Source organism: Streptomyces sp. EDA2-14, from assembly GCF_054963755.1.
The window spans coordinates 57,672-115,342 of record NZ_JBUEGE010000024.1; the positions used below are offsets into that span (position 1 = coordinate 57,672).

Consider the following 57,671-nt stretch of genomic DNA (forward strand, 5'->3'; position numbering starts at 1 on the left):
CGAACCTGCGAGGCGACCGCGGCGAGTTCTTCACTCCACGTAATGCGTGCCGCATGGCTGTCACAATGCTTAACCCGCAGCCGGGGCAGAGGCTAATCGATCCTTCCTGTGGAACGGGCGGATTCCTTATCACGGCGATGAATCATGCTCTAGAGCACATCGAGCAGGAGGAGCGCGCCAACTGGATCGATCCAAGTCGAGGTACTGAAGAGGAACGCCAAGAACTCTATCGGGCGCGAAACGAGTACCTGTCACAATGTGTATATGGACTTGACCTAAACCCCGGACTTGTTCGTGCCGCCAAGATGAACATGGTCATGAACAACGACGGATCTGGTGGCCTTTGGCAAGCCAACAGTTTGGCGAATCCGCGCACGTGGGGTGCGGATGCAACTGGAAAGGTTAAGCTGGGTTCGTTCGACGTAATAGTCGCCAATCCGCCATTTGGGGCAAACATCCTCATCGATGATGAGGGAATTCTTGAGCAATACGAACTCGCCTCCATGTGGGATAAGCAGGAAGGCGGAACATGGGTTCGTCGGGCAGATCAGAATGGCCGGCCTGTACTGCAGAAGAATCAGCCTCCCGAGATTCTATTTATCGAGCGTTGCGTACAGCTGCTTAAGCCCGGAACTGGCCGATTTGCCATGGTTATTCCGAACGGGATTCTCAACAACCCGGCTCTAGGGTACGTTCGCACATGGCTTCTTCAGAATACTCAAATTCTTGCGGTTGTTGACATGGCTCGTGAGCTGTTCCAGCCAAAGAACGATACGCAAACCTCCATGGTTTTGGCACGCCGTCTGAGTACTGAAGAGCGTGAGCAGGCGCTGGAGGCTGAGCTGGAGTACCCCATTTTCATGGCGACCACTAGTCGTATCGGTCACGATAAGCGGGGAAACACGATTTTCCGGAGAACTGACTCTGGAGACGATGTCCTCGTTGCGCGGCAGGAAACAGTTCCGGAGATTGACCAGGTGACGGGGCTTGAAGTGCTTCGCACAGTGGAAGTCGAGGAGCGATTGGTGGATGACGATCTTCCTGACGTCGCTCGTGCGTACCTCGCTTGGTTGAGTGAGCAGCGATGAAGATCACGAACGTTCGGTCTCGATCGGCCCTTTCTCATGACCGGTTGGACGCCCACTTCTTCACCTCGCCGGGGGTTGCTGCTGGAGAGAAAGTAGCCTTGCTTGAAGCGAGTGGGATGCAAGTGGTTCCGCTCGGGGAGCTTGCTTCGGTGTGGGACCCGTCGCGCTTTGCTCGTAACTATGCTGCGCCGGCAGAGGATGGTGTCCCATACCTCAGGCCCTACGATGCCTTCGACTTTATCCCCGTTCCGAAAGATCGACTTTCGCGTGAGCGGAACAGTGATGTGGCACGACTGATTCCGCCAGAAGGCACAATTCTTCAGACATGCTCTGGTCGAAATCTTGGCCCTGTCGCATATGCTGACAGCTGCATCGCAGGGTTTGCTCTCAGTCACGACATGATTCGCATCAATGTCGAAGATGTTCGGACGCGATTCTATGTACTGGCGTATTTGAAGACTCCGACGGGGCAGGCGCTAATTCGTCGAGGGAAGAGCGGATCGGTCATTGATCACATCACTACGGGAGATGTATCAGATGTGCCGATTGCTCTGATTAGCGATCGTTGGCGTAAGAAGGCTAGTGATCTAGCTGAAGCGAGCGTTAATGCGGCCAACGATGCGCGGCGCAGTATGATCGCGTTGTATGCGGAGATCGACGCTCGATTCCCTGTTGAAGAACCAGAGGGAAAAAGTTTTATTTGTTGGTCGCGTGATTCGCAAAAGCTCGGCGGTCGCTTGGATTCTGCTTTCCACCATCCTGTAGTCGAGAGTGCTAGGAATGCTGCCGATGCAGGAGAATCGGTGCTTCTCGGTGATATTGCCGAGGCGATTCTTCCGGTGAGGTATAAGCGTTACTACGTAGATGGGGATAATGGCAGGCCGATCCTTTCGGGGCGTCAACTGCTGCAGCAGGATCCGGTAAACCTGAGGCGGGTAGCAGATAGGTCTTTCAAGGAAGCTTCTGAGTATGAGCTTCGCCAAGGCATGACCATCTTTGGTGCAGTTGGGCGATCGGAAGGACGGCAAGGTTCCGCAGCGCTTGTAACCCGTGATCGAAGCGGTTGGCTTGCTAGCAACGATGTAATGAGGCTTGTCCCGCGCGAGGGAATTTCACCGGGTGCTGTGTGGCTGGCGATTGCGGCACGACAAACCAGGGTGCAAATCAATGCGCTGTCCTTTGGGTCGGTAATCGACCATCTCAATCCGTGGGATGTTGAGAGTATTAGGGTTCCCGTCGTGCCCAGTGATCTCGCGGCGCGTGCGGAGCATGCCTGGGATCTATTTTCGCGATCCAGTGAACTCATGAATGAGGCCGTAACAATGGTTGAATCTCACCTTCGTGAAGAGATTCACGAGCAAGAGATTCCAGGGCAGAGAGAAGTCGAGGTCTGGGGACTGCAAGAGGGGCAGTAGGCGGCCTCGTGCTGGGGAGCTCTCTCTAGGTACGGTCAAGTCGTGTCCGGCGGCGTCGGGTTGGTCACCCGCAGACGTGCGCCGGTTGATCGCGCGCGACTAGGGGAGCTGGTTCGGGCATGGCGGTTGACGCTGCTCGGGGTTCGGAAGCGGGGTTCACGTCGGCTGGGGCGATGCGGGTGATGGTTGCCGCGTGCCGGGCTGCGGGGCTCGATGACAGAGGCGCGGAGCTGATCCGGTTCGGGGAGAATGCGCTGTTCCGACTGGCGTCCGCACCGGTGATTGTGCGGGTGGCCCGCGGTGAGGAGTGGCTGCCTCGGGCGCAGGTGGAAGTGGGCGTCTCGCGGTGGCTGGCCGGTGAGGGCTTCCCGGCTGCGCGGCTTGTTGACGGGCTGGAGCAGCCGCTCCTCGTCGACGGTCACCCGGTGACCTTCTGGCGTTTGATCGTGGAAGGAGACCGCAAGGCAACGTACGGGGAGTTGGGTGGCGTACTGCGTGACCTGCATGCCCTGACCGTGCCGAAGGGGCTTGAGCTGCCGTCGTTCAATCCCTTCGACAAGCAGGAGCTGAGGCTGAACCGTGCCGTGGTGTCGGAAGACGACAAGGCGTTCTTGCGTAAGCGCTGGCACGAACTCAAGGATCAGTACGCGGAGTTGAAGTTCGGGACTGCCAAGGGGCCGGTCCACGGTGATGCTCACGTGCAGAACCTCATGGTGGACGACCAGGGGCAAGTCATCCTGATCGACTTCGAAGCTTTCTGCTTCGATCACCCCGAGTGGGACTTGATGGTGACCGCTACGGAGCACCACAGCCTTGGGTGGCAGACCGATGAGCAGTACGCCGACTTCGTCGCCGCGTACGGGCGGGACCTGTACGACTGGGGCGGGTACGACATCCTGCGCCGGCTCCAAGAGTTCGGCATGACGACGTGGCTCATGCAGAACGTGCAGGAGGACGAGAAGACTGCGGCCGAGTACCGGCGACGCATTGCCGGGCTGCGAAACGACGTGGGCCGCGGGACTGGCGTCCATGGTGAGGGGCTAATCGTCCTCCTCCAGTCGTGCCATGGCCTCCCGTACTCGATCGTTGAAGGCGGTCACGGTTGGGTTCCCGGCGTGTAGGGCGGTGACCTCCGTCTGGAAGTCGGTCACATAGCGCTGGAAACGGGATGACTGGAGCGTGTCGCCGCCGTCCACGGCCAAGCTGGCGGTCGTGACGGCAGCCTCCAACTCGGCGTTCAAGAGGTGGCTTTGAGCGAGCACCATGCGACAGAAGCCGAGGGTGCGGGCGTACCTGGGGTCGGTACCGTCGACCGCCTTCTGTGCGGCCTCGACCGACTCGCGCCGCATCCTCAGATCGCGGAAGCAGTGACACAGCTCGCCCATGAGTTCTGCTGAGTCGAAGTAGCTCAGCCATGCCGGGTCCTCGCCGGTGTCGGCGCGTTCGAAGTGGCGTTCTGCCTCGTTCATGGCTCGGCCGGCGCCGATGGGGTCACCCGCGTTGGCGAGTGCGCGGGCCTCCATTGCGGAGTTCAGGGCCATGGCGCGTGGCGTTGCCCGGCCCTTCGCGCCCTCGACGGCGGCACGGGAGAGCTGGATCGCCTGCGCATGATTGCCGAGGTAGTTCGCCTGGTGGCTGAGGTTGCCGAGGATGCGGGCGCCGAACATGCGGTCGTTGATGACCTGCGACAGGCGCAGCGTCGATGTCAGGTACTTGTGGGCGAGACGGTGGTTTCCCGAGTCGTACGCGGTCCACGCGAGGAGCTGGGAGACCTCCGATGCGGCGCTGAAGAGCTCGTTGCCGACGCGCTCGCTGTAGCTGGCGTCCAGGAGTGGCAGGACCCGTCGTGCGCCTCGACGGCCCGGCGGGACCGGAGGACGCGCCCCCGTCCTGGAGCACAGCGGCCCTGCTCGCTGATGCCGTCCGAACCTCTGCTGAACGCGTCGCGGTCTACGTTCCGTACTCCAGCGCTGTCGGTGAACTGACTCTCCGCTGGGGCGTCCAACTCGACGTCCGGACCCTGACAGCGCGCGCCGACGGTGACGCCCTTGACGACGACGCTGTTGCCGCCTACGTCGCGAAGTACGTGACGAAGGGAGCCAGCGAGACAGGCGCCGGCGCGGACCACAGGTTCACCGCTTGCGAAGAGATCGACACGGCGCGAGTCTCTGCGCACGTCCACACGCTCATGCACACCTGCTGGCGCCTGGGCGGCCTGCCTGAGTACGAACCGCTCCACCTGCGGGCCTGGGCCCATACCCTCGGCTACCGCGGCCACATCCTCACCAAGTCCCGCGCCTACTCGACCACTTACGCCGCACTCCGCGCGGACCGCGCCAAGCACGTCGGCATCGACCACGACGACGTACCCGACACGATCACTGAGTCGAACTGGCGCTACATCGGCTCTGGGCACACTCCGGGCGCTGCACTCATTGCCGCTGGTGTCGCAGACGACTTGGCCCACAGCCGCGCTCTCGCCCGCGAAGCGCTCCGCGACTCAGGCGGTGGTGCCGACTGAACGCACCTGGCAGAGAGACCACTCAAGCAGCACGCGAAGAGGCTGCCGTTCGTGCTTGGATCGACCGCCACATACGAGAATCTCCCCCGCTCTCCGACGATCAACTTCGGAGCCTGGGGGAGATCCTCGGACTTCAACTCACTCGGAGGTCCGCCACACAGGCTTGAGCAGATCGGGGTCGAACGCCCTGTTGCCCTTGCCGCCGGGCACAGCGACGACCGCGCTCAGAACCTTCTGGATCGCCTCGCGCTTCTGCGTGAGAGTCTTCGAGTCCCACGTCCTCGCGATGTCCTCCTGAGCCGATTCCGCCTCGGCCTTCAGCGCCTCGTGCTTGGCCTGGTCCGTGCGGAGATCCTTGATCCGTCGCTCCAGCACGGGGAGATTGCGGAAAAACGTCTCGTCGTCGATGTCGGTGTCCGCGTCGTCGTGCCAACGACGCTCCAGCTCGTTGCGGCTTTTGACGGCGCGTTCCAGGGCATCGGCTTTGTCCCAGTCGGGTACGTCCTGAGCCTTGCTGGCGGCCTGCTGCTCCAGCTTGGCAATGACCAGTTGCTCGATGAGAGCGTCCGTCTTGTCGCCACGCTTGTAGGTCTTGTTGCACCCGCCGTCGACGGTCTTCTTGCACAGATAGCCGTGCTTGTACGTCAGCCAGTCGTTCGCCTTGACCCCGGTCATCTTGGTGTTGCAGACCGTGCCGTTCTCCAGCACGTTGCCGCACCGCAGAACGCCGGTCAGCAGGTACTTGTGGACCATCCCGCCGCGCGGTGTGCCGGTACCGCGACCGCGCTCCCTGATCTTGGCTGTGACGGCGTACCACTGCTTGGGCGTGACGATCGAATCCCACTCGCCCACGATCGGCTGGTCGTCGCCGTCCCGTACAAGCTCGCCCTTGATCTCGCGGTAGCCGCACAGCCGCGCGTTCATCAGGACCTGCTTGACCGTCATGTACTGGAAGGGATTGCCGCGACTCGTGATGAAGCCGGCTTCCTTCCACCGACGTGTGATCTCAGCGATCGACGCACCCGCGATCACGTCTTCCACAGCCTTGCGGATCGCGTCGGCCTCTGTGGTGCGCAGCGTGGTCTTGTCGTCCTCCCAGCCGAACGGGCGCCACGCGGCCACTGCTTGCCCACGAACGGCCCGGCTGCGGTGGCTGTTCCGGCTGCGTCGCTGCTTCTTCCTCGTCTCGCTCAGCGACATGGCCACGCCCACCAATCCCTTGATCTCGAATCCTTCGGCGTACAGATCCTGCACGCCGTTCGAGTCGTGGTACACGCGGTCTTCGTGCGACGTGAATGCCTTGAGGTAGCGCTCCCAGTCGCTAGGCCGTCGGTACAGGCGGTCATCGTTGATCGCCATGACGCCGTGGATCGGGTAGCCCTCGGGTGTAGTCCCGACCGCCAGATCGTTGAGTAACTGCTCGAAGTCGTCGCGTACGACGGTCTCCTTGCTCGCACTCTTGTCGTTGTCGGTGTACCGGTAGATGACCAGCCACCCGAGCTTCTCCGCGTCGTTGGTCATGTCGCGGTGCTGGTCCTCGATGCCGTGGGCGTCCTTCACCCGGCCGTCGAACGAGATCCGCGCGTAGCAGACGACGCACTTCATATTGGGGTTGGCGGCCACCATGGCGCGGATTTCCTCGACGGACGGTAGTCCCTCGGGTACGCCTCGCAGCTTGCTGATGACCTCTTCGCGCTTGCCCACGGGGTCCCCCTCGGTCCGTCGGACGGGCTGCTGGGACGACCGTAGCGCATGTGTGGGGTCTAATAATGCTCAGTTCGATGAAGATCTCGCAGGACATCCGGCGCGAACACGGCACCACCTCCTCGGAGATCGAGGCGGGCATGGAGGAGAAGTCGAAGGAGTTCGCGCGGGCGGGCAACCGCGTGTATCTGCCGATCGCCGACTGACGGCACGCCAGCGGGGCCCCTCGCGTGTGCGAGGGGCCCCGCCGGTCACCTGGCCGGTGGCCACCGGAGGGTCAGTCCGGCTGATGCTCCGGGCCGCCGAAGTCCGGGCTGGAGAAGTCCGGGCTCGAATAGCCGGCGCGCTGGCCCGTGGCCGTGCCACCGCCGTCGGGGCTGCTGAAACCCGGCCTGTTGTAGCCGAGATGGGGCATGCGCCCGGCGGAGCCGCCGCGCCCCCCGAGGGGCGAGCCGCCGCCCGCCGAGGGATCCGCCAGGGCGTCCCGCAGGAACGGCAGGATGCCCCGGTCCAGGAGCGCGGCGTGCCAGGCTTCCCTGGCCTGCTTCACATCCTCATTTGCCTCGCCGTGTGCGCTCGCCTGGAGCGACGTCGACCCGTTGCGCAATGCGGCGAGCAGCAGGCAGATGGCCGCGACGAGCATGCTCGCCGCGGTGATCGCGCCGAAGACCCAGCCGAAGGTGAGCAGGGTTCCGGCGAAGCCGGGTACGGGGTTGAGCATGCGCAGGACGTAGCCGACGATCAGGAAGATCGCGGCGGCGGTCCCGGCGAGAACCGGAGCGAGCACCACGGCGACCGCGGCGACACCCGGCCCCGTGCTCTCTCCGCTGCTGGAGTTGCCTCCTTCGCGTAGTGGACGCAGGAGCCGCGGCGTGGAGCGCAGTTCCTCGCGGACCTTGACGTAGCGCTGGTATTCCTCGCCGGCCGCGGTGTTGATCAGAGCGGCGGCGCCCAGCGCCATCGTGCGCAGTTGTTCGGGGTTGAGCCGCTGGCCCACTGCGGCGAGTTCAGGACGATTATGGGCGGTACGCAGCGCCTCATCGAGGAGCCGCTCGAACTCGGGGCGGTCCTCGTTCAGCAGATGCGGAGCGCTGTTCATGTGCATCCCCCGATGCTCCGTAGGGCTTGGTGGCCCGCATGGGTACGGGCCGTCGGGCAGAAACGGAGGGGAGCCTGCTACGGATAAGCCGATGGTAGAGCTGTCACGGCACGCCGTGACAGGGGGTTTCCGGAAATTGGCCCGGCGGCCAGTCGGTTCCTCCGGTTTTGCGGCAGACCGGCGAACGATCAGGCGCCGATGGGCAGTTGCTGGACGAGTAGCTTTCCAGCCATCGTCACGCCGCCGTCCATGGCGATCGCCAGCCCGTTGGCGTATACATGCGGGCCCTCGACGGGGGGCCTGCTGTCCTCGCTGTCCCCGTCCTCGCCACCGACCTCGCCGAGCAGATACGGGATCGGGCTGTGGCCGTGCACGATGCGCGAACCGCCGTAGGTGTCGAGGAGCTGTCGTACCGCGTCGGGCCCGGACTCCTCGTCCTTGAACGCGAACCGCTTGGTGAACTTGCGGAACAGGTCCCAGCACTCGTCCGCGTCATTGCGCGTGAGCGTCTCGCGCACCGTGTCGTTGACGGCCTCGATGGAGTCGCCGTAGTCGAGGTACGACGTGGTGTCCGAGTGCGTGAGCAGGTGGTCGTCCTCGATCTCGATCGCGTCGAGCCGGGACATCCACTGCAGATGCACGTCCTGGAGGCGGTCCATGTCGGCCTTCTGCCCGCCGTTGAGCAGCCAGGCCGCCTGGAAGGTGGCGGTGCCGGCGCCGGAGTTGACGGGCGTGTCGCCGAACCGCTTCGCGCCGAGCAGCAGCAGCTCGTGGTTGCCCATGAGCGCCTTGCAGTAGCCGCCCGCGGCCGCCGCCTCGGCGGACAGCCGCATCACGAGGTCGATGACGCCGATCCCGTCGGGCCCGCGGTCGGTGAAGTCGCCGAGGAACCACAGGCGCGCGGTGCCCGCCGCCCAGTTCCCCTCGGCGTCGATCAGGCCCTTCTCGCGGAGCGCGGCGAGCAGCTCGTCGAGGTAGCCGTGCACGTCGCCGACGACGAACAGCGGGCCGGGGCCCTCGTCCCCCGCGGGCGCGGGCTGCGGCGTCTCGAGCTGGACGGTGTCGCCCCGGGCGATGACGGGCAGATCGCGCTCGGTGGGCGTGTACCCGTCGGGATACGCCTCGGGACTCTCGGCGCCGGGGGCGGGGTTGTCCGGGTCCGTCGGCTGTACGTTCGCCGGTACGTCATGGACGTACGCGGGAACACGGAAGTCGCGCAGCGTCTCCGTGCGCGCTGCGGGTCCCAGACCGGCCCCCTGAGTCATCGACCCCTCCACCACCATTGCGCCGCTTGTGCACCGTATCGGACTGCCTGGTCGCAGCGGCCCGCGGTGTCGTGCGCCCATCATAGGAATGCGGCTCGCGCTGTGTGATGCACCAGGGGTGGTGAATCGGTGACGGGCGGCTGATCGCCGTGCATTTCTCCCGAATTGGTGTGGACTTTTCTCTGGGGTGGAGTCGCCGAAAGGTGGGCGGGGGGCGGTCAGCCCTGCCCCGAGGAACGGGGCGGGCTGACCGTGGTGCGGTGCGGACGCCGCTGGGACGAGGTCCGCACGATGAGCTCGGTCGGCATCACCTGCTCGACCGGTTGGTCGGAATCGACCCCTTCGATGGCGTCGATGAGGAGCTGCACGACGGACGTCCCGATCCGCCGCGGTTTGAGCGAGAGGGTCGTGATGGGCGGTTCCGTGTTCGCGTAGACACTCGACTCGCTGCAGCACACCAGCAGCAGGTCTTCCGGGACGCGCAGCCCGTAGCGGCGGGCCGCGGCGAGCAGATCGGTGCCGTTGGGATCGAAGAGGCCGTAGACCGCGTCGGGGCGGTCGGGCCGGGCGAGCAGCCGGTCGGCGGCGACGGCCCCCGCGCAGGGATCGTGCGCGGGGTACGACTCGTAGACCGGTTCCTGCCCGATCCGCTTGCACCAGCGCAGATACGCGGAGGTGGAGAGGTGGGTGTACGTGTCGGTGGTGGTGCCGGTGAGCAGTCCGATGCGGCGGGCGCCGGACTCGGCGAGGTGGTCGAGGATGCCGAGCACGGCGGCCTCGTGGTCGTTGTCGACCCAGGCGGTCACGGGCAGGGTGCCCGCGGGACGTCCGTCCGAGACGACGGGCAGGCCCTGGCGGACCAGCTCGGTGACGACCGGATCATGGTCGGAGGGGTCGATCACGACGGTGCCGTCGAGCGCGACGTTCGACCACACGTCGTGGCGTGAGGTGGCGGGCAGGATGACGAGTGCGTACCCGCGGGCGAGCGCGGCGGAGGTGGCGGCTCGGGCCATCTCGGCGAAGTACGCGAATTCTGTGAAGGTGAAAGGTTCATCCCCGTACGTCGTCACGGTCAGGCCGATGAGGCCCGATTTCCCGGTACGGAGCGTGCGAGCGGCCGCGGAGGGGCGATAGCCCAACCGGTCGGCGACCTCGCGGACGTGGCGTCGGGTGGCGTCCGGGAGCCGGCCCTTACCGTTGAGCGCATCGGACACAGTCGTGATCGAGACCCCGGCGGCTGCGGCAACGTCTCTGATGCCTGCCCGGCCCGGCCGGGTGCCCCTGCGGGTCGTCTCTGCCCGGCTCACCTGGTGCTTCCCTGCTGCTGTCATGGCGAGCCGATAGTAGGGCTCATTCGGCTGCATGGTGGGGGCGCATATGCAGGCGTTGACAGGCACGTTTCTGCAAGGTGATGACCCATCACCAACCTTAAAACACATGGTAGTTGCCGGTTTTGACTATGGCACATCCCTTGTTGCCACGCATGGGCCTGCCACCTCGGCGATGTATCGAGTAGGTCTCAACTCACCTTCACGGGTGATGCGCGCCACGGCGCGAGCCACCGGCGCGCGCCAGGGTCGGGGGCGCTCCCCCCTCTCCGTACGCCTTGGGGAGGGTCCGGATACCCGGGCCATTGGGGAGCGCGACGAATCCTCTTAAGGTGAGCAGTATTGGAACGGCCCACAAGGAGGACTGCGGTGAGCGAGATCAACCCGAAGCTGCGTGCGGAGCTGGCGGGGATCCCTGCCTACAAGCCCGGCAAGCCGGCCGCCGCCGGGGGGCCGGTGGCGTACAAGCTGTCCTCCAACGAGAACCCGTATCCCCCGCTGCCCGGAGTGATGGAGCAGGCGATCGCGGCCGCCGGGTCCTTCAACCGCTACCCGGACATGGCCTGCACCGGCCTGATGAACGAGCTGTCCGAGCGCTTCGGCGTGTCGGTGAGCCACCTGGCCACCGGGACCGGCTCGGTCGGCGTCGCGCAGCAGCTGCTCCAGGCGACCTCGGGGCCGGGCGACGAGGTCATCTACGCGTGGCGGTCCTTCGAGGCGTACCCGATCATCACGCAGATCAGCGGCGCGAAGTCGGTGCAGGTGCCGCTCACGCCGGGCGAGGACCACGACCTCGACGCCATGATCGACGCGATCACCGACCGCACGCGCCTGATCTTCGTCTGCAACCCCAACAACCCCACGGGCAACGCCATCCGCCGGGCCGAGCTGGAACGGTTCCTCGACCGGGTGCCCTCCGACGTCCTGGTGGTCCTCGACGAGGCGTACCGCGAGTTCATCCGGGACACCGAGGTGCCGGACGGCGTCGAGATCTACCGGGACCGGCCGAACGTGGCGGTGCTGCGGACCTTCTCCAAGGCGTACGGGCTCGCGGGGCTCCGCGTGGGCTTCGCCATCGCGCACGAGCCGGTCGCCGCGGCGCTGCGCAAGACGGCGGTCCCCTTCGGCGTGAGCCAGCTCGCGCAGGACGCGGCGGTCGCCTCGCTGCGTGCGGAGGACGAGCTGCTCGGCCGGGTCGGCTCGCTGGTGGCCGAGCGCACGCGGGTCGTCGAGGGGCTGCGGGCGCAGGGCTGGACGGTGCCCGAGACGCAGGCCAACTTCGTGTGGCTGCGCCTGGGGGAGAAGACGACGGAGTTCGCGGCGGCCTGTGAGCGGGCCGGCGTGGTCGTACGGCCGTTCGCGGGCGAGGGTGTGCGCACCACGATCGCGGAGACCGAGGCCAATGACATCTTCCTGCAGACGGCCGCGGAGTTCCGCAAGGAGCTGTAGCCCGCCCGGCGCGGGCCGCGCACCGTAGCCACAGGGGGGTCTCCCAAAGTTAGGGGGACCCCCCTCTCGTATGCCGACAACCAGTACGACATAATGCTTGTGAATGTGAACGCGTTCACAAGCGTGTCCTGGTTCCTCCCAGGATTTGTGGGATTAAAGGGGCAAACTGCCGCTGTGACCACGGCGAAGTAAGGAGAAGACGCAGTGGACCCGACAACGGTCGCCCTCGCGCCGGAGACCCTGGCGCGATGGCAGTTCGGCATCACCACCGTCTACCACTTCCTGTTCGTCCCGCTGACGATCAGCCTCGCCGCGCTCACGGCGGGACTGGAGACGGCATGGGTACGCACGGGCAAGGAGAAGTACTTCCACGCCACGAAGTTCTGGGGAAAGCTCTTCCTGATCAACATCGCGATCGGTGTGGCGACCGGTCTCGTGCAGGAGTTCCAGTTCGGCATGAACTGGTCCGACTACTCGAAGTTCGTCGGTGACGTCTTCGGTGCCCCGCTCGCGATGGAGGCGCTGATCGCCTTCTTCTTCGAGTCCACCTTCATCGGGCTGTGGATCTTCGGCTGGGACAAGCTGCCGAAGAAGATCCACTGCGCCTGTATGTGGATGGTGTCCATCGGCACGCTGGCCTCGGCCTACTTCATCCTGGCGGCCAACTCCTGGATGCAGCACCCGGTCGGCTACGAGATGGACAAGAAGACCGGGGTGGCCCGCCTCAACGACATCGGGCACGTCCTCTTCCAGAACACCGCGGTCGTCCAGTTCGCGCACACCGTCTCCTCCGCCTTCCTGACCGGCGGAGCCTTCATGATCGGCATCGCCAGCTTCCTGCTCTGGAAGATCAAGAAGCAGAAGGACGCCGGCGAGCAGGTCGACCGCAAGCGGACCATCACGCTGCGCAGCTCGCTCCGGATCGGCCTGGTCACCACGATGATCGCGGGCGTCCTGGTCGCCCTCTCCGGTGACCAGCTGGCCAAGGTGATGTTCAAGCAGCAGCCGATGAAGATGGCGGCGGCCGAGGCCCTGTGGAGCACCGAATGCCCCGCGCCGTTCTCGATCTTCGCGGTCGGTGACGTGACCAAGGGCCACAACTCCGTCGAGATCGAGCTTCCGGGCCTGCTGTCCTTCCTGGCCGACAGCAACTTCCACAGCTGCGTGCCGGGCATCGAGGAGACCGCCAAGGCCGAGGCCGAGAAGTACGGCGGCCAGCCCGACGAGTACGTGCCCAACATCTTCGTCACCTTCTGGGGCTTCCGCCTGATGATCGGCATCGGGCTCACCGCGGCCGTGGCCGCGGGTGCCGGGTTCTGGCTGACGCGCAAGAAGCGATGGCTGTTGCCCGAGCACCGACGGGGTGAGGACGAGATCCCCAAGCTGATGCTCACCAACAAGAAGGAGCTCGGCCCGACCGTCACGAAGTGGGGCTGGCGGGTCGGCATGGCCTCGCTGATCTTCCCCTTCATCGCCAACTCCATCGGCTGGATCTTCACCGAGATGGGCCGTCAGCCCTGGGTCGTCTTCGGACTGTTCAAGACCAAGGACGCGGTCTCCCCCGGCGTCAGCCAGACCGAGATGGCGATCTCGCTGACCGCGCTGACCCTGCTGTACGCGGTGCTGTTCTGGATCAACGTCCGGCTGATGAAGAAGTACGCCGTCAAGGGTCCCGACACGGACGAGGAGCCGCCGACCAAGGATCCGAAGCTGCGTGGTCCGTCGGGGGACGACTCCGACGACAACGACGACGCCGACAAGCCAATGACCTTCGCGTACTGAGAGGAGAAGCGCCATGGGTCTCAACGAATTCTGGTTCCTTCTGATCGCCGTTCTGTGGACCGGCTACTTCTTCCTCGAAGGCTTCGACTTCGGGGTGGGCATCCTGACGCGGCTGCTCGCGCGCGACCGGACCGAGCGCCGCGTGCTGATCAACATCATCGGGCCGGTCTGGGACGGCAACGAGGTCTGGCTGCTCACCGCGGCCGGAGCGATGTTCGCCGCGTTCCCCGTCTGGTACGCGACGTTCTTCAGCGCCTTCTACCTGCTGCTCGTGCTCGCGCTGCTGCTGTTGATCGTGCGCGTGCTGTCCTTCGAGTACCGGCACAAGCGGCCGGAGGAGAGCTGGCAGCGCAACTGGGAGCTGGTGCTCTTCGTCAGCTCGCTGCTGCTGCCGTTCCTGTGGGGCGTGATGTTCGCCGACATGGTGCACGGTGTGCCGATCAACTCCCAGCAGGACTTCGCCGGCTCGTTCGGCGACCTGCTGACCTGGTGGGGTCTGCTCGGCGGGCTTGCCTTCACCGCCGTCTGCACGCTGCACGGTGCGGTGTTCACCGCGCTGAAGACGGAGGGCGACATCCGGGTGCGGGCGCGTGCGCTCGCGACGAAGGCGGGCGTGGCCACCGTGCTCCTGGGCGGCGGCTTCCTCGCCTGGATCCAGGCCGAGCGCGGCACGACGTGGACCGCGGTGGCGTTCGCCGTGGCGGTCGTCGGGCTGCTCGGTACGCTCGCGATGAACGCCAAGGGCCGCGAGGGCTGGGCGTTCGCCTTCAACGGGGTCGCGATCGCGGCCGTCGTGGCGGCGATCTTCCTCTCCCTGGCGCCGAACGTCATGCCGTCCTCGCTCAACGAGGCGTGGAACCTGACGATCGACAACACGGCCTCGGGTCCGTACACGCTGAAGGTGATGACCTGGGTCGCGGGCATCATGACGCCGCTGGTCCTGCTCTACCAGGGCTGGACCTACTGGGTGTTCCGCAAGCGGCTCGGCACGAACCACATTCCCGCCGAGGCGCACTGAGCGCCCTCGACCCGCCTGCGTTCTTCTACGTGAGGGTGTGTTTCACGTGAAACCGATCGACCAGCGCCTGTTCCGGTACGGCCGGGCCTCCCGCTCCTTCCTCATCGCGGTGGTGGCCCTGGGCGCCGTCGGGGCGGGCCTGGTCATCGCGCAGGCGATGCTGATCGCCGAGATCGTGGTGGGCGCGTTCCAGCACGGTCTCGGCGTGACCGAACTGCGCACACCGCTGCTGCTGTTGCTGGCGGTGGCAGCCGGACGCGGGCTCGTGTCCTGGCTGACCGAGCTGGCCGCGCACCGGGCGAGCGCGGCGGTCAAGTCGGAGCTGCGCACCCGCTTGCTGGAGCGGGCCTCGCGGCTCGGGCCCGGCTGGTTGAGCGGGCAGCGCACCGGGTCCCTTGTGGCGCTGGCGACGCGCGGTGTGGACGCCCTCGACGACTACTTCTCCCGCTACCTGCCGCAGTTGGGGCTCGCGGTGGTGGTCCCGGTGGCGGTGCTCGCCCGCGTCGTCACCGAGGACTGGGTGTCGGCGGCGATCATCGTCGGCACACTGCCCCTCATCCCGGTCTTCATGATGCTGATCGGCTGGGCGACCCAGTCCCGGATGGACCGCCAGTGGCGGCTGCTCTCCCGGCTGTCCGGCCACTTCCTGGACGTCGTCGCGGGCCTGCCCACCCTGAAGGTGTTCGGCCGCGCCAAGGCGCAGGCCGAGTCCATCCGAAAGATCACCGGCGAGTACCGCAGGGCGACGATGCGCACCCTGCGGATCGCCTTCCTCTCGTCGTTCGCGCTGGAGTTGCTGGCCACGCTGTCGGTCGCGCTCGTCGCCGTGACCATCGGCATGCGGCTCGTGCACGGCGAGATGGACCTGTACATCGGGCTCGTGATCCTGGTGCTCGCGCCCGAGGCGTATCTGCCGCTGCGGCAGGTGGGCGCCCAGTACCACGCGGCGGCCGAGGGGCTCGCCGCGGCCGAGGAGATCTTCGCGGTCCTGGAGACGCCGCTGCCGGAGTCCGGTGAGCAGGGCGTTCCGGAGGCCGGCGGCATCGGGTTCGAAGGTGTTTCCGTCCGCTACGAAGGGCGGCCGTCTGAGGCTGTCTCCCACGTCTCGTTCGAGGTCGCCGAGGGCGAGACCGTGGCCCTCGTGGGACCGAGCGGTGCGGGCAAGTCGACGCTGATCAGCGCCCTGTTGGGGTTCGTACGCCCCAGTGCCGGTCGGGTGTCCGTCGGCGGCACCGATCTGGCCGAGGTGTCGCGCGACGCGTGGCACGCGCGCGTGGCGTGGGTTCCGCAGCGGCCGCAGCTCTACGCCGGGTCGATCGCCGACAACGTACGGCTCGCGCGGCCGGACGCGGACGATGCCGCGGTGCTCGCCGCGCTGCGGGAGGCCGGGGCCCTGGAGTTCGTCGAGGCGCTGCCCGAGGGCACGGCGACCGTGCTCGGGGAGGACGGCGCCGGGCTCTCCGCAGGACAGCGCCAGCGGCTCGCGCTCGCGCGGGCGTTCCTCGCGGACCGGCCCGTCGTCCTGCTCGACGAGCCCACGGCCGCGCTCGACGGCGAGACCGAGGCGGGCATCGTCGACGCGGTGCGCAGGCTCGCCGTGGGGCGGACCGTGCTCCTCGTCGTGCACCGGCCCGCGCTCCTGGCCGTCGCGGACCGGGTCGTCCGGATCGAGGCGCCCGGCGCGGTGCCGGCGCAGGCGCGGGGCGCCGTCCAGGGGAGCCCGTCCGGGCAGGCCCTCGCCGATGCCGTCGGAGCCGCTTCCGCAGAGGGGCGGGACGACGCGCCGGTGGCCCGGCGCCATGTGCTGACACGGCTGCGGGCCGCCGCCAGGCCGCGCCGCTCGCGGCTCGCGCTCGCCCTGCTGCTCGGTGCGCTCGCGCTCGGCAGCGCGGTCGGCCTGATGGCGACGTCCGGGTGGCTGATCTCGCGGGCCTCTCAGATGCCGCCGGTGCTCTACCTGATGGTCGCGGTGACGGCCACGCGCGCATTCGGCATCGGGCGAGCCGTCTTCCGGTACATGGAGCGGCTCGTGTCGCACGACGCCGTGCTGCGGATGCTGGCCGACACCAGGGTCGCCGTGTACCGGCGCCTGGAGCGGCTCGCCCCCACGGGGCTGCGCACGACACGGCGCGGCGACCTGCTCTCCCGGCTCGTCGCCGATGTGGACGCGCTGCAGGACTACTGGCTGCGCTGGCTGCTGCCCGCGTCGGTCGCCGCGCTCGTGGGCGTGGGTTCCGTGGCGTTCACGGCGTGGCTGCTGCCCGCCGCGGGCGCCGTGCTCGCCATGGGGCTGCTGCTCGCCGGGGTCGGGGTGCCGCTGCTGTCCGGCGCTGTGTCCCGGCGCGCCGAGCGCAGGCTGGCCCCCGCGCGCGGGGTGCTCGCCACGAAGGCCGCCGAACTGCTCACCGGCACCGCGGAACTGACGGTCGCGGGCGCGCTGCCGCGCCGTACGAAGGAGGCGTCGGAGGCCGACTCCGTGCTGACGCGGATCGCCTCGCGCGCCGCCAGTGCGACCGCGCTCGGCGACGGGCTCACCGCACTGATCACCGGCCTCACCGTGGCGGCCGCCGCGCTCGTCGGCATCCAGGGCGTGCGCACGGGGCAGCTCCACGGGGTGTCGCTCGCGGTCGTCGTCCTGACGCCGCTCGCCGCGTTCGAGGCGGTGCTCGGCCTGCCGCTCGCCGTGCAGCACCGCCAGCGCGTCCACAAGAGCGCCGAGCGGGTCTACGAGGTCCTGGACGCGCCGGAACCCGTACGGGAGCCCGAGCGGCCCGCACAGGCGCCGCAGGACCCCTTCCCGCTCGTCGTACGCGGCCTCACCGCCCGCCACGAGGGCCAGGAGCGGGACGCGCTCTCGGGCGTCGACCTGACGCTGGAGCGCGGCCGCCGCGTCGCCGTCGTCGGCCCTTCGGGATCCGGCAAGACGACCCTCGCCCAGGTGCTGCTGCGCTTCCTCGACGCGGACGCCGGGACGTACACCCTCGGCGGTGTCGACGCGGCGGCCCTCGACGGCGACGCGGTCCGGCGGATGGTCGGGCTGTGCGCCCAGGACGCGCACCTCTTCGACAGCAGCCTCCGCGAGAACCTGCTGCTCGCCAAGAAGGACGCCACCGAGGACGAACTGTGGGCGGTGCTCGGCCGCGTACGTCTTCGGGAGTGGGCGCAGGCGCTGCCGGACGGGCTCGACACTCTGGTGGGCGAGCACGCCGCGCGGCTGTCGGGCGGCCAGCGGCAGCGGCTCGCGCTCGCCCGCGCGCTCCTCGCCGACTTCCCCGTCCTCGTCCTCGACGAGCCCGCCGAACACCTCGACCTGGAGACGGCGGACGCGCTCACCGCGGACCTGCTGGACGCCACGCGGGGGCGGACGACGGTGCTGATCACGCACCGGCTCGCCGGTCTCGAGGCCGTGGACGAGGTGCTCGTGCTCGACGGCGGCCGGATCGCCCAGCACGGCCCGTACGCCGAGCTGGCGGCCGTCGACGGGCCGCTGCGGGAGCTGCGGCGACGGGAAGGCGCGGCGGAGGCACTGGCCGGCTCGGAGAGCTGAAGGACCGGCGTGGCGGGGCGAGGCGCCGGGCCCGGCCTCCCTCGTCGGCCCGGATCCCGACTTTCGTCCCTAATTAGTACTAATTAGGCTCGACGCATGGCAGCACCCACGGACCCCGGCGCCCGTCCCCCCGCCGAGCCCGCCACGGCTTCCCTGGAGGCGGCGACCGAGGCGACCCGGAGCCTGCACGGCCTGTCGGCGGAACTGACCGCGCGGCTGCCGCAGCTCCTGGAAGCGATGCGCTCCGTGGGCACCGGCCTCGAACTGCACTCCACGCTGGACCGGATCTGCGAGACGGCAGCCGAGCTGACCGACGCCACGTACGCCGCGATCGGTGTCGTCGCCGAGGACGGCGACGGCCTCTCCGACTTCGTCTACTACGGGGTCGACGAGGACACCGCGCGGCTCATCGGCCGACTGCCCGACGGGCACAAGGGACTGCTCGGCGCGCTCATCCACGACCCCGACACGGTGCGCCTCGCGAACCTCGCGGACGACCCGCGCTCGTGCGGCTTTCCCGCGAACCATCCGCCGATGCACACGTTCCTCGGCCTCCCCATCCGCGTACAGGGCGAGATCTTCGGAAACCTCTATCTCACGGAGAAGCACGGCGGCGGCGAGTTCAACGACGACGACATGAACATGGTCCGGGTGCTGGCCACGGAGGCGGGCATCGCCATCGGCAACGCGCGCCTCTACGAAGCGGCCAAGCAGCGCGAGCGGTGGATCGACGGGTCGGTGGCGGTGACCACCGCGCTCCTGTCGGGCGGGGACGCCGACGACGCGCTCCAGGTGGTCGCCGAGCAGTCCCGGCACCTCTCGGACTCGGCGGCCGGCATCGTGATGCTGCCCGCGAAGGAGGGCGGCATGGAGATCGTCGCCGTCGACTCGGACGAGCCCTCCGCCGCGCTCGGCGTGATCGTGCCGCCGGAGAGCGAGGTCATCTCCGAACTGCTCGACGGGCACGCCGTGTTCATCGACGACGCGGCCACCGACCCGCGCATGCTGACCGGCCTCGCCCGCGACTACGGGCCGTCCATGATGCTGCCCCTCCAGAGCGGTGGGCAGGTCCTGGGGACGCTGGTGATGACCCGCGCGCGTGAGGCGCGACCCTTCACCGAGGTGGAGCGCACCCTGGCCACCCAGTTCGCGTCCCAGGCCGCGCTCGCCCTGGTGACGGCCGAGGCGCAGCGCGACCGGGAGCGCCTCGCCGTCCTGGAGGACCGCGACCGGATCGCGCGCGATCTGCACGACCTCGTCATCCAGCGGCTCTTCGCCACCGGGATGATGCTGGAGACCGCCCAGCGCCGCTCCGTGGTGCCCGAGGTGCAGACCGGGGTCGGCAAGGCGGTCGACGAGCTCGACACCACGATCCAGGAGATCCGCACCGCGATCTTCGCGCTCCAACAGGAGCCCACCGAGGCGCCGTCGGGGCTGCGCACCAAGGTGCTCCGCGAGATCAACATGGCCGCCGTGCCGCTCGGCTTCCGGCCCTCGTACCGCTTCCTCGGGCCCGTCGACACGGTCGTCGGCGAGCTGACCGGCAAGAACCTCATCGCGGCCCTGCGCGAGGCCCTCTCGAACGCGTTCCGGCACGCGGAGGCCGCCCGTATCGACGTGGTCGTGGACGCCACCGTGATCCTCCCGGACGGGCAGCAGGGCGTCCGCCTGACGGTCGCGGACGACGGCGTGGGCATCAAGGAGGGCGGGCGGCGCAGCGGCCTGAAGAACCTCCAGCGGCGGGCCGAGTCGCTCGGCGGCGCCAGTTGGCACGGGGCGGGGATCGACGGGGCCGGTACGACGGTGGTGTGGCAGGCGCCCTACTGAGGACCGCCGGCCGGCACGGCCACCCGTCGACCGCCCCGGTTTGGCGGTACGTCCCTGCGCCGTACGGGGCATCCGTTCCCTCGGCCGTACCAGCTCCGCAGGAAGCCCGGGGCGCAGCGGTCAACGATCCGATGCATGCGTCATGGACCCCGCCGCACCGGCACGTCGCTCGTCCTACCGGCGCTGCTGTGCGCCCTCATCGCCCTCGGCGGCCCGCCCACGGTCTCGCAGGGCGCGGAGGGCCCCGAGGCGAGCGCGGACGTCGCGCGCCTCTTCGAGGAGGCGTCCACGGCGACGCAGCGCTACGAAGCGGGCCGTAGGGCCGCCTCCGTGCAGCAGGCGAAGGCGGAGAAGACGGAACGGCTGCTCGTGCGGGAGCGGCGGCAGATCTCGGTGCTGCACGACGATCTCGGCCGGATCGCCCGCGCCCAGTACCGCAGCGGTGGCGACGTCCCCATCACGGCGCAGATGCTGCTCGCGGGGGACCCCGACGAGTTGATGCGCGGTCAACGGGCGGTCTGGCAGGCGGACCTGGCCCTCAACAACGCCGTGGACAAGAGCAGGCGTGCCGAGCGCAGGCTCGCGGACGGACAGCGCAGGGCGGCGGACGAGTGGCGCTCCCTGAAGGAGCGCAACGCGCGGCTCGTCAGCCTGAAGAAGGGCATCGAGACGAAGCTCGAAGCGGCGCGGTGGAAGCTCCAGGGGCAGGCGGACCAGTCGGTCACCGCGGGCAAGTGCCGGGGCGCGGTCCGCCTCAAGGAGCCGAAAAACTCAACCACGCGCGCGTGGGTGCCCCCTGTGGAGAAGTACGAGCTGTCCGCGGGCTTCGACAGTGCGGGCGAGCGCTGGTCGCACCGGCACACCGGGCAGGACTTCGCGGTCGACATCGGCACGCCGGTGCGGTCGGCGGGCGCGGGCCGTGTGGTGAGCGTGTCCTGCGGCGGCGCCTTCGGCATCGAGGTCGTCGTCCGGCACCCCGGCGGCTACTGCACGCAGTACGCGCACCTCGCCGCGGTCACCGTCGACCAGGGGCAGAAACTCCGCGCGGGCCAGTGGCTGGGACAGTCGGGCACCACCGGCAACTCGACGGGGCCGCACCTGCACTTCGAGGTGCGGCTCACGCCGTATCTGGGCTCCGGGGTGGATCCGATGAAGTGGTTCGCGGACCGCCACGTGAAGCTGTAGCCGCCCGTGGACGGGGTGGAGCTACCGGACGGGGGCGTGCGTGGCGAGGATGTCCTCGATGACGCGGGCCACGCCGTCCTCGTTGTTGGTCGCCGTGCGGCCGGTCGCCGCGGCCAGCACCTCGGGGTGCGCGTTGCCCATCGCGTAGGACGTGCCCGCCCAGGCGAGCATCTCCATGTCGTTGGGCATGTCCCCGAGGGCGACCACCTCGGTGGGCGCGATGCCGCGCTCCGCGCAGCACATGGCGAGCGTGCTCGCCTTGGAGACCTCGGGACCGCTGACCTCCAGGAGCGCGCTCGGGCTCGACCGCGTGATGGCCGCCCGGTCGCCCACCCCCGCGCGGGCCAGCGTCAGGAACTCGTCGGGGCCGAGCTCCGGGTGGTACGCGAGGAGCTTGAGCACCGGCTGGTCCGCGACGGACGCGCCCTCGAAGTCCGCGGCCAGCAGCTTCTCCGCGGCGGCGACGGTCTCGCCCGGATCCATGTGCAGCGGCGGGTACGCCGGCTCGTGGTGCAGGCCGCCGGTGCGCTCGACGGCGAACGTGGTGCCGGGCGCGGTGTCGCGCAGAATGCGGACGACGTCCAGCGCGCTCGGGACCGTCAGCTCGCGGATCTTGACGAAGCGGTGGTGGCCCGTGCCGCCGTGCAGATCCACGACGGCTGCGCCGTTTCCGCAGATCGCCAGGCCGTGACCGTGCACATGGTCGCTGACCACGTCCATCCAGCGGGCCGGACGACCCGTCACGAAGAAGACCTCGATTCCGGCCTCCTCGGCGGCGGCGAGCGCGGCGACCGTACGCGGTGAAACGGTCTTGTCGTCGTGCAGCAACGTTCCGTCGAGATCGGTGGCGATCAGCCGGGGCTTGAGGGCGGAGGGGGCCGGAGTCCGGGGCCCGGGAGTCGGTGAGGTCACCGACCCATGGTCGCGCATATGCGTGCACGGGCGTGCTGCGGGGCGCACATATGAGTGCGCACCCGGCTCATGTGCCCCACCCGGTTCCCGGCGTGACGGTGTCCGATTCAGTCGAGTTGGCCCAGGGCTTCCGTGGCGATCGCCTCGAAGGTCTTCTGGTCGGCCTCGAAGGCGGTGTCCGGGATCGGCCAGTGCACGACCAGCTCGGTGAACCCCAGCTCGCGGTGGGTGCCGGCGAAGTCCACGAAGGCGTCGACGGACGTGAGGGGGTGGGTGCGGTCCGGGGTGAACCCGGTCAGCAGGATCTTGTCCAGTTCGCCCGCGTCCCGGCCGATGGCCTCACAGGCGGCGGTCAGCTTCGCGACCTGTCCGCGAATGGCTTGAACCGACTCCTCCGGGGTGCCCGACTCGTACAGCTTCGGGTCGCCGGTGGTCACCCACGCCTGGCCGTGCCGCGCGGCGAGCTTCAGTCCGCGCGGGCCCGTAGCGGCCACCGCGAACGGCAGGCGGGGGCGCTGCACACAGCCCGGAATGTTCTGGGCGCCGACGTCGCCGCCCGCCGAGTAGAAGGTCCCGTCGTACGAGACCGTGTCCTCGGTGAGCAGCCGGTCGAGCAGCGGGACGAACTCCGCGAAACGGTCGGCCCGCTCGCGCGGCGTCCACGGCTCCTGCCCGCTGTGCGCGAGGGCGCTCGCGTCGAAGCCGGTGCCGCCCGCGCCGATGCCGAGCGTGATCCGGCCACCGGAGATGTCGTCGAGCGTGAGCAGTTCCTTGGCGAGGGTGACGGGGTGCCGGAAGTTCGGCGAGGTCACGAGGGTGCCCAGGCGGATCCGCTCGGTGGCGGTGGCCGCGGCCGTCAGCGTCGGCACCGCCCCGAACCACGGCCCGTCCCGGAACGGCACGCGCCAGGACAGGTGGTCGTAGGTGTACGCGGTGTGGAAACCCAGCTCCTCCGCGCGCAGCCATGTCTCGCGCGCACCCTCGTGCCAGCGGCGGTGGGGCAGGATCACGGTGCTCAGGCGCAGCGGGCGCGTGGGTGTGGCGGGAGCGTTCTCGTTCATACCAGTGAGCGTATGCGGGGCAGCCGCGCAGGTCCTTCCGCAACGCCTCCTGAGACCCCTCGTGGTTCGGCTCGGTTCCTGCTCGGCTCACTCAGATTTTTCGTAGATATTTCTGTCCGGATGTTTGATCCACAGCCAAGTCCAGTTATCCACAGGCTAGTTGGCGATTCTGTGGACAACTCTCAGGCTGGGGAGTCCTTTTGGGTAACTAGTTCCGTATTGCTGGTATTTGAGGTCAATGCATCCAATGTCCGTGTCTGTACCTCCCGTTCGGCCGCCGCAGCGATGAACGTGGAGACGTGCTCTGAACCAACCAACCTGCACACAGCCCGAATTGTCTCCGGCGGTATGGCGACGGAAAGCGGCTCATTCGCCACCTCGGCCTGCGGTCCTTCGGAGAGGTGGCGGTGGAGGTGACGGGTGGCGAACAGGCGCATGGCACGCGCCAGTTCGGCATCCACCGATTGCTGGGCGAGCGGCCTGAGGCGCCGCACGAGCGAGGCCGCTTCGGTCGCTTCCGCGTCCGTCGGCGGCTGCGGACCGAGATAACGCGCGAACACATGCTCGGTAGTGAACTCAAGGAAACGCGCCGCAATATGCTCGACCTGCCCCCTCAACTCCCGGAGATGACAGGAGATTGCGGAGAGCGGAACGCCGGCGGCGTGCAACTCGGCCGCGACAGCCAGCTCTTGGGGGCTGGGGACGAGGAACTCCTCGTCGTTCCCCGGTACGGACTCAAGAATGCCGAGCTCCAGCGCATCCCGTACGGCTGCCTCGTCGGGCTCCCCGCCGAACCGTTCGTCCAACTCCGCGCGCGTGATGCGCCCCGCCCGCTCGTCCGTCCACGGACCGTCCACCTCCGCGACCAGACCGAGCACGCCGCCCAGGCCCCGCCCCGCGTCCCAGGCCTCCAGCAACTCCTTGATGGACGCCAGGGTGTAGCCGCGGTCCAGCAGATCGGCGATCTGGCGCAGCCTGGACAGATGCGTGTCCGTGTACACATTGGCCCGCCCACGGCGCTCGGGCCGCGGCAGCAGCCCACGGTCCTGGTAGGCGCGGATCGTACGGACCGTGGCCCCGCTGTGGTGGGCCAGGTCCTCGATCCGGTACTCGGCGGTCGGCTCCGCCCTCTCCCGCGGTCCCGGGGCATCGGTGCTCACAGCGGCGGCTCCAGCCGTGCGATCGCGCGCAGGGCCTTGGGCGTGAAGCGGGACATGAGGTGCGCGCCGCGGGCCTCCGGGGTGACCGGGACGACCGCCTTGTTGTGCACGACGGCGCCCAGGATCGCCTCGGCGACCTTCTCCGGCGGATAGTTCCGCAGGCCGTACAGGCGCGAGGACTTCTTCTGGCGGCGCTTCTCCTCCTCGGCGTCGACCCCGGCGAAGCGGGCCGTCGCCGTGATGTTCGTGTTCACCAGGCCGGGACAGATCGCGGAGACCCCGATGCCCTGGTCGGACAGCTCGGCGCGCAGGCACTCGCTGAGCATGAGGACCGCGGCCTTGGATGTCGAGTACGCGGGGAGCGCCTTCGAGGGCTGGTACGCCGCGGCGGACGCGGTGTTCACGATGTGGCCGCCCTGACCGCGCTCGGCCATCTGCTTTCCGAACAGCCGGCAGCCGTGGATGACGCCCCACAGATTGACGTCGAGGACCTTCTTCCAGTCCTCGGGCGTGGTGTCGAAGAACGAGCCGGACAGGCCGATCCCCGCGTTGTTCACCAGGACGTCGACCACGCCGTACTCGGCCGCGACCTTCTCGGCGAGCTTCTCCATGGCCTGCTCGTCGGTGACGTCCACGGTCTCGCCCCACGCCTCGGGGGCGCCTATGAGCTGGGCCAGCTCGGCGGTCCGCGCGGCGCTCTCGGCGTCCCGGTCGACGGCGACCACGCGCGCGCCGGCCTCCGCGAAGACGAACGCGGTGGCCCGGCCGATGCCGCTGCCCGCCCCGGTCACGAGGACCAGCTGGCCGGCGAACCGGTCCGCGTACTTGCCGCCGGCCGCCGGGCGCTGCGCAGGCACCCCGGTCTCCTGCCCTTCGTTCGCGGTGACGAAGTCGGTGATCCAGGCGGCGAGCTGGTCGGGCCGGGTGCGCGGTACCCAGTGCTTGGCGGGCAGCGTGCGCCGGGTCAACTGGGGCGCCCACAGCTCCAGCTGGTCGTACAGCTTGGGCGACAGGAAGATGTCGCCGAGCGGCGTGATGAGCTGCACGGGCGCGTGCGCGTACGCGTCCTCGCGCGGGTGGCGCAGCCGCGCCCTGACGTTGTCCCGGTACAGCCAGGCGCCGTGCGCGGCGTCCGAGGGCAGGGAGGACGTCGGGTAGTCGCCCGCCGGGACCCGCTCGACGCGCTCCAGGATCTTCGGCCAGCGCTTGCCGAGCGGACCGCGCCAGGCGAGCTCGGGGAGCACGGGCGTGTGCAGCATGTACACGTACCAGGACTTGGCGCCCTGCCCGAGCAGCTGGCCCACCTTGGCGGGCGTGGGCCGCTTCATGCGCTGCTTGATCCAGTGCCCGAAGTGGTCGAGGGACGGGCCCGACATCGACGTGAAGGACGCGATGCGGCCCTGCGTGCGCTTGACGGTGGCGAACTCCCACGACTGCACCGAACCCCAGTCGTGCCCCACCAGGTGCACGGGCCGGTCCGGGCTCACCGCGTCGGCGACCGCCAGGAAGTCGTCGGTCAGCTTCTCCAGGGTGAAGCCGCCGCGCAGCGGCTTCGGCGCGGTCGACCGGCCGTGTCCGCGCACGTCGTAGAGCACCACATGGAAGCGGTCCGCGAGGCGCTCGGCGACCTCCGACCACACCTCCTTGGAGTCCGGGTAGCCGTGCACGAGCAGCACCGTCGGCCGCTCGGCCCCGCCCGGTTCGCCCAGCTCGACGACGCACAGCTCGATTCCGCCGGTGCGCACCCAGCGCTCGCGCGCGCCATGGATCTTCATCAGGTCCGACATCAGATGCCCTCCGCCCAGCGCCGCACGTGCGGCAGATCGTCGTCCAGCCAAAAGGCGCTCTCCTGCGGGTCCTTGGAGTCGGTGACCACGAGGATCTCCTCGAACTTGGCGCCCGTGCCCCGGAATCCGAGGTGGGGTTCGACCGCCCACAGCCCCGGCCGCGGTGGGTGGTCGGAGAACTTGTACGGCGACCACAGCGGCGACCAGCCGTCCCGGTGCCCGTGCAGCGCGTCGCTCGCCAGGCCCTTCAGGGACTGGGTGCCGAAGCCGAACAGCGTGGGATTGACCCGCCGCTCCTTGACCCGGTCGACCTTGTGCGCGATGACGCCGAAGGGGTACGCCCGGTGCCGGTTCGCATAGCCCTGGCGGACCATCAGGCGCTCCACGTCCTCGTAGATCTCCCGCAGGGAGCGCCGCTCGCGCACCTCGCGCAGGATCAGCTCGCGGTGCGCCTCCAGGTCCGAAAGCAGCTTGTCGTGCACGGGGTTGAGACCGAGGCAGCCCGAGTAGCCGATGTCCGCGGTGAAGCCCTGGTGGACCGGCGCCATGTCGAGGATGAAGGGCATCCCCGCCTCCAGCTTCCGGTTCGTCGGGAAAAACTGCAGCGGTACGCGGAAGTTCGCGAACGCCGTGCGGTCCCCGAACCAGGCGAAGGGCAGGTGGAACCAGTCCCGCACCCCGCGCTCGCGCAGCCACTCCCGCTGCATCCGCGCCGCCTCGCGCTCGGTCACACCGGGCTTGAGCTGCGCCGCCACCGCCTCCGCGCAGGCGTACGCGAGCCTCTGTACTTCTCTGAACCCCCGCAGCTCCGCCGAGAGTTCACGCACCACTGCTGCGGTCATGCCACCGTCCGTCCCGGTCGCGGCTGCCCGGACCCCGTGACCGGGCCGTCGCCGTACGCGTTCGTAACTTGACACTGATGAATGTGACAATGCTTGACGGCGACGTCAAGAGGCCTGCACGGGGTACTCGGGGTGGACCCCTAGGGACCCGTAATACTCAGGTCTTACGCAAGGTCGACCCCACGGTCTGACGAATTGGTGTGGCCTGCGCCACTACGGTCGAACCGTGACTGTGATCGCGACCGAAAGCCTGAGCAAGCGGTTCCCCAAAGTGACCGCGCTTGACCGGCTGACCATGGACATCGGGCCCGGTGTGACCGGACTCGTCGGAGCCAATGGAGCCGGCAAGTCCACCATGATCAAGATTCTGCTTGGTCTGTCCCCCGCGACGGAGGGCCGCGCCGAAGTGCTCGGACTCGACGTCGCGGACCCGGCGTCCGGCCCCAGGATCCGTGAGCGCGTCGGCTACATGCCGGAGCACGACTGTCTCCCGCCGGACGTCTCGGCGACCGAGTTCGTCGTCCACATGGCGCGCATGTCGGGCCTGCCGCCCACGGCAGCCCGCGAGCGCACCGCCGACACCCTGCGCCACGTCGGCCTGTACGAGGAGCGCTACCGCCCCATCGGCGGCTACTCGACGGGTATGAAGCAGCGCGTGAAGCTGGCCCAGGCGCTGGTCCACGACCCGCAGCTGGTCTTCCTGGACGAGCCGACGAACGGCCTGGACCCGGTCGGCCGTGACGACATGCTCGGCCTCATCAAGCGCGTGCACACGGACTTCGGCATCTCGGTCCTCGTCACCTCGCACCTGCTCGGCGAGCTGGAGCGCACCTGCGACCACGTCGTCGTCATCGACGGCGGCAAACTGCTGCGCTCCAGCTCCACCACGGACTTCACGCAGGCCACGGCGACACTCGCGATCGAGGTCACCGACAGCGACGAACACCCGGACGGGACGAAGGCCCTGCGCAGGGCGTTCGCCGAGCGCGGCATCGACACCAGCACCGGCGGCGAACTGCCCGGCGCCGGTCACACCGTCCTCATCACGGCACAGGGCGAGGAGACGTACGACCTCGTGCGCGACGTCGTCGCGGACCTCGGCCTCGGTCTGGTCCGCATGGAGCAGCGCAGGCACCAGATCGCGGAGGTCTTCCGCCCCGAGGCCGAGCAGCAGCCGGAGCAGGACTCCGAGCGCGCCGCCGCCTGGGCGGCCACCGCCGCATCGCAGCAGCAGACGGGAGGCGCGGCGCGATGACCACCGAGCCCAGCCCCGTGGACCGCGCGTCCACCCAGATCCACAACATCGGCTACCGCCACTACGACGGACCGCGCCTCGGCCGCGCGTACGCCCGCCGCTCGCTCTTCTCGCAGAGCCTGCGCGGTGCCTACGGACTGGGCCGCTCGGCCAAGTCCAAGGTGCTGCCGATGCTGCTCTTCATCGTGATGTGCGTCCCGGCGCTGATCATGGTCGCGGTGGCCGTCGCCACGAAGGCCAACGACCTGCCGGTCGCCTACACCCGGTACGCGGTCATCCTCCAGGCGGTGATCGGCCTCTACGTGGCATCCGCCGCGCCGAACGCGGTCTCCCTCGACCTGCGCTTCAAGTCGATCCCGCTCTACTTCTCCCGCCCCATCGAGCGGGTCGACTACGTGGTCGCGAAGTTCGCCGCCATGACATCGGCCCTGTTCGTCCTCACGGCGGCGCCGCTGATCGTGCTCTACGTCGGCTCGCTGCTCGCCAAGCTGGACTTCGGCGAGCAGACCAAGGGATTCGCCCAAGGACTGGTATCCGTGGCGCTGCTGTCGCTGCTCTTCGCCGGAATCGGCCTCGTCGTCTCCGCCGTCACCCCGCGCCGCGGCTTCGGCATCGCCGCCGTCATCGCCGTCCTGACCATCTCCTACGGCGCCGTGTCCACGGTCCAGGCGATCGCCGACGCGCAGGACAACGGCGGGGCGGTGACCTGGCTCGGCCTCTTCTCACCGATCACGCTCATCGACGGAGTGCAGACCGCCTTCCTCGGGGCGAGCTCGTCCTTCCCCGGGCTCCACGGCCCCTCGGCCGGTCAGGGAGTCGTCTATCTGCTCGTCGTCCTCGGGCTCATCGCCGGCTCCTACGGGCTGCTGATGCGCCGCTACCGGAAGGTCGGACTGTGACCACGATCAACATCGACCACGTCTCACGCTGGTTCGGCAACGTGGTCGCCGTCAACGACGTCACCATGAACATCGGCCCCGGCGTCACCGGCCTGCTCGGACCGAACGGCGCGGGGAAGTCCACGCTCCTCAACATGATGGGCGGCTTCCTCGCCTCCTCGAACGGCTCGGTGACCCTCGACGGCCAGCCGATCTGGCGCAACGAACAGATCTACCGGCACATCGGCATCGTCCCCGAGCGCGAGGCGATGTACGACTTCCTCACGGGACGCGAATTCGTCGTCGCCAACGCGGAGTTGCACGGTCTCGGCAAGAAGGCGGCCCAGGCGGCGCTCGCCACCGTCGAGATGGAGTACGCGCAGGACCGCAAGATCTCGACGTACTCCAAGGGCATGCGGCAGCGCGTGAAGATGGCCTCCGCGCTCGTGCACGACCCTTCGGTACTGCTCCTGGACGAGCCGTTCAACGGCATGGACCCGCGCCAGCGCATGCAGCTCATGGATCTGCTGCGGCGCATGGGGGACGAGGGCCGCACGGTCCTGTTCTCCTCGCACATCCTCGAAGAGGTCGAGCAGCTCGCCTCCCACATCGAGGTGATCGTCGCGGGCCGGCACGCCGCGAGCGGCGACTTCCGCAAGATCCGCCGTCTGATGACCGACCGCCCGCACCGCTATCTGATCCGCTCCAGCGACGACCGGGCGCTGGCCGCCGTGCTGATCGCGGACCCGTCGACGGCGGGCATCGAGGTCGACCTGAAGGAGGGCGCCCTGCACGTCCAGGCCATCGACTTCGGCCGGTTCACGACGCAGCTCCCGCAGGTCGCGCGGGCGCACGGCATCCGGCTGCTCACGGTCTCGCCGTCCGACGAGTCCCTCGAGTCCGTCTTCTCGTATCTGGTCGCGGCGTAGGAGGCCCTGATGTACGACCCCACTGTCGCCCGACTCACCTACCGGGCCCTGCTCGGCAGGCGCCGGGCCCTCATCCTCTTCGCGCTGCCCGTACTGCTGATCGTGATCTCCGCCCTCGTGCGCGGGCTCACGGGGGCCGACGACCAGACCGCGTCCGACCTGCTCGGCGGATTCGCGCTCGCCACGATGGTGCCGCTGATCGGTGTCATCGCGGGGACCGGCGCGATCGGCCCGGAGATCGACGACGGGTCCGTCGTCTACCTGCTGTCGAAGCCGCTCAAGCGGCCCACGATCATCGTCACCAAGCTCATCGTGGCGATCGGCGTGACCATGGTGTTCTCCGCCGTCCCGACGCTCATCGCGGGCTTCATCCTGAACGGCAACGGACAGCAGATCGCCGTCGCCTACACGATCGCCGCCCTGGTGGCCTCGATCGCCTACGCGGCGATCTTCCTGCTGCTCGGCACGGTCACGCGGCACGCGGTCGTCTTCGGCCTCGTCTACGCCCTTGTGTGGGAGGCCCTCTTCGGGACCCTGGTCTCCGGGGCGCGCACGCTCAGCGTGCAGCAGTGGTCGCTGGCGGTCGCGCAGAAGGTGGCCGGCGGCGAGCTCGTCACCTCGGATGTGGGGCTGCCGCTCGCGACGGTGCTCCTGGTGGTGGTGACGGTCCTGGCTACCTGGTACGCCGGGCAGAAGCTGCGGACCTTGAAGCTGGCCGGGGAGGAGTAGGAACCGGCCCCGCGCGGGGACCGGTCCGCTTACTGACGCCGATTTCACCCTCCCATCCGGACACTGGTGGGAGGGTGCGCCCGTTCGATTGGCCACCCGAGAAAGACCCGGAGCACCCGGAGGACCCGCGATGGCAGACGAACCGATCCGCGAGGGGGACCGGCCCGGTCAGGGCGACGACACCTGGGACGACGTGGTCCTGGACACCGACTTCATACGTGCCGCCGAGACGACCGAACCGTCCGCGCGGGCGCGCATGCTCGCCGAGCGGTGGCGGAAGGGCGGGCCCGAGCCGCAGCCGTGGCGTTCGGACGAGCCGCCCGCGGGGTGGTTCTTCAGCAAGGTGCGGCGGTGCAGGTGGCGCCGCCGGTGATTAATTCGGTGGCGGCGAACTTCGGGGCGCGGCACAGTAGTTGTGTCAGTACGCCGACTGTGGCGTCCCAGGACCGGGAGAGGAGCGCGGCGATGTCCTTCAGTGATCCGTCGAGCTCCCGGCAGGGCGGCCCGAGGCAGGCTCCGGAGTAGTCACTGCACTCCGTCGAGCCCCGCCCGGGTGCTGCCCGGGGCGGCCGCTTCGAGCGCGTGTCCTTCTTCCGTGACACGCGGGCCGCCCACCCACTTCATCGGGGCCGCCCCCTCTTCACCGGGGCCGGCCCCGATGCCGTGTTGCGCGGCGGTCGGCCGTCGCCGGCCGGTCAGCCGAGCAGGCGCTCCAGGATCACCGCGATCCCGTCGTCCTCGTTCGACGAGGTCACCTCACTGGCCACCGTCTTGAGCTCGTCGTGCGCATTCGCCATGGCCACACCGTGGGACGCCCACCCGAACATCGGAATGTCGTTGGGCATGTCGCCGAAGGCGATCGTGTCGGCGGCCTTCGCCCCCAGGCGACGGGCCGCAAGGGACAGCCCCGTGGCCTTGGAGAGGCCGAGCGGAAGCAGCTCCACGATGCCCTCGCCCGCCATCGTGACGCCGACCAGCCCGCCCGCGGCCGTGCGCGCGACCTCCGCCAGCTCGTCGTCGGTCAGCCCCGGATGCTGCACGTACACCTTGTTGAGCGGCTCCGCCCACAGCTCGGCGAGCTCCGTGAACGGGACGACCGGGAGCGGGCCGTCCTGCACCTGGTAGCCGGGGCCGACGATGACCTCGCCCTCGATGCCGTCACGGCTCGCGGCGAGCGCCAGCGGTCCGATCTCGGCCTCGATCTTGGCGAGCGCGATCCCCGCCAGCTGCCGGTCGAGCGTCACCGAGGTGAGCAGCCGGTGCTCCCCCGCGTGGTAGACCTGCGCGCCCTGGCCGCACACCGCGAGCCCCTCGTAGCCGAGGTCGTCGAGGATGTGCCGGGTCCAGGGCACGGCCCTGCCGGTCACGATGATGTGCGCGGCGCCCGCCGCGGTGGCCGCGGTGAGCGCCTCACGCGTGCGCGCGGAGACCGAGTCGTCGGAACGGAGCAACGTTCCGTCGAGGTCGGTCGCCACGAGCTTGTACGGAAAGGCAGGGGCGAGGGGAGCGGGGTGGCTCACTTGGCGTTCGGCTCCAGGCTGTTCAGGCCGGGCGGCCCGGCGGGCCGTTCAGGCTGCGATTACTTGGGGTCCAGGGTGGTGCGTCCCCCAAGGTACGGCCGCAGCATCTCCGGGACGCGCACCGAGCCGTCGGCCTGCTGGTGATTCTCCAGGATCGCGACGATCGTGCGCGGCACGGCGCACAGCGTGCCGTTCAGCGTCGCGAGGGGCTGGAGCACCTTCTTGCCGTCGCGGTTGTCGCGCATCCGGACGGACAGGCGGCGCGCCTGGAAGCTGTCGCAGTTCGAGGCCGAGGTCAGCTCGCGGTACTTGCCCTGGGTCGGGATCCACGCCTCGCAGTCGAACTTGCGCGAGGCCGAGGAGCCCAGGTCACCGGTGGCGACGTCGATCACCTGGAAGGGCAGCTCGAGGCCGGTCAGCCACTGCTTCTCCCACTCCAGGAGCCGCTGGTGCTCGTTCTGCGCGTCCGCCGGGTCGACGTACGAGAACATCTCGACCTTGTCGAACTGGTGCACGCGGAAGATGCCGCGGGTGTCCTTGCCGTACGTGCCCGCCTCGCGGCGGAAGCACGGCGAGAAGCCGGCGTAGCGCAGCGGCAGCTGGTCCGCCTCGACGATCTCGTCCATGTGGTACGCGGCGAGCGGTACCTCGGAGGTGCCGACCAAGTAGTAGTCGTCCTTCTCCAGGTGGTACACGTTCTCGGCGGCCTGGCCGAGGAAGCCGGTGCCCTCCATGGCGCGCGGGCGCACCAGGGCCGGGGTCAGCATCGGAGTGAAGCCGGCCTCGGTGGCCTGCGCGATCGCCGCGTTGACGAGCGCGAGCTCCAGGAGCGCGCCGACCCCCGTCAGGTAGTAGAAGCGCGAGCCGGAGACCTTCGCACCGCGCTCGACGTCGATGGCGCCGAGCGCCTCGCCGAGCTCCAGGTGGTCCTTGGGCTCGAAGCCCTCGGCACCGAAGTCGCGGATCGTGCCGTGCGTCTCCAGGACGACGAAGTCCTCCTCGCCGCCGCGCGGGACGTCGGGGTGCACGATGTTGCCGAGCTGGAGGGCCAGGCGCTGCGTCTCTTCCTCGGCCTCGCGCTGGTCGGCCTCGGCGGCCTTCACGGCGGCGGAGAGCTCGCCCGCCTTCTTGAGAAGCTCCTGCTTCTCCTCGGGCGAGGCCTTGGGGATCAGCTTGCCGAGCGACTTCTGCTCGGAGCGGAGTTCGTCGAAGCGGAGCCCGGACGACCTGCGCCGCTCATCGGCGGACAGGACGGAGTCGACGAGCGCGACGTCCTCTCCACGGGCGCGCTGGGAGGCGCGAACACGGTCGGGGTCCTCACGGAGCAGGCGAAGGTCAATCACCCCTCAAGGCTACCGTTGCCCGCTTCCGGCCCACGACCCGATATCCGTTGCACTCACTTATGCCCTATTTGCCGGAATGTGAATTTAGGGTGGAGCGAGGCCGGAAAAGATCCACACGGGCTCGTCGGCGGGTGTCAAGGAAAGCCTGCCACTTTCCCTTGAAAGGGGCAGATGGGGCACCTCGCCTTGACCCGATCCCCTTGCCGTGGGCGGGACTTGGGGACTCGCTGTCCACAGAGATGCACAGGCCCGGAAAGTTATCCACAGGCTGTGAGAATGATCTGTGGATGCCGGAGTGGATCATTCCGAATGCCACATCCGTAGCGAACAATTCCCTTCTCAAACCGCTCGCAAGCTCACTTTCGGGTGGAAATGCTTCACTCCAAAGAGTTGATCAAGAGAAATGCCTGGACGAAGGGTGACCTGACGGGCTGTGGACACATCTGGGGCCTGTGGGCCGATTTGTCGACCAACCGGCACCTTCCTGTCGACTTGTCCCCAGGTCGAGAAGGCGCCCTGTGGATAACTTCTGTGGATGAAGAAAATCCGCTGGTAGGACCGGCTGTACAGACAAGAAGAAGCCGGATCCGGCGGTGGATAACTCGGATCCGGCAGGACGGCAGGGGCCCTGGAGCAGGGGGGCCTAGAACCGCCCGTCCTGGCAGCGCGCCAGCCAGTCCGACGCCGCCGCGAACTCGCCGTCCGAGGTTCCCGGGCGCGGCGGCCGCACCTCCTCGACGGCGACCCCGGCCCGCGGGTACGAGCCGAGGAAGCGCACCTGCGGGCACGCCCGCCTCAGCCCCATCAGCGCCTCCGCCACCCGGCGGTCCGCGATGTGCCCCTCCGCGTCGATCGCGAAGCAGTAGTCGCCGATGCCCGTGCCGGTGGGCCGGGACTGCAGCAGCACCAGGTTGACCCCGCGGATGGCGAACTCCTGGAGCAGCTCCATCAGCCCACCGGGGTGGTCCTCGCGCTGCCAGATGACGACCGAGGTCTTGTCCGCGCCGGTGGGCGCCGCGGGCCGGGCCGGCTTGCCGACCAGGACGAAGCGGGTCTGCGCGTTCTCCGCGTCGTGGATCTCGGTGACCAGCGGCACGAGCCCGTACTTCTCGGCGGCGAACTCGCCGGCGAACGCGGCGTCGTAGCGGCCCTCCTGCACGAGGCGCGCTCCGTCGGCGTTGGACGCCGCGGACTCCCAGGTCACGTCGTCGGCCAGGTGGGCCTTCATCCAGTTGCGGACCTGCGGCTGGGCGGCCGGGTGCGCGGTGACCGTCTTGATGTCGGCGATCTCGGTGCCGGGTCGCACCAGCAGGGCGAAGGTGATGTCGAGCAGCACCTCGCGGTAGATCATCAGCGGCTCGCCCGCCACCAGCTCGTCGAGGGTCGTGGTGATGCCGCCCTCGACGGAGTTCTCGATCGGTACGAACGCGGCCTCGGCCTCGCCGCCACGGACGGCGTCGAGCGCCGCGGGCACGGACACCACGGGGACGAGTTCCCGGGTGGCCGTCTCCGGGAGCGTGCGCAGGGCGACTTCGGTGAAGGTGCCCTCGGGGCCGAGATACGCGTAGCTGGCTGGCATGGGCTCACCCTAATGCGCCGTACGGAGCGGGGCTCACGGATGCCTCGGGAGCCATCCCGGCCCCGGCGACGGCCCCCGGGCCCGAGGACTCCGGCGAGCCCGCCTACCCCTCCAGCAGGGCCTGCCCCACGTACCCGCCCTTGTCCGCGCCGCCCGGCACCGCGAAGAGGCCGCTCGCCTCGTGCCGGATGAACTTCGACAGGGCGTCGCCCCGGTCGAGCTTGCGCTGTACCGGCACGAAGCCGCGCAGCGGGTCCGCCTGCCAGCAGATGAAGAGCAGCCCGGCGTCCGGTGCACCGTCCTCGTCGTACCCGTCGTGGTACGAGAAGGGGCGGCGCAGCAGCGCGGATCCGCCGTTCTGGTCGGGCCGGGTGATGCGGGCGTGCGCGTTGAGCGGGATGACCAGGTCCCCGGTCGCGTCCGTCTTCTCCAGGTCCGGTTCGGTGGTCTCCTTGCCGCCGGTCAGCGGGGCGCCGCTCGACTTCTTGCGCCCGATGACGTGCTCCTGCGCCGCCGTCGACAGCTTCTCCCAGTCGTCGAGGAGCATCCGGATCCTGCGTACGACGACGTACGAGCCGCCCCCCATCCACGCGGGGGACTGCGGGGAGCCCGAATCCGGCACGAAGATCCGCTTGTTGAAGTCGGCGTCGGCCGGCTTCGGGTTGTTCGTGCCGTCGACCTGGCCCATCAGATTGCGGACCGTCATCGGGTGGGCGGTGGCGCCGGGCGAGCGGTTGAAGCCGTTCATCTGCCAGCGCAGCTTGGCCGCGCCGCCCGCGTCCTTCTGGATCGCGCGCAGCGCGTGGAAGGCGACGAGCGGGTCGTTGGCGCCGATCTGCACCCACAGATCGCCGTTGCTGCGCGCCTTGTCGAGGTGGTCGGAGTAGAAGTCCGGCAGCGGGTCGAGGGCGGCGGGGCGCTGCTTCTCAAGTCCCGTACGGGAGAAGAAGCTGTGGCCGAAGCCGAAGGTGACGGTCAGCGACGAGGGGCCGGCGTCGCGGGCCACATCGGTGTCGTCCGAGGCCGACGGCTCGCCCGCCATCAGCCGCTCGGCCGTCGCCGACCAGCGGCGCAGCAGGGCCGCGGCCTCCTTGCGCCCCGCCCCTGCCGCCAGGTCGAACGCGACGAGATGGCCGCGGGACTGCATCGCGGTGGTGATGCCGGGCTGATGTTTCCCGTGAAACATCACCTGCTCCGCCCCGAGCGAGGTCAACGCGGCCTGCTCCTCCGGGGAGTTCGCGGAGGCCACGGCGTACCCCGCGCCCGCACCGACCGCGCCGAGGGCGACGCCGGTGGCACCCGCCGTCCCGATCAGACGGCGCCGGGAGATGCCCGCGGACTGCGTGGAGCTGTCCGAACGGCTCTGAGTGTCAGCCATGGTGGTTCAGCCGATCTTCGCGTTCTTGTTGATGGTGATCTGGTCGATGTCCGACGTACGCACGGTCAGCGCGACCTTCCAGTCGCCCGCCACGGGGATCTGCACGCCGCTCGCCGTCCAGTGTCCCGTGGCGATGTGATCGGGAACGACGGGCAGCGGACCGATCTTCTTCGCCTCCTGGGTGAGGGCGATCTTCACCTCGGGGACGTCGAAGGCCTTTCCGTTCGGCCGCTCCACGTAGAGGTGCATTTCGTTGTTGCCGGTGCGACCGGGGTCCATCTCCAGGAGGGCGGTTCCCTTGCCGTCCGCGCCGCCGGTGTCGAACGGGATCTTCAGTGAGACCGGGCCGGTCTGCGCCTGCGCGGCCGAGGTGGCGGACTTGGCCTCCTCCTCCGTGCGGCCCGGCTCGGTGGACGTCAGCACGGTGGTGACGGCGAGCAGGACGACCGCGATGCCCGCCTCGGCGAGCACCGAGCGGCGCAGCCCGAAGCGGTGCGGATCGGCGTCGCGGACCCGCTTCTCGCGGGCGCTCGCCATCGCGGCCTGCTGCCGGGCGAGTTGGGCGGCGCGCTCGGGGTCCGCGTTCTTCGCCCCGGCGGCGACGGCGACCGGCTCCTTCTCCTCGGAGACCTCGGGCGTGTGCTCCTGCGTCTGCGACGTGGCGGCCGCGGTCTCGGTGAGCCGCGCCGTCCACTTCCGGGAGATCCAGGCGACGCCGACGAGGACGACGACGAGCCCGACCTTCACCATCAGCAGCTGCCCGTACGCCGTCCCGGTCAGCGCCGACCAGGAGCCGACCTGCCGCCACGACTGGTAGAGCCCGGTCGCGACGAGGACGAGGACGCTGCCGAAGGCCACGCGCGAGAAGCGGCGCACGGCCGAGCCCTCGATCGTCGGCACCCGGTACAGGGCGACGAGCAGCGTGGCGAGACCGCCGAGCCAGGCGGCCACGGCCAGCAGGTGCAGTACGTCGACGGGCATCGCGAGGCCCGCCTGGATACCGGTCGAGGCGTGCTCGGCCATGGCCCAGGTGGCGGCGAGTCCGGCCGCGACGACGGCGCCGCCGACGGAGAGCCCGAAGGTGAGGTCGCTGCGGTCCTTGGCCTCCTCGCCCGAGCCCTCGTCGTCCCCGCTCTCGCCCTCCTCGCTCTCGCCGTCGTTCTTCTTCGCGTAGGCGCCGAAGAGCACGGCCACGAAGAGGGCCGCCGCCGCGAGCAGCAGCAGCCGGGACGTGAGCGCGGCGCCCGTCTTCGTCTGCAGGACCTGGCCGAGCAGCGACATGTCGAAGACGTCGCCGACCTTCCCCGAGCCGGTGTACGAGCCGCGCATCAGCAGCATCGCCAGGGTCGCGGCGGTGAGCGCGGTCCAGGCGCCGACCACGAGCCGCTGCACCGGCTTGCTGCCCGCGCCGCGCCGCCAGCACCCGAGCACGAACGCGGCGCCGCCCACGAGCAGCGCGAAGCCCGCGTACGAGACGTAGCGCGCGACGTCGTAGATCCCGCCGACGACGCCCCCGCCCGCGTTCTGGTCGGCCACCACCGCGGTCGTCTTGGAGGGCGCGCCGATGGAGAAGGTGTAGGCGCCTGCGACGGGGTGGCTGTCGGCGGAGACGACCTGGTAGGCGACGGTGAACGTGCCGTCGGGCAGGCCGGAGTGCAGGCCCACCGCGTAGGTCGTGCCGCCGGGGTGGGTGATCTTTCCGTCGTCGACGCGCTTTCCCGCGGGGTCGAGGACGCGGACCGCGCCGTCGGAGATCGCGACGCTCTCCGAGAAGGTGAGCGAGACCTTCTTCGGCGCGGCGGCGACCACCGCTCCCTGCTTGGGATCGCTCCCGGTGAGCGCGGCGTGCGCGGACGCGGGGGCGGCGCCGGCCAGGAGCGCGCCGGTGACGGCGAGGAAGAGCAGCACCAGCTGCCAGGTGCGGGGAGCGATGGTCTTCACGTACAAGTCAGCCCCTTCAGTGCGAAGCGTGCGACGGGTTGTAGGTGGCGACCTTCACCGGGAAGGAGACCGTGATGGTCCCGGACGTGGCGAAGTGCAGCTTCACCGACACTTTGTCGCCCTCCGCGGGCTTGCGCTTCAGGTTCTCGAACATGAGGTGGTTGCCGCCGCGTTCGAAGTCGAGCTCACCGTTCGCGGGCACGGCGAAGGACTTCTGCTCCTTCATCACGCCGCCCTTGGTGGTGTGCAGGGTGACCTTCTTGGAGATACCGCTGCTCACGGACGTGAGGGTGTCGGCGGCGCCCTTGTTGCGCACGGTGAAGAACCCGGCCGCCATGTCGCCGGACGCGGGCGCGGGGATGAACGCGCCCTCGACCTTCACGTCGGGCTTGTCGGCGGAGTCCGCGGAGCCGGAACCGGAGCCGCAGGCGGTCAGGGCGAGCCCCGCCGCGAGCGTGCAGGCACCGAGGACCAGGGGCGTGCGCCTCACGGCTTCTCCCCCTTGATGATCTTGGGAAGGTCCTTGGTGTAGTCGTCGACGGTGGCGTCCTCGCCGTAGAGCACGTAGCCGTCGTTCGTCTTCGGCGAGAAGGCGATGACCTGCGTGCCGTGCATCGACACGAGCTTGCCCTTCTTGTCCTTCTGCGTCGGCTCGATGGAGATGCCGAGGGTGCGGGCGCTGCCCTGGATGGTGGCGAAGTCGCCGGTCAGGCCGGTGAAGTCGGGGTCCTGCGCCTTGAGCCACTTGCCGAGCACGGACGGGGTGTCGCGGTCCGGGTCGGTGGTGACGAAGACGACCTGGAGCTTGTCCTGCTCGGACTTGGGCAGGGCCTTCTTGGCGACGGCGATGTTGCTCATCGTCAGCGGGCAGACGTCCGGGCAGTGCGTGTAGCCGAAGTAGATCAGCGTCGGCTTGTTCTTGGTCTGCTCGCGCAGGTCGAACTTCTTGCCGTGGGTGTCCTTGAGGACCAGGTCCGGCTTCTTGAACGGCTTGTCGAGGACCGTCGCGGCCTTCTTCGTGGCGCCGGAGTCGGAGGAGACCTCGGCGACGGGCTTGCCGCCGTCGTCGCCGCTGCCGCACGCGGACAGGGCGAAGGTCGCCACGGTGACGAGTCCGACCGCGGCCAGCAGGCTCTTCCTGTTGAACGTCGTGTTCTTGCGGGGGTTGCGCATAGAAAAATGTCCCAGATGTGAGGTGACCGGCGGGCGCCGGGGCCGTCGGGGTCGCCCACCGCGACCCCGACGCCCGCCGAGGGTGGCTCAGCTGTTGGTACGCCGACGGCCGGCCATGACACCGAACGCCACACCGGCGGCCCCGACGACGATGCCGACGATGCCGAGGGTGCGGGCGGTGGTGTCGCTGTCGGACCCGCCGGAATCCGTGGTCGCGGCGGCGGCTTCCTTCTTGGTGCCGTCGTCGGAGGCGCCCGAGGCACCGTGCTCGTCGTCCGCGGCGGCGGAGAGCTCAAGGGTGGGCGCCGGGTTCTCCGGCTCCTCCTGGCCCTTCTGCTGCGGCTCGATCCAGCGCACGACCTCCTTGTTGTCGTAACTCTGGATCGCCTTGAAGACGAGCTGGTCGGTGTCGGTCGGCAGCTGGCCGATGGACACCGGGAACTTCTGGAAGTAGCCGGGCTGCACGCCCTTGTCCTTGCCGGAGCCGGTCGCGGTCCAGGTGACCTTGGTGACGGCCTCGGTGATCTTCTCGCCGTGCATCTCCATCGGCTTGTCGAGCTTCGACTTGGTGACGTCGGCCTTCCAGCCCGGCACCGGCTGGGGCATCACCGAGGCGAGCGGGTGCTCGGCCGGGAAGTTGACCTCGAGCTTGGTGGTCGCGGCGTCGTCGCGCTCGTTGGGCACCTTGAAGTCGACGACGGCGTAGTCGCCCTTGGCGGCCTCGCCCTCCGGCTGCACACTCACGTGCGCGAAGGCGGGGGCGGACACGAGGACGACGGAGGAGACGGCGGCGGCACCGACGAGAGCGGCGCGGGACATCTTCTTCATGACAGAGAGAACTCCACGTTCAGCGGATTCAACGAAGGGTGAAGGGGCGCGACCGCGAAACACCGCACTACGTAGGCGGTGAAAAGCGAGTACGCGCGCGTGCCCACGGCACGCCTCACCCCCCGCAGTACGCGGTGGAGCACGCGTGCCGTTCAGGCAGCGAGAAGGAACGTGTCGGCCGCGGGCGGACCGCGCCGTCGCACGGAGTGCTGAAGTGCCGCCGCGCACAGGGCCGGTGGTTCGGCGAACCCGGCACGAGCGGCGAGCGGCAGGACGGGCGCACCCCAGAGCCCGGCCCGCAGGGCGCGTACGAGCCCGAGCGCGGCCCGCAGCGAACGGATGGGCGCGACACCCTGCGCGGACATCCGCGAGAGCCGCACGAGGCGGCCCAGGGCGAGGTCGCCGTGGCGCAGCAGCCAGCCGGCGCCGGCCGCGGCGAGCAGGTGCCCGAGCAGCATCGGCAGGGACGGCAGCATCGGCATCGTGGAGCCGGCCGCGTCCACCATGTGGTGCGCGTCGCCTGACGGCATGCGCGCGTTGTCGAGGATGCGCTGGGCCTGCGCCGGGCTCAGCGTCGAGGCGCCCGCCCCGCACATGAGCCGCGCGGCCCGCTCGACCGCCGAGGGCCGGCCCGACGCGACGGCCGTGTTCATGGCGTGCTGCTGGCCGAGGCCGAAGAGGCTGTGCAGCGCGATCTGCCCGGCCCCCAGCGTGACGGCGATGCCCGGCAGCGACCGCTCGCGCCCCGCCAGCGGCAGGGCCACACAGAGGACGGCGAGGAAGCCGAGCGACATCGTCCACAGCGGGACGGTGGCCGTAGAACCGAGAACGTGCCCCGCCGCGGACAGCACGACGCAGACCGCGGCGAACACCGCGGCCCTGAGCAGCCGGAGATCGGCCGCGCTGTGCGCCTGGCGCTGGTGGGGGGCAGACATGGCGGCCTCATCATCGCACTGGCTTCACACGCTCCATACGGCAGGTCCGCAAGGTCCCAAATCTCCCGTACACCGCCGACTCCCGTACGCGCATCGGCCGTATGGGCGTCATCACGTCAACCGCGAGATTGCGCCGGGCCGGTGGTGGCAATACGTATCGGTATGTCGAGTCGCGGCCGGGAGGCGGGAGCATGAGCATCTGGTGGTCCCTCCAACTGCGGCGCGACGCCGCGAGCGTGCCGCTCGCCCGACGCCTGCTCATGGGCACCATGGAGACCGCGGGCGTCGACCCCGAGGTCTCCTACGACCTGTCGGTCGCGCTCAGCGAGGCGTGTGCGAACGCCGTGGAGCACGGCGGGACGGCGACGAGCGAGACCCCGGACGCGTTCCGGGTCACCGCCTATCTGGACGGCGAGAAGTGCCGTATCGAGGTGGCCGACGCCGGCCCGGGCTTCACCGCGACGAGTGGACGTGCGGCGGTCTCCGTGCGCCCGGCGCCCGACTACGCGGAGCACGGCCGCGGACTGTGTCTCATTCAGGAGCTGGCCGACCACGTCGACTTCGTGAACAGACCCGGCAAGGGCGGCGCCGTGGTCAGCTTCGACAAGATCCTCAAGTGGCGGAAGGACGCGCCACTGATGGCGGTGTGAACCGCTTCTGCTCGACAAGAAGGGCCGCACCGAACGGTGCGGCCCTTCTTGTCGAGTTTTTTCGTGCTCAGCCCTTCAGGCGGGCCATCCACGCCTCGACCTCGTCGGCCTTGCGGGGCAGCCCGGACGACAGGTTCTTGTTGCCGTCCTCGGTGACCAGGATGTCGTCCTCGATGCGGACGCCGATGCCGCGGTACTCCTCCGGCACGGTCAGGTCGTCGGCCTGGAAGTACAGACCGGGCTCGACGGTGAGCACCATGCCGGGCTCCAGCGTGCCGTTCACGTACGCCTCGGTGCGCGCGACCGCGCAGTCGTGGACGTCCATGCCGAGCATGTGGCCGGTGCCGTGCAGGGTCCAGCGGCGCTGCAGGCCCAGCTCCAGGACGCGCTCGACCGGGCCCTCGACCAGGCCCCACTCGACGAGCTTCTCGGCGAGCACGCGCTGCGCCGCGTCGTGGAAGTCCCGGAACTTGCCGCCGGGCTTCACGGCCGCGATACCGGCCTCCTGGGCCTCGTACACGGCGTCGTAGATCTTGCGCTGCAGCTCGCTGTACGTGCCGTTGATCGGCAGCGTGCGCGTGACGTCGGCGGTGTAGTACGTGTGCGTTTCCACACCGGCGTCGAGCAGGAGCAGGTCGCCGGAGTTCACCGGGCCGTCGTTGCGGACCCAGTGCAGGGTGCAGGCGTGCGGGCCAGCGGCGCAGATGGAGCCGTAGCCGATGTCGTTGCCCTCCACGCGCGCGCGAAGGAAGAACGTGCCCTCGATGTAGCGCTCGGAGGTGGCCTCGGCCTTGTCGAGGACCTTCACGACGTCCTCGAAGCCGCGCACGGTCGAGTCGACGGCCTTCTGCAGCTCGCCGATCTCGAACGCGTCCTTCACGACGCGCGCCTCGGAGAGGAAGACCTTCAGCTCGTCGTCGCGCTCGGCGGTGACCTTGTCGGTCAGGGCGGCCTCGATACCGGCGTCGTAGCCGCGCACGACGCGAACCGGTCCTGTGGCCTCGGCCAGCGTGTCGGCGAGCTCGCGCACGTCGGAGGCGGGGATGCCGTACAGCTTCTCGGCCTCGGTCAGCGAGTGGCGGCGGCCCACCCACAGCTCGCCCTGGCCGTCGAGCCAGAACTCGCCGTTCTCCCGGTTGGAGCGCGGCAGCAGGTAGATGGTGGCCTCGTGGCCGCCCGTGGTGGGCTCCAGGACGAGGACGCCGTCCTCCGTCTGGTTGCCGGTCAGGTAGGCGTACTCGACCGAGGCGCGGAAGGCGTACTCCGTGTCGTTCGAGCGGGTCTTGAGGTTGCCCGCGGGCACCACGAGACGCTCGCCGGGGAAGCGGGCGGACAGGGCGGCGCGGCGGGCGGCGGTCTCGGCGGCCTGCGGGATCGGCCGCAGGTCGTGCAGCTCGGTGTCGGCCCAGCCGGACTTCATGCTCTCGGCGAGCTCGTCGGACACGCCCGGGTAGAGGCCGTTCTTGCGCTGCTTGATGGGCTCCTCGGACTCCGGGGTCTCCGGGGTGAGCTCCTCCGACACGGTTCCTCCTCGACACGGCGGGTCCGGTGAAATGCCTGGATATGGCAGTGGACCCCCTCCATCGTACGAGCGTACGGAAGGGGGTCCAGGGCCGGAGGGCCTGTTACACACAGCGCTTCAGAGGTCACTCGAAGCGCGCCGCGAGCAGCACCACGTCCTCCTCGCTCTCGGCCGTGTCGAGGCCGTCCGGGAGCATCGAGCGCAGCACGTGGTCGGCGATCGCCGCGGGGTCGTCACGGATCGCCTTGGGCACACCGGCGGCGGCCGCGTGCAGCCGGGCGAACGCGCGGTCCATGGGGGCGCCGGTACGGCGCAGGAGACCGTCCGTGTAGAGCAGCACGGTCTCGCCCGGCTGCGGCGTGATCTCCACGCTCGGCGCCTCCCAGCAGGCGAGCATTCCGAGCGGCGCGGACAGCGTCGTCTCGGCGAACTCGGTGCGCCGTTCGCCGATCACCAGGGGCGGGCTGTGCCCCGCGCCCGCGAGGACGATCTTGCGCTGCGCGGGCTCGCAGTACGCGAACAGAGCGGTCGCGCTGCGCGCCGGCTCGGTCAGGCGCAACAGCAGCTCCAGGTCGGACAGGACCGCCACCGGGTCCTCGCCCTCCATCACCGCGTACGCCCGCAGGGAGGCGCGCAGCCGGCCCATCGCGGCGACCGCGCTCGCGCCGGAGCCGCTGACCGAGCCGACCGCGAGCCCGAGCGCCCCCTCGGGCAGCGGCAGCGCGTCGTACCAGTCGCCGCCCCCGCGGGGTCCGGTGCGGTGCCGCGCGGCGAGCTGCACTCCGGCGACCCGCGGCAGGCGGGGCGGCAGCAGCTCGTCGGCGACCGTGCGTGACCACGCGCGCGTGCGCTCCAGTTCCAGGAGGCGGGCCAGGTGTTCGGTGGCGTACCCGACGTAGAGGCCGATGAGGTGGCGCTGGCGCTCGGCGGGCTCGGCCGGCTCGTCGTAGAGCCAGACCGCGGCGCCGAGCAGCCCTGCCGCCTCGGTGGCGAGCGGCGTCGCGTAGCTCGCGGCGTAGCCGAGGCGCGTGGCGACCTCGCGGTGACGCGGGTCGAGCCCGTCCTCGGCGAGCAGGTCGGCGTGCGTCTCGGGTCCGGTGCACAGTCCGTCGAGGATCCGCCCGTGTGCGGTGGCTCCGCGCGGCACCGTCTCGATGTGTCCGAGGTCGGGGCGGGACAGGCCGAGGCCGACGGTGGTGTCGGGGCCGCGTCCGTCGCCCGGTTCCAGGACGACCAGGCCGCGCTGGGCGCCCACCAGGGCGGCTCCGGCGCGCAGCAGTTCGTGCAGCGCGTCCTCGAGTGCGACCGTGCGGGCCAGCCGTTCCGTGAGTTCGTGCAGGGTCGTGAGATCGGAGACCCAGCCCGCGAGCCGATCCTGGATCACGGCTCCGGGTGCCACGGCGGCGGGTGTGACCTGCGACACAGGGGCAGCGTGTGCGGCGCTGGGGGCAGGAGGGGGCGCCTGTCCAGGAGGGGAATCGATTCCGGCCACTTTCGGCAGGCGCGGGGTTGTCATGGCTTCCGGCTTTCCAGCCGGTGCAAATTGCCCATTAGCATCGCAAACCCCCATGTCATTCTGCGCCGCTGGCAATGCCTCCACATGTACACGGACTGGAGAGGGGATGTCCAGCATTGTCCCGTTGGGATTCCCGGTGTCTGCCGTGGTCAAGTGCCGTTCACGGTAAAACGATCTCGGTTCTCATATGTGATCCCGGCCCGATCCCGCACTGATCCAGATCGTTCGAAGATGGCCAAAAAACGCCTGGGGGAAGTGTGTATTGCGGTCGACTGGCATTGTTCAGCTGTGGTCGACAGAGCGTCATAGCGGCCGTGATGGGTACGTAGTCCGTGAAGACCAGGGGCAGTTGGGATCCACCCGGAACCTGGTGACGGAACCGGGCGTCATAACCATCGGCGACCGTGCCCCATCCTCCCGTGGCGGAGGCGGCGAGAAATACGCGGGACGGCAAACGCCAGGCGGCGCCACCCCACGCCAGGCTTTTCAAGCACACAGCAGGCGCTCGGACTATAGGGGGACCCCCCTGCCTCAGGCCGGCGGTTCAGGCTGGGGTGCGGCGCTCCAACACGTACGCGCAGTGACTGATCGACACATGGTGTGATGTGGCCCATAGCGTTCTCTTCGGTCTACGGAAAGGAACGAGCGCTCATGCGCGAGATCCTCGGAAGGCGACGCAGGCTCCTGTCCAGGCGTGACAACGGGAAGTCTGACCTGATCAGCGCGGCCCTCACGTTCGCGACAGCGTGGCAGTGGCCGGTTCTGCCGGGCATAGGGCTCGAAGCGGGAGGCCGTCGTGACGGCGTCCGCTGCGCGTGCCCCGACCCGGAGTGCACGGTGCCCGGCGCGCACCCCTTCGACCCGGGGCTGCTCGCCGCGACGACCGATGAGCGCATGGTCTGCTGGTGGTGGACCAACCGCCCCGATGCGCCGATCGTGCTGGCCACCGGTGCCCCGGCCGGTTCCTCCGGAGGGCGCGCGCCCTGCGCCGTGAGCCTGCCCGCCGTCGCGGGCGCCCGCGCGCTCGCCGAGCTCGACCGGCGGGACGTCCGGCTCGGCCCGGTGATCGCGACGCCGGAGCGGCTCGCGATCCTCGTGGCGCCGTACTCGATGGAGCAGCTCGGCGAACTCCTCTACGCGCAGGACTTCGTGCCCGGTTCGCTGCGCTTCCACGGGGAGGGTGGATATCTCGCCCTGCCGCCGTCGGTCTCGGGCGCGGGACAGGTGCGTTGGGAGCGTGCGCCGCTGCCCGGCTCGGCCGCCCCGTGGGCGCCGGACGTCGAGGCCGTGGTCGGCACGGTGGTGGACGCCCTCACTCGTACGGGTGTGAGCGCGCCCGAGATGTAGCGAATTCCGGCGCGCGGCGGGCCGGTGGGCGTGGTGTGCGCCGCTATGTTCGGCGCATGCCCGCCGCGCCACGCTCCCCCCAGCTCCCGGACGAGACCGTGCAGGAGCGGCCGCACGCGCGACTGCGGCTGTTCGGACTGATCGCCGTGGTGGTTCTCACAGCGGCGCTGCCGCTCGCGGGCGCGTCCGCGGGACCGGTGGGCGACGGGCCCACGCGGCCGACGACCACCGAGGCAAAGGCCGACGAGGCCGATGACGCCGACCGGGTGAACGACGAGCCGGACGCCGGCTCAGGTGACAGGTCAGGCGACAGCACAGGTGGCAGCTCGAACGCCGGGCCGGACGACAGGTCGGATGCCCGGCTGAACGGCAAGCCGACCGACGAACCCGGCAGGGCCTCCCTGCTGACCGGTCTCGGCCTGACCACCGAGGCCCACTGCGGCCCCCAACTGGCCGCTCCGGACGGCATCGAGGCGCAGACCTGTGTGCTCGTCCAGGGCCACGACACCTGGGCGCGTACCTATTTCCGCAACGCGACGGGCTCCAGGCTGACCGCCGTACTGACCCTGATGGCACCCGGCGGGCGCACGATGCAGCTGCACTGCGCGGTGGGTGCGGAGGACGAGCCGGGGATGTGCGAGACACCGCGGGGACGTACGCGGGGAGAACCCGAGCAGTACACGGCGGTGGCGGAGTACGCGCGGGGCGGGGAAGGCCCCCTGTTGCTGCGCTCCGGGAGCAACTCGGCGCCGCCGCACGGGGGTTGAGTCCCGGCGTGCACAGAATGCACATGGAAACGCCCGGTTGCTGGCGACGGGGGATGCACCAGCAACCGGGCTACTTGAACGGTAACAAGAGATCGCCGGTTAGCAAATTCGATCTCTTCTATTCGGACATGGATTTACCTGCAACTACCGGGAGTTGTGACCCGGCTCACCCTGCGGTTCGGAGAGGTGTTCCCGTCCGGATGGGCTGATCGGTCGGTCAGCTGAGCGTCACCTGGCGGTTGGTGAGACCACCCCGCGCGCGACGCTCGTCAGGGGTCAGCGCAGCGTCCGTGGCCAGCGCACCGGCCAGTCGCTCGGCGAACTCGGCGGCCGGCTTCTCGACGTCCTCGGCCCGGACCGAGCTCGGCAGGTCCCACACCGGAACGGTCAGTCCGTGCGCCCTGAAGGAGCCCACCAGGCGGGTGCCCTCGCCGAGCGACGACGTGCCCGCCGCGTGCAGCCGCGCGAGGGCGTCGAGGAGCTTCTCCTCGGGGTGCGGCATGACCCACCGGAGGTGGTTCTTCTCCGGCGTCTCGCACCAGTAAGCGCTGTCCACGCCGGTGAGCTTCACCGTGGGGATGGCCGCGGCGTTGGCCCGCTCCAGGGAGGCGGCGACGTCACCCGACGCGTTCTCGGAGTCCGGAACCCAGAATTCGAAGCCCGTGTGGACGATGGGCTCGAAAGTGCCCTCCGTGGCGAGCACGTCCTGAAGGCGCGGGCCGTCGGCCGGCGCGCGCCGGGTCTGCACCGGATTGCCCGGCTCCGCGGCCAGCGCGCGCAGCAGGGTGTCGGCCAGATCCCGGCTGATGTCCCCGGACGGCGTCTCGTTCTGCAGGCCGAGCAGGACCGAGCCGTCGTCACGGCGCAGCGCGGGCCACGCCATGGGCAGCACGGTGGCGAGGGTCACCGAGGGGACGCCCTCGGGGAGGCCGTCCTTCAGGGTCAGCTCGGCCGTCGCGGCGGGCACCAGCTCGCGCAGCGCGACCCAGTCGCCCTCGCCCGGCAGGCCCTCGAAGGGGCGCTGCACCAGCTCGGTCACGGCGTGCGCGGCGGCCCGGCCGTGGCAGGCCTTGTAGCGGCGACCGCTGCCGCAGGGGCAGGGTTCGCGGGCACCCACGACGGCGATCTCGCCCTCGGTGACGTGCGGCTTGCCCTTGGTCTGCGGGCGCTTCTTGGCCATCTTGGGTGTCTCCCGGATACGGCTCTCGTACGTACGGCGCGAGCCTAGCCGCTCGTACTGACAAGAGGGGGATTCGGCCCAACTGGCCGCGCGCGCCCGGCTTTCAGGTCAGCTCGTCGAACGTATCGGGGAAACCCAGCTCGGCCAGGTCCGCGACGGGCGGCGAGGCCACCCGCGCGGTGAAGTCGTCCCTGCGCCGCGCCATGGCCTCCGCGTGCACGTCCTTGTGGACGATCACCCAGACGGTTACCTCGCCGCGCATGCCGTCGCGTACGCCCCAGTCGTCCGCGAGCGCCGTGATGATGTTGAGCCCGCGGCCGCCGTGTGCCGTGATCGACGGGGTGGCCGGAATCGGGCGGGTGGGCCCGCCGCCGTCCGTCACCTCGACCGACAGGCAACCCCGGTCGTCGACCCGCCAGGCGACGCGTACGTCACCGTCTCCGGCCAGATCGGCACCGAGCGGCCGGCCGTGCCGGCACGCATTGCTGAGCAGTTCGGAAAGGATGAGAACTGCATCGTCGATGACCGTTTCCGGTACGCCGCTGATGCGCAGCTGATCACGCATCCGACGTCTTGCCGCGCCCACGCCCGCAGGGCCATGGGGTACGGCCATGCTCGACGACGCGGGCACCTCCTGTGCCACCACCAACGCCACCCCCGAGACCTCCTTTGCCCCACGCCACGGTGTGAATGCCCCAATGGACTGGACCGGAAACCGGCCATCTTGCTTCCGGTGACGCACTCGTGACGATCGAATACCGTCCGAACGCGCCGGGGCACACCCTGTGACGGCGCGGGGGAAAGGTGGCCTGATTCAACCCCTGCCGAGTCGGCGCAGTACGGCCGCGGGGCGATTGGTGATGATGGCGTCGACGCCCAGGTCCGCGCAGAGGTCGACGTCCTCGGGCTCGTCCACCGTCCAGACGTGGGTCTGGTGACCCGCGCGCGTGAGCTTCTCGACGTACGAGGGGTGGCTCCGCACGATGCGGATGCTGGGGGCCGCGATGTGCACGCCCTTGGGGAGGCGTCCTTCGCGGTGCATGGGGGACACGAACTGCATCAGGTAGACCGTCGGCAGTGTCGGCGAGGCTTCCTGGACGCGCGACAAGGAGCGCGCGGAAAAGCTCATCACGCGCACGCGCGAGGGCTCGTCGGGCGGCGGGGCGTCCAGGCCGAACCGCTTGAGCAGGAGCAGCAGCCGCTCCTCCACGTGCCCCGCCCAGCGCGTGGGGTGCTTGGTCTCGATCGCCAGCTCCACCCGGCGCCCCGCGTCGGTGACCAACTCCAGGAGGCGCTCCAGTGTCAGGACGGAGGTGTCGGCCGCGCTGCCCGCCCAGTCGGGGCCCTCCTCGCGGTCCTTCCAGGATCCGAAGTCGAGGGCGGCGAGGTCCGACAGCTCCAGTGCGGAGACGGCCCCGCGGCCGTTCGACGTACGGTTGATGCGGCGGTCGTGCACGCATACAAGATGACCGTCCGCCGTCAGCCGCACATCGCATTCGAGGGCGTCCGCGCCGTCTTCGATCGCCTTCTTGTAGGCGGCCAATGTGTGCTCGGGGGCGTCCTGAGAAGCACCGCGGTGGGCGACGACCTGGATGCGCTGCTGTGGTGCGAGGGTCACCGCGTCATGGTGCCACCGCGCGGCGTGCGATCGGGAAAAGTTCGGCCCAGCGGATGCGTCCGTTTTGCCGGACGTAAAGGATGGCAGGGGACGCACAGGATCGTCTTACGGTGGCCTGACGTCCCGTGGGAAAGGCTGACGGCGTACAACAGCACAAGTGGATCGTGACAGGACCATGCCGGAAAGGCGTGTGACAGTGGCTGTTCACGGGCCGCTGTAGAGATCGGAATCGATACGGGTCGGACCGGAATGGACCTGATGCGATCGAAACAGCCCATGGCGGTTCGAGGCAGTTCGAAGCACCTTGGGCAGCCAGACAGGACGGACCGGCGACGACAGCCGTGGATCGAGGAGAGAAAGCTGTGAGCACCGAGAACGAGGGCAACGAGGTACCTCCGGCCCCGTCCGCACCTCCCGTGCCGGTGGACGCTCCCGCTGCTCCCGCGCCGGCTCCCCGGGGGGCCGGACATGACCCTGCGAGCCAGGAGCCGAACACCGCCGACCGCACGGCGCCCGGAGCGCCCGCGGCGTCCGCCGCGTCCTCCGGCGGCGCTCCCGGCGCGGCAGGCCCGGCCCACGGCGGCGACTGGCCGCCCCCGCCCCCGCCGCCCGCCGTCCCGGCCTACGCGTCGGGTGGCGGCGGTGGCGGTGGCTGGGGCGCCTCGTACCAGGAGCCGCAGCAGCCCAAGCCGGGCGGCCGGCGCGGCGGCCTGGTCGCCGGGATCATCGCCGCGGCCCTGGTCGCGGGCGCGGTCGGCGGCGGCGTGGGCTACTGGGCGGCCGAGCGGGGCGACGGGTCGGGCACCAGCTCGACCACCGTCTCCTCCTCCAACCCGGCCGACCTCAAGCGTGATCCGGGCACCGTCGCGGGCGTGGCCCAGAAGGCGCTGCCCAGCACGGTCACCATCGAGGCCGAGGGCAACAACGGCGAGGGCGGCACCGGCACGGGCTTCGTGTACGACAAGGAAGGCCACATCCTCACCAACAACCACGTGGTGGCGGAGGCCGCCGACGGCGGCAAGCTGTCGGCGACGTTCTCGAACGGCAAGAAGTACGACGCCGAGGTGATCGGCCACGCGCAGGGCTACGACGTCGCGGTCATCAAGCTCAAGAACGCACCGGACGACCTGAAGCCGCTCGTCCTCGGCAACTCCGACAAGGTCGCGGTCGGCGACTCGACCATCGCGATCGGCGCGCCCTTCGGCCTGTCGAACACGGTGACGACCGGCATCGTCTCCGCCAAGGACCGCCCGGTCGCCTCCAGCGACGGCAGCGGCAGCAGCAAGGCCTCGTACATGAGCGCCCTGCAGACCGACGCGTCGATCAACCCGGGCAACTCCGGTGGCCCGCTGCTCGACGGCAGCGGCCGCGTGATCGGCATCAACTCCGCCATCCAGTCCGCCTCCAGCGGCGGCATGGGCGGTTCGGGTCAGTCCGGCTCGATCGGTCTCGGCTTCGCCATCCCGATCAACCAGGCCGACATGGTCGCCCAGCAGCTCATCAAGACGGGCCAGCCGGTCTACCCGGTGATCGGTGCCTCGGTCTCCCTGGAGGAGGGCACCGGCGGCGCGAAGATCACCCAGCAGGGCGCGGGCGGCTCCGCGGCCGTCACGCCGAACGGGCCGGCGGACAAGGCGGGCCTCAAGCCCGGCGACGTCATCACCAAGCTGGACGACCAGCCCATCGACTCCGGTCCGACCCTGATCGGCCAGATCTGGACGCACAAGCCGGGCGACTCGGTGAAGCTCACCTACACGCGCGACGGCAAGGAGCACACGGTCGACGTGACCCTCGGCGAGCGCAAGGGCGACAGCTGACCGACCCCGCGACCGACCGACCCCGCGACCGGACCCGCTACCCTGGTCCCGCGCCACGACGGCTCATCCGAGTGTCGCGGCGCGGGGTGGGTTGCCCGAGCGGCCTAAGGGAACGGTCTTGAAAACCGTCGAGGCGCAAGCCTCCGTGGGTTCAAATCCCACACCCACCGCACAGTTGAGCGAGCCCCCGACCGGAAGCCCGGCCGGGGGCTCGCTCGTGTTCGGGGTGCCGCCGTTTCCGGTGCCGCCGTTCTGGGTGTCGCCGTGAGGCCCGTGCGCGGAGCCGCTAGGGCCCTGCCGTCAGGCGGGCCGCCGAGGCGATCGTGGAGCGGGCCTCACGCTCCGTCAGGCCGGTCTGTGTCGCCGCGTCCGTCAGTGCGTCCGCGAGGGTGTCGCCGATACCGCTCTCGTAGGCGCGGCAGGCCGCCCAGAAGAGGCGGGTGTTGCGCTGGCCCTCATGGGCGCCCAGAACGAACTGGACGAGCCCGAGACCGTGTTGACCGGGGCGGCCCGGTGCGGGGTGGTGCACGCGTGGCGGGGGCGCGAGCAGCCGCAGAAGCGCCGGTGGGCAGGGCGCGGGCGGGAGGTGGCCGGTGCCGGGGACCGTGCTGTAGACGCCGTGCTCGGTGCGGGAGCCGGGCCCCACGAGGTAGCCGCCGGCGCCCCGGATGTCGATGCCGGGGGCGAGGCGGCTCGCGGAGTTGGGCACCACGGCGTCCGGCGGCCCGGAGAGCCACAGGTGCCGCCCGCCGCTGGGCGTGGCCACGACCACCGTGTCCGGGATCGTGAAGAGATGCCGTAAGGCCAGCTCACGCAGGGAGGCGGAGGCATCCGTGCCGGACTTGGTGTCCAGGTCGATGCCGATCAGGTGGTGCGGGGCGAGGCCGCACGCGATGCCGTAGCCGGTCGCCCTGGGGGCGGCCGCGAAGAGCGCGCGGATGCGGCGCGGATCGGTCGTCGCGTCGTACACGCCATGGCCGGGCAGTCCGCACTCGCCGTGGCAGCGCGGGGCCGACGGAGGATCACCGCGGTGCGGCGAGGGCAGTGCGGGGAGCTTGGTCCTGGCCAGCGGGATGACGGCGAGCCCGCGCTCGGCGGCGGACAGGGCGTGCGCGAGGGCCAGGGTCGCGAGGTTCGGGTGCGGTGGGCAGTGGGGCGGGTGCCGGTCCATGGTGGCCATGCCTCCATGTTCGTACAGGTGTTCGAAGAAGGGAAGTGGAGCCGGTCATCGGAGGGAAGCATTTACCAAAAATGTGCTGAAACGCTTCCTCGTTTGGGGTGCTTGGGGCGAGCTCGTCCCGAGGCGGCACACTCCGGCCTGAGCTGGGGTTTTCCGGAGGTGAAGAGGGTTTATCGACTTGTCCTCACGCTTGCGAGCGAATAGCGGCTTCCGGGGTGGTTCGCCGGGGATTCGGTGGGCAACTCTGGACTCGCGACGTCGTGAACATCGCCGGGGCGGTCGGCCAACTGCCCTGGTAAAACCCGTACTTATCGGGTGTCGGGGCCTCCCCGAGCGCCCGGAGCGTACTTCCTTTCCTGGAGGAACAGACATGGCTTCCATCCGTACCGCCCGCGCCATCGCCGCCGTCGCCGCTCTGCCCCTTGCCGCAGCCCTCTTCTCCGGAGTGGCCATGGCCGACAACGGCTCGTTCGCGGGCAACGGATCGAACGCGGGGGTGGCGACGGTCAACGGCAGCGGGGTCGGCCACGACAACAACGGCAACTCGTCCACCACGCAGCAGCAGGCCGTCGGCAACGGCGCCTCGAACCAGAACAACGAGGCTCAGGTGAACGGCTCCGGGTTCACGGCGATCGACCAGTCGAACGTGAACGTGAACTTCACCGAGCTCTGGTAACCCGCCGGCTCCTGCTCGTCGGGGGTCTTCCGTGGGGTGCGTGACAGTCTGCGCGGCGGTGCTTCGGCACCGCCGCGCAGGCGTTTTCCGCGACTGCGCCGCCCTGTTGTGCGCGACCACGCGCGCGTGCCGGTCTCTTGACACCTACCGGTATCTGACGGACAGTCAGAAACCCTTGTCGGTACGAGGCCAGTCCTGGAGGGCAGCCGCCGTGCACCTCGCCCCCACCGAGCGCCAGCAGGAGCTGCGCGCCCAGCTGCGAGAGAGATTCCGTACGTTGATGCCGGGCGGGCCACCGGCGGCCGACGACCCCGAAGGCCAGCGCCGGCTGCTGCGCCGCATCGGCGCCGAGGGGCTCCTCGGCCTCGGCTGGCCCGTCGAGTACGGCGGGCAGGGGCGTGGGGCCGACGAGCAGTTCGTCTTCTTCGACGAGGCCTACCGGGCCGGGGCGCCGGTCTCCATGGTCACGCTCAACACGGTCGGCCCGACGCTCATGAAGTACGGGACCGAGGAGCAGAAGGCCTACTTCCTGCCCCGGATCCTCAAGGGCGACCTGGTCTTCGCGATCGGCTACAGCGAGCCGTCGGCGGGCACGGACCTCGCGTCGCTGCGCACCCGCGCGGTGCGCGACGGGGCGAGCGGAGACTGGGTGATCGACGGGCAGAAGATCTTCACGTCGAACGCGCAGAACGCCGACTGGATCTGGCTCGCCTGCCGCACCGACCCCGAGGCGCCCAAGCACAAGGGCATCTCGATCATCCTCGTGCCGACCGACGCGCCCGGCTTCTCGTGGACCCCGATCGACACCGTCGGCGGACTGACCACGACGGCCACGTACTACGACGGGATCCGGGTGCCCGGATCGAATCTGGTCGGCGAGGAGAACGCGGGCTGGGGCCTGATCACCAACCAGCTCAATCACGAGCGGGTCGCCCTCGCCGCGATCGGGATGCAGGCCGAGGACTTCTACGAGCAGGTGGTCACCGCCGCTCGTACCCCTGATCCGGTGACCGGCGAGCGCCGCGTTGACGCGCCGTGGATTCGGTCCGGGCTCGCCGAAGCGCATGCAAGGCTCGCGGCAACGCGCCTGCTCAACTGGCGTTTGGTGGGGGATGTCGGGGCGGGCCGACTGGCCCCGGGAGACGCCAGCGGCGTGAAGTTCGCGGGAACGGAATCCGCGGTCGAGACGTATCGAATATGTCAGCAGATCGCGGGCGACGCCGGGTGGGTGCGGGCCGGTTCGCCCGGTTCGCTCGGCGGCGAAGCGGGGGTGGGCGAGGGCGAGTTGGAGCGGATGAACCGCGCGGCGCAGATCAACACCTTCGGTGGCGGGGTGAGTGAGGTGCAGCGCGAGATCGTGGCGACGATGCGGCTCGGGATGCGGAGGGGGAAGCGGTGAGCGCAGGCGAGAGGAGCGGTCCCGAAGGGATCTCGGTTGAGGGCGGTGGTGGGAGACGGGTGGGAGTTGCGGGACAGGAGTACCTGGGTCACGAGCCCTTGTCGTACGAGAAGTTGAAGACCTTCGAGGGGCGGATCGCGGCCACCGAGGCCGCGGGCCTGGACCCGGTGAACGCGCCGATGATCCGGCACTGGTGCGAGGCCATGGGCGATACGAACCCCGCCTATGAGGGTCCGGACGCGATCGCGCCGCCGACCATGCTGCAGGCCTGGACGATGGCGGGCCTGACCAGCTACGAGGGGCGCTCGCCGGCCCACGACGAGCTGTTCGCGCTGCTCGACGGCGCGGGGTACACCTCGGTCGTCGCCACCGACTGCGAGCAGGAGTACCTGCGGCCGCTGCGGCCCGGTGACGCGATCACGTACGACTCGCTGATCGAGTCGGTCTCGCCGCTGAAGACGACGAAGCTGGGCACGGGGCACTTCATCACGACGCGGATGAACGTCCGGGTGGGCGAGGAGCTCGCCGGGACGCACCGGTTCAGGATCCTGAAGTACACGCCGGCCAAGCGGACTTCTCCCAAGGCGGCGCCGAAGAAGGACGGGAGCCGCCGCCCGCGCCCCGTCGTGAACCGGGACAACGCGGGCTTCTGGGAGGGCGTCGCCGGGCACCGGCTGCTGATCCAGCGCTGCCTGTCCTGCGAGACGCTGCGCTTCCCCTGGCTGCCGGGGTGCAACACGTGCGGCGGACAGGAGTGGGACACGGTCGAGGCGAGCGGCGAGGGCACCGTCTACAGCTACGTGGTCATGCACCACCCGCCCTTCCCCGCCTTCGACCCGCCGTACGCGGTGGGGCTCGTCGAGCTGGCGGAGGGCGTGCGCATGGTGAGCAACGTCGTGGGGGTGCCGAGCGACAAGGTGCGGATCGGGATGCCCGTACGCCTCGAGTTCCTCGCTGTGGACGACGAGCTGGAGCTGCCCGTCTTCCGCGTGACCGAGGAGGCGTGACATGGACTTCACGCCCACCCCGGAGCAGGAGGCGGCGCGGGAGCTCGCCGCGCGGATCTTCGCCGATCTGTCCACGCCGGAGCGGCTCGCGGGCCTCGGCGGCGGCACGGACGGGGAGCTCTGGAAGGAGCTGGGCGCGGCGGGTCTGCCCGGCGCGGTGGAGGAGACCGGGCTGCTCGGGCTCGTCCTGATGCTGGAGGAGCAGGGCAGGACGACGGCGCAGGTGCCGTTCGCCGCGAGCTGTGTGTACGGCCTCCTGGCCGTGGCGGCACACGGCACGGACGAGCAGCGGGAGCGGCTGCTTCCCGGCCTCCGGGACGGTTCGGCCGTGGCGGCGGGGGCGTTTCCCGCGCGCGGTGGGATCGTGGTGGACGCCTCACCGGAGGGCTCGGGGCGGGCCCGGCTCAGCGGGGCCGTGCCGTGGGTGCCCTGGCTGCGGGACGCGACACATGTACTGGTGGCGGCGCGGGGCGAAGCAGGCGCGGGCCCGCACGGAAAAGTTACCCACAGCCTGTGGATGATTCGGGCGGAGGACGCCGGATGCGAGCCGGTCGAGCTGACCGCGCCGTGGTCCGCGGGGCGGCTCGTGCTCGACGGTGTGGAGGCCGAGCGGATCGGCGGCCCCGAGGCCTACGAGGACGTGCTCGCGGCCGCGCGGACCGCTTTCGCGGGGCTGCAGGCCGGGGTCTGCGCGGGGTCGCTGGCCCGCGCCGTCGACCACACCAACGAGCGGGAGCAGTTCGGCCGGCCGCTCGCCGCCAAGCAGGGCGTCCAACTCCGCGCGGCGGAGGCGTACATGGACATCGAGGCGATCCGTGTCACCGCGTACGAGGCGGCCTGGCGGCGTGACGTCGGGCTCGACCACGGGAGCCATGCGCTGACGGCGGCCTGGTGGGCCTCGGAGGCGGGCAAGCGGGTCGTGCACACGGGCCAGCATCTGCACGGCGGTACGGGCGCCGACCTGGACCACCCGGTGCACCGGCACTTCCTGTGGGGCCGGCAGCTGGACGGATATCTGGGGTGCGGCGCCGAACTCCTGGAGGAGCTGGGCGAACTGATCGCGTCGGGAGCGGACGCGGGCGACGGAGGGGAGGCCGCATGAAGGCCGGAGAAGAGCTCACGATGCGGGCCGGTGACGAGCTCGAACCCTTGACGATCCCGATCACCCGGACGCTGATCGTCGCCGGGGCGATCGCGTCCCGTGACTACCAAGACGTGCACCACGACGCGGAGTTGGCTCACAAGAAGGGCTCCCCCGACATCTTCATGAACATCCTGACCACGAACGGTCTGGTGGGGCGCTACATCACCGACCACTTCGGCCCGGACGCCGTCCTTCGTAAGGTCGCGATTCGCCTCGGGGCGCCCAACTATCCGGGCGACACGATGGTGTTGAGCGGCACGATCACCGAGGTGGAAGGCGATACGGCCCGGGTGAAGGTGGTCGGCAGGAACGGCATCGGCAGCCACGTGACGGGCACGGTCACGGTCACCGTCCCCGAGGGGAGCGCGGC

The 57,671-nt window shown here is 69.6% G+C and carries 48 protein-coding genes, 1 tRNA gene and 2 pseudogenes (2 of these 51 cut by a window edge); 26 read left to right on the plus strand and 25 right to left on the minus strand.

What is annotated here, in order from left to right:
• The 3 genes and pseudogenes from ACY34M_RS36770 to ACY34M_RS36780 form a co-directional block, all read left to right on the plus strand.
• Nucleotides 1–1,088, plus strand: the 3' portion of a protein-coding gene (locus ACY34M_RS36770; RefSeq protein ID WP_462720814.1) for an N-6 DNA methylase. 907 nt of this gene lie to the left of the window's left edge; 1,088 of the gene's 1,995 nt are visible here — the last part of the coding sequence; the start codon falls outside the window, past its left edge; it ends in the stop codon at nt 1,086–1,088.
• The gene (locus ACY34M_RS36775) at nt 1,085–2,503 is read left to right on the plus strand and encodes a restriction endonuclease subunit S domain-containing protein (RefSeq protein WP_462720813.1); all 1,419 of its coding nucleotides are present in this window, start codon (nt 1,085–1,087) and stop codon (nt 2,501–2,503) included. Before ACY34M_RS36770 ends, ACY34M_RS36775 begins: the two co-directional genes overlap by 4 nt.
• 119 nt (nt 2,504–2,622) lie before the next feature.
• Nucleotides 2,623–3,539: pseudogene (locus ACY34M_RS36780) on the plus strand (phosphotransferase enzyme family protein).
• A gap of 4 nt (nt 3,540–3,543) precedes the next feature.
• Here the strand turns inward: ACY34M_RS36780 and ACY34M_RS36785 are convergent.
• Nucleotides 3,544–4,344: pseudogene (locus ACY34M_RS36785) on the minus strand (sporulation protein); the annotation flags it as partial.
• Nucleotides 4,345–4,349: 5 nt separating this feature from the next.
• Here ACY34M_RS36785 and ACY34M_RS36790 point away from each other — a divergent pair.
• On the plus strand, nt 4,350–5,024 hold the full coding sequence (locus tag ACY34M_RS36790) for a replication initiator (protein ID WP_462720812.1): 675 nt from the start codon (nt 4,350–4,352) through the stop codon (nt 5,022–5,024).
• A 138-nt stretch (nt 5,025–5,162) separates the two neighbouring features.
• Here ACY34M_RS36790 and ACY34M_RS36795 read toward each other — a convergent pair whose 3' ends face one another.
• A complete protein-coding gene (locus tag ACY34M_RS36795) occupies nt 5,163–6,728 on the minus strand; it encodes a recombinase family protein (protein WP_462720811.1) in 1,566 nt (521 codons plus the stop codon).
• Between the two features lie 77 nt (nt 6,729–6,805).
• On the opposite strand from ACY34M_RS36795, the gene ACY34M_RS36800 reads away from it, so the two are divergent.
• Nucleotides 6,806–6,934 carry a hypothetical protein gene (locus ACY34M_RS36800; protein ID WP_462720870.1) on the plus strand — a complete coding sequence of 43 codons (129 nt, stop codon included), beginning with the start codon at nt 6,806–6,808 and terminating at the stop codon, nt 6,932–6,934.
• Nucleotides 6,935–7,005: 71 nt separating this feature from the next.
• On the opposite strand, the gene ACY34M_RS36805 is transcribed toward ACY34M_RS36800, so the two are convergent.
• The 3 genes from ACY34M_RS36805 to ACY34M_RS36815 all read right to left on the minus strand — a co-directional run bounded on the left by ACY34M_RS36805 (nt 7,006) and on the right by ACY34M_RS36815 (nt 10,423).
• On the minus strand, nt 7,006–7,833 hold the full coding sequence (locus tag ACY34M_RS36805; RefSeq protein WP_462720810.1) for a hypothetical protein: 828 nt from the start codon (nt 7,831–7,833) through the stop codon (nt 7,006–7,008).
• 182 nt (nt 7,834–8,015) lie between these two features.
• Nucleotides 8,016–9,092 (minus strand): metallophosphoesterase family protein, encoded by a 1,077-nt coding sequence (locus ACY34M_RS36810; protein ID WP_462720809.1) that lies wholly within the window; start codon nt 9,090–9,092, stop codon nt 8,016–8,018.
• A 218-nt stretch (nt 9,093–9,310) separates the two neighbouring features.
• Entirely contained in the window at nt 9,311–10,423 is a 1,113-nt protein-coding gene (locus ACY34M_RS36815; RefSeq protein ID WP_462720808.1) for a LacI family DNA-binding transcriptional regulator, read from the minus strand.
• A 366-nt stretch (nt 10,424–10,789) separates the two neighbouring features.
• On the opposite strand from ACY34M_RS36815, the gene hisC reads away from it, so the two are divergent.
• The 6 genes from hisC to ACY34M_RS36845 all read left to right on the plus strand — a co-directional run bounded on the left by hisC (nt 10,790) and on the right by ACY34M_RS36845 (nt 21,228).
• Entirely contained in the window at nt 10,790–11,869 is a 1,080-nt protein-coding gene (gene hisC, locus ACY34M_RS36820; protein ID WP_462720807.1) for a histidinol-phosphate transaminase, read from the plus strand.
• Between the two features lie 204 nt (nt 11,870–12,073).
• Nucleotides 12,074–13,651: a cytochrome ubiquinol oxidase subunit I gene (locus ACY34M_RS36825; protein ID WP_462720806.1), complete on the plus strand. Its 1,578-nt coding sequence runs from the start codon at nt 12,074–12,076 to the stop codon at nt 13,649–13,651.
• A 13-nt stretch (nt 13,652–13,664) separates the two neighbouring features.
• Entirely contained in the window at nt 13,665–14,669 is a 1,005-nt protein-coding gene (gene cydB / locus ACY34M_RS36830) for a cytochrome d ubiquinol oxidase subunit II (RefSeq protein ID WP_462720805.1), read from the plus strand.
• 46 nt (nt 14,670–14,715) lie between these two features.
• Nucleotides 14,716–18,216: a thiol reductant ABC exporter subunit CydD gene (cydD, locus tag ACY34M_RS36835; protein ID WP_462720804.1), complete on the plus strand. Its 3,501-nt coding sequence runs from the start codon at nt 14,716–14,718 to the stop codon at nt 18,214–18,216.
• 96 nt (nt 18,217–18,312) lie between these two features.
• On the plus strand, nt 18,313–20,043 hold the full coding sequence (locus ACY34M_RS36840) for a GAF domain-containing sensor histidine kinase (RefSeq protein ID WP_462720803.1): 1,731 nt from the start codon (nt 18,313–18,315) through the stop codon (nt 20,041–20,043).
• 135 nt (nt 20,044–20,178) lie between these two features.
• Entirely contained in the window at nt 20,179–21,228 is a 1,050-nt protein-coding gene (locus ACY34M_RS36845) for a M23 family metallopeptidase (RefSeq protein ID WP_462720802.1), read from the plus strand.
• Between the two features lie 21 nt (nt 21,229–21,249).
• On the opposite strand, the gene ACY34M_RS36850 is transcribed toward ACY34M_RS36845, so the two are convergent.
• The 5 genes from ACY34M_RS36850 to ACY34M_RS36870 form a co-directional block, all read right to left on the minus strand.
• A complete protein-coding gene (locus ACY34M_RS36850) occupies nt 21,250–22,158 on the minus strand; it encodes an HAD-IIB family hydrolase (protein WP_462720801.1) in 909 nt (302 codons plus the stop codon).
• A gap of 89 nt (nt 22,159–22,247) precedes the next feature.
• Nucleotides 22,248–23,201 carry an LLM class flavin-dependent oxidoreductase gene (locus ACY34M_RS36855; protein ID WP_462720800.1) on the minus strand — a complete coding sequence of 318 codons (954 nt, stop codon included), beginning with the start codon at nt 23,199–23,201 and terminating at the stop codon, nt 22,248–22,250.
• 182 nt (nt 23,202–23,383) lie between these two features.
• On the minus strand, nt 23,384–24,361 hold the full coding sequence (locus ACY34M_RS36860) for a MerR family transcriptional regulator (RefSeq protein WP_462720799.1): 978 nt from the start codon (nt 24,359–24,361) through the stop codon (nt 23,384–23,386).
• Nucleotides 24,358–26,136 (minus strand): SDR family oxidoreductase, encoded by a 1,779-nt coding sequence (locus tag ACY34M_RS36865; protein WP_462720867.1) that lies wholly within the window; start codon nt 26,134–26,136, stop codon nt 24,358–24,360. The genes ACY34M_RS36860 and ACY34M_RS36865 overlap by 4 nt, the downstream gene beginning before the upstream one ends.
• Before the next feature lie 11 nt (nt 26,137–26,147).
• On the minus strand, nt 26,148–26,990 hold the full coding sequence (locus ACY34M_RS36870; RefSeq protein ID WP_462720798.1) for a M24 family metallopeptidase: 843 nt from the start codon (nt 26,988–26,990) through the stop codon (nt 26,148–26,150).
• Nucleotides 26,991–27,222: 232 nt separating this feature from the next.
• On the opposite strand from ACY34M_RS36870, the gene ACY34M_RS36875 reads away from it, so the two are divergent.
• The 5 genes from ACY34M_RS36875 (at nt 27,223) to ACY34M_RS36895 (ending at nt 31,154) form a co-directional block, all read left to right on the plus strand.
• A complete protein-coding gene (locus ACY34M_RS36875; RefSeq protein WP_462720866.1) occupies nt 27,223–28,245 on the plus strand; it encodes an ABC transporter ATP-binding protein in 1,023 nt (340 codons plus the stop codon).
• Nucleotides 28,242–29,144: an ABC transporter permease gene (locus ACY34M_RS36880; RefSeq protein ID WP_462720797.1), complete on the plus strand. Its 903-nt coding sequence runs from the start codon at nt 28,242–28,244 to the stop codon at nt 29,142–29,144. The genes ACY34M_RS36875 and ACY34M_RS36880 overlap by 4 nt, the downstream gene beginning before the upstream one ends.
• Entirely contained in the window at nt 29,141–30,052 is a 912-nt protein-coding gene (locus ACY34M_RS36885) for an ABC transporter ATP-binding protein (RefSeq protein WP_462720796.1), read from the plus strand. The genes ACY34M_RS36880 and ACY34M_RS36885 overlap by 4 nt, the downstream gene beginning before the upstream one ends.
• Before the next feature lie 9 nt (nt 30,053–30,061).
• Nucleotides 30,062–30,781: an ABC transporter permease gene (locus ACY34M_RS36890; RefSeq protein WP_462720795.1), complete on the plus strand. Its 720-nt coding sequence runs from the start codon at nt 30,062–30,064 to the stop codon at nt 30,779–30,781.
• A 130-nt stretch (nt 30,782–30,911) separates the two neighbouring features.
• Nucleotides 30,912–31,154 (plus strand): SGM_3592 family protein, encoded by a 243-nt coding sequence (locus tag ACY34M_RS36895; RefSeq protein ID WP_462720794.1) that lies wholly within the window; start codon nt 30,912–30,914, stop codon nt 31,152–31,154.
• Nucleotides 31,155–31,476: 322 nt separating this feature from the next.
• Here ACY34M_RS36895 and ACY34M_RS36900 read toward each other — a convergent pair whose 3' ends face one another.
• From ACY34M_RS36900 to ACY34M_RS36940, 9 genes are all read right to left on the minus strand, one after another.
• Nucleotides 31,477–32,301: an HAD family hydrolase gene (locus ACY34M_RS36900; protein ID WP_462720793.1), complete on the minus strand. Its 825-nt coding sequence runs from the start codon at nt 32,299–32,301 to the stop codon at nt 31,477–31,479.
• Nucleotides 32,302–32,360: 59 nt separating this feature from the next.
• Nucleotides 32,361–33,644 carry a serine--tRNA ligase gene (gene serS, locus ACY34M_RS36905; protein ID WP_462720792.1) on the minus strand — a complete coding sequence of 428 codons (1,284 nt, stop codon included), beginning with the start codon at nt 33,642–33,644 and terminating at the stop codon, nt 32,361–32,363.
• Between the two features lie 643 nt (nt 33,645–34,287).
• Nucleotides 34,288–35,223, minus strand: a complete 936-nt coding sequence (pheA, locus tag ACY34M_RS36910; protein ID WP_462720791.1) for a prephenate dehydratase — start codon at nt 35,221–35,223, stop codon at nt 34,288–34,290.
• Between the two features lie 103 nt (nt 35,224–35,326).
• Nucleotides 35,327–36,601: an iron uptake transporter deferrochelatase/peroxidase subunit gene (gene efeB, locus ACY34M_RS36915; protein WP_462720790.1), complete on the minus strand. Its 1,275-nt coding sequence runs from the start codon at nt 36,599–36,601 to the stop codon at nt 35,327–35,329.
• 6 nt (nt 36,602–36,607) lie between these two features.
• Nucleotides 36,608–38,542, minus strand: a complete 1,935-nt coding sequence (locus ACY34M_RS36920; protein WP_462720789.1) for a copper resistance CopC/CopD family protein — start codon at nt 38,540–38,542, stop codon at nt 36,608–36,610.
• Between the two features lie 16 nt (nt 38,543–38,558).
• Nucleotides 38,559–39,032 carry a copper chaperone PCu(A)C gene (locus tag ACY34M_RS36925; protein WP_462720788.1) on the minus strand — a complete coding sequence of 158 codons (474 nt, stop codon included), beginning with the start codon at nt 39,030–39,032 and terminating at the stop codon, nt 38,559–38,561.
• Nucleotides 39,029–39,715 (minus strand): SCO family protein, encoded by a 687-nt coding sequence (locus ACY34M_RS36930; protein WP_462720787.1) that lies wholly within the window; start codon nt 39,713–39,715, stop codon nt 39,029–39,031. The genes ACY34M_RS36925 and ACY34M_RS36930 overlap by 4 nt, the downstream gene beginning before the upstream one ends.
• Before the next feature lie 87 nt (nt 39,716–39,802).
• Complete coding sequence (locus tag ACY34M_RS36935; RefSeq protein ID WP_462720786.1) at nt 39,803–40,543, minus strand: YcnI family copper-binding membrane protein; 741 nt, start codon at nt 40,541–40,543, stop codon at nt 39,803–39,805.
• A gap of 152 nt (nt 40,544–40,695) precedes the next feature.
• Nucleotides 40,696–41,478, minus strand: coding sequence for a hypothetical protein (locus ACY34M_RS36940; protein WP_462720785.1), 783 nt, complete (start codon nt 41,476–41,478; stop codon nt 40,696–40,698).
• Between the two features lie 191 nt (nt 41,479–41,669).
• Here ACY34M_RS36940 and ACY34M_RS36945 point away from each other — a divergent pair, with 191 nt between their 5' ends.
• Nucleotides 41,670–42,128, plus strand: a complete 459-nt coding sequence (locus ACY34M_RS36945) for an ATP-binding protein (RefSeq protein WP_462720784.1) — start codon at nt 41,670–41,672, stop codon at nt 42,126–42,128.
• Between the two features lie 67 nt (nt 42,129–42,195).
• Here ACY34M_RS36945 and ACY34M_RS36950 read toward each other — a convergent pair whose 3' ends face one another.
• Together ACY34M_RS36950 and ACY34M_RS36955 are read right to left on the minus strand one after the other, a co-directional pair.
• Nucleotides 42,196–43,650: an aminopeptidase P family protein gene (locus tag ACY34M_RS36950; RefSeq protein ID WP_462720783.1), complete on the minus strand. Its 1,455-nt coding sequence runs from the start codon at nt 43,648–43,650 to the stop codon at nt 42,196–42,198.
• Between the two features lie 124 nt (nt 43,651–43,774).
• Nucleotides 43,775–45,283 (minus strand): PP2C family protein-serine/threonine phosphatase, encoded by a 1,509-nt coding sequence (locus ACY34M_RS36955; RefSeq protein ID WP_462720782.1) that lies wholly within the window; start codon nt 45,281–45,283, stop codon nt 43,775–43,777.
• Between the two features lie 534 nt (nt 45,284–45,817).
• On the opposite strand from ACY34M_RS36955, the gene ACY34M_RS36960 reads away from it, so the two are divergent.
• Complete coding sequence (locus ACY34M_RS36960; protein ID WP_462720781.1) at nt 45,818–46,513, plus strand: bifunctional DNA primase/polymerase; 696 nt, start codon at nt 45,818–45,820, stop codon at nt 46,511–46,513.
• 56 nt (nt 46,514–46,569) lie between these two features.
• Nucleotides 46,570–47,280: a hypothetical protein gene (locus ACY34M_RS36965; protein WP_462720780.1), complete on the plus strand. Its 711-nt coding sequence runs from the start codon at nt 46,570–46,572 to the stop codon at nt 47,278–47,280.
• Between the two features lie 217 nt (nt 47,281–47,497).
• Here ACY34M_RS36965 and ACY34M_RS36970 read toward each other — a convergent pair whose 3' ends face one another.
• The 3 genes from ACY34M_RS36970 to ACY34M_RS36980 form a co-directional block, all read right to left on the minus strand.
• Nucleotides 47,498–48,460 (minus strand): DUF5926 family protein, encoded by a 963-nt coding sequence (locus ACY34M_RS36970; RefSeq protein WP_462720779.1) that lies wholly within the window; start codon nt 48,458–48,460, stop codon nt 47,498–47,500.
• 103 nt (nt 48,461–48,563) lie between these two features.
• Nucleotides 48,564–49,202: an ATP-binding protein gene (locus ACY34M_RS36975; protein ID WP_462720778.1), complete on the minus strand. Its 639-nt coding sequence runs from the start codon at nt 49,200–49,202 to the stop codon at nt 48,564–48,566.
• A 72-nt stretch (nt 49,203–49,274) separates the two neighbouring features.
• Nucleotides 49,275–50,078 carry a glycerophosphodiester phosphodiesterase gene (locus ACY34M_RS36980; RefSeq protein ID WP_462720777.1) on the minus strand — a complete coding sequence of 268 codons (804 nt, stop codon included), beginning with the start codon at nt 50,076–50,078 and terminating at the stop codon, nt 49,275–49,277.
• Between the two features lie 362 nt (nt 50,079–50,440).
• On the opposite strand from ACY34M_RS36980, the gene ACY34M_RS36985 reads away from it, so the two are divergent.
• The gene (locus ACY34M_RS36985) at nt 50,441–51,895 is read left to right on the plus strand and encodes a S1C family serine protease (RefSeq protein WP_462720776.1); all 1,455 of its coding nucleotides are present in this window, start codon (nt 50,441–50,443) and stop codon (nt 51,893–51,895) included.
• 85 nt (nt 51,896–51,980) lie between these two features.
• A tRNA-Ser gene (locus ACY34M_RS36990) sits at nt 51,981–52,065 on the plus strand.
• Nucleotides 52,066–52,181: 116 nt separating this feature from the next.
• Here ACY34M_RS36990 and ACY34M_RS36995 read toward each other — a convergent pair.
• Nucleotides 52,182–53,075 (minus strand): bifunctional DNA primase/polymerase, encoded by an 894-nt coding sequence (locus ACY34M_RS36995; RefSeq protein WP_462720775.1) that lies wholly within the window; start codon nt 53,073–53,075, stop codon nt 52,182–52,184.
• Between the two features lie 370 nt (nt 53,076–53,445).
• On the opposite strand from ACY34M_RS36995, the gene ACY34M_RS37000 reads away from it, so the two are divergent.
• From ACY34M_RS37000 to ACY34M_RS37020, 5 genes are all read left to right on the plus strand, one after another.
• Complete coding sequence (locus tag ACY34M_RS37000; RefSeq protein WP_462720774.1) at nt 53,446–53,751, plus strand: hypothetical protein; 306 nt, start codon at nt 53,446–53,448, stop codon at nt 53,749–53,751.
• A gap of 211 nt (nt 53,752–53,962) precedes the next feature.
• The gene (locus ACY34M_RS37005) at nt 53,963–55,150 is read left to right on the plus strand and encodes an acyl-CoA dehydrogenase family protein (RefSeq protein ID WP_462720773.1); all 1,188 of its coding nucleotides are present in this window, start codon (nt 53,963–53,965) and stop codon (nt 55,148–55,150) included.
• Nucleotides 55,151–55,209: 59 nt separating this feature from the next.
• Nucleotides 55,210–56,157, plus strand: a complete 948-nt coding sequence (locus tag ACY34M_RS37010) for a bifunctional MaoC family dehydratase N-terminal/OB-fold nucleic acid binding domain-containing protein (protein ID WP_462720772.1) — start codon at nt 55,210–55,212, stop codon at nt 56,155–56,157.
• 1 nt (nt 56,158) lies between these two features.
• On the plus strand, nt 56,159–57,259 hold the full coding sequence (locus ACY34M_RS37015; protein ID WP_462720771.1) for an acyl-CoA dehydrogenase family protein: 1,101 nt from the start codon (nt 56,159–56,161) through the stop codon (nt 57,257–57,259).
• Between the two features lie 20 nt (nt 57,260–57,279).
• Nucleotides 57,280–57,671 carry the 5' portion of a MaoC family dehydratase gene (locus ACY34M_RS37020; RefSeq protein ID WP_462720865.1) on the plus strand. Its footprint extends 4 nt past the window's final position, so the window shows 392 of its 396 coding nt (coding positions 1–392); it begins with the start codon at nt 57,280–57,282; its stop codon lies beyond the right edge, outside the window.

Bases quoted from the DNA above. Each gene is read 5' to 3' on its own strand.
- ACY34M_RS36775 (WP_462720813.1), top strand. From the start codon at position 1,085: ATGAAGATCACGAACGTTCGGTCTCGATCGGCCCTTTCTCATGACCGG.
- ACY34M_RS36800 (WP_462720870.1), top strand. From the start codon at position 6,806: ATGAAGATCTCGCAGGACATCCGGCGCGAACACGGCACCACCTCCTCG.
- ACY34M_RS36805 (WP_462720810.1), bottom strand. From the start codon at position 7,833: ATGCACATGAACAGCGCTCCGCATCTGCTGAACGAGGACCGCCCCGAG.
- ACY34M_RS36810 (WP_462720809.1), bottom strand. From the start codon at position 9,092: ATGACTCAGGGGGCCGGTCTGGGACCCGCAGCGCGCACGGAGACGCTG.
- ACY34M_RS36815 (WP_462720808.1), bottom strand. From the start codon at position 10,423: ATGACAGCAGCAGGGAAGCACCAGGTGAGCCGGGCAGAGACGACCCGC.
- cydB (WP_462720805.1), top strand. From the start codon at position 13,665: ATGGGTCTCAACGAATTCTGGTTCCTTCTGATCGCCGTTCTGTGGACC.
- ACY34M_RS36840 (WP_462720803.1), top strand. From the start codon at position 18,313: ATGGCAGCACCCACGGACCCCGGCGCCCGTCCCCCCGCCGAGCCCGCC.
- ACY34M_RS36845 (WP_462720802.1), top strand. From the start codon at position 20,179: ATGCGTCATGGACCCCGCCGCACCGGCACGTCGCTCGTCCTACCGGCG.
- ACY34M_RS36850 (WP_462720801.1), bottom strand. From the start codon at position 22,158: ATGCGCGACCATGGGTCGGTGACCTCACCGACTCCCGGGCCCCGGACT.
- ACY34M_RS36855 (WP_462720800.1), bottom strand. From the start codon at position 23,201: ATGAACGAGAACGCTCCCGCCACACCCACGCGCCCGCTGCGCCTGAGC.
- ACY34M_RS36865 (WP_462720867.1), bottom strand. From the start codon at position 26,136: ATGAAGATCCATGGCGCGCGCGAGCGCTGGGTGCGCACCGGCGGAATC.
- ACY34M_RS36870 (WP_462720798.1), bottom strand. From the start codon at position 26,990: ATGACCGCAGCAGTGGTGCGTGAACTCTCGGCGGAGCTGCGGGGGTTC.
- ACY34M_RS36880 (WP_462720797.1), top strand. From the start codon at position 28,242: ATGACCACCGAGCCCAGCCCCGTGGACCGCGCGTCCACCCAGATCCAC.
- ACY34M_RS36890 (WP_462720795.1), top strand. From the start codon at position 30,062: ATGTACGACCCCACTGTCGCCCGACTCACCTACCGGGCCCTGCTCGGC.
- ACY34M_RS36895 (WP_462720794.1), top strand. From the start codon at position 30,912: ATGGCAGACGAACCGATCCGCGAGGGGGACCGGCCCGGTCAGGGCGAC.
- pheA (WP_462720791.1), bottom strand. From the start codon at position 35,223: ATGCCAGCCAGCTACGCGTATCTCGGCCCCGAGGGCACCTTCACCGAA.
- efeB (WP_462720790.1), bottom strand. From the start codon at position 36,601: ATGGCTGACACTCAGAGCCGTTCGGACAGCTCCACGCAGTCCGCGGGC.
- ACY34M_RS36930 (WP_462720787.1), bottom strand. From the start codon at position 39,715: ATGCGCAACCCCCGCAAGAACACGACGTTCAACAGGAAGAGCCTGCTG.
- ACY34M_RS36935 (WP_462720786.1), bottom strand. From the start codon at position 40,543: ATGAAGAAGATGTCCCGCGCCGCTCTCGTCGGTGCCGCCGCCGTCTCC.
- ACY34M_RS36940 (WP_462720785.1), bottom strand. From the start codon at position 41,478: ATGTCTGCCCCCCACCAGCGCCAGGCGCACAGCGCGGCCGATCTCCGG.
- ACY34M_RS36945 (WP_462720784.1), top strand. From the start codon at position 41,670: ATGAGCATCTGGTGGTCCCTCCAACTGCGGCGCGACGCCGCGAGCGTG.
- ACY34M_RS36955 (WP_462720782.1), bottom strand. From the start codon at position 45,283: ATGCTGGACATCCCCTCTCCAGTCCGTGTACATGTGGAGGCATTGCCA.
- ACY34M_RS36960 (WP_462720781.1), top strand. From the start codon at position 45,818: ATGCGCGAGATCCTCGGAAGGCGACGCAGGCTCCTGTCCAGGCGTGAC.
- ACY34M_RS36965 (WP_462720780.1), top strand. From the start codon at position 46,570: ATGCCCGCCGCGCCACGCTCCCCCCAGCTCCCGGACGAGACCGTGCAG.
- ACY34M_RS36970 (WP_462720779.1), bottom strand. From the start codon at position 48,460: ATGGCCAAGAAGCGCCCGCAGACCAAGGGCAAGCCGCACGTCACCGAG.
- ACY34M_RS36995 (WP_462720775.1), bottom strand. From the start codon at position 53,075: ATGGCCACCATGGACCGGCACCCGCCCCACTGCCCACCGCACCCGAAC.
- ACY34M_RS37000 (WP_462720774.1), top strand. From the start codon at position 53,446: ATGGCTTCCATCCGTACCGCCCGCGCCATCGCCGCCGTCGCCGCTCTG.
- ACY34M_RS37015 (WP_462720771.1), top strand. From the start codon at position 56,159: ATGGACTTCACGCCCACCCCGGAGCAGGAGGCGGCGCGGGAGCTCGCC.